Raw genomic sequence first — 51,461 nt, 5'->3', positions numbered from 1 at the left:
CATAGGTTGGATCTTAAGGAATAAAACTTGAAAACATGCTCTGAATTTGATCTGATAGTAATCGCCAAACCACTATCTATCCCAAAAGCAGAGCATGAATAAATATAATACTGAGTTAAACAAAATAACGAAAGTGCTTAACGATTTTAATATTAACGAAATAGGTAAAACAAGCCGTTTTTGTAGCCGTAAACGAATAATAAAACCTTTCGAATTAGTCATGTCGTTAATAACGGCTCTAGGCGATAAATCGGTAAACACCGTGACAGATTTACATCGTTATTTTGTGAAGTTGACGGAAACTGATGTTCAATATAAACCGTTTCACAATCAACTGAGTAAGCCTGAATTCAGCCAATTGATGAAATCACTGGTCGATGTGGCGTTAAATGAATGGCAGCAACAAATACTCGGCACAGAAGTCACACTGTCAGATTTCAAACGCATCATATTGCAAGACGGAAGTTCGTTCGCAGTGCACGATAGTTTAAAAGATACCTTTAAAGGTCGCTTTACTAAAATAAGTCCTGCGGCAATAGAGGTTCATGTGAGTTGGGATGTGCTTCAAGGTTATCCCGAAGAAATCTCAGTGAGTCCTGATAGCCAAGCTGAATATGATTTTTTACCTGATGCTAAATCGTTAGTCGACACCTTGTTTTTAGCGGATAGAGGTTATTTTAAGTTATCGTATCTTGAATCAATTGATACAGCAGGAGGCTTTTATGTTGTCAGGGCTAAAACCACGGTTAATCCAACCGTAGTAGCTGCTTTTAATCGTCACGGTAACGCGTTAAAACGGTTTTCACAGAAGAAGCAAAAGGACGTTAAAAAGCATATTCGTCGTAGTGTTATTGTCGATATGGATGTGGAAGGTAAAACTAATTATCGATTGATTGCGAGCTGGCCTAGAGGAAAAAGTGAGCCTACTTATTGGGCAACGAACTTAAATCGAGAAAAATTTAGCGCTGAAGCGGTAATAAAGCTCTACAGTCTCAGGTGGCAAATAGAGTTACTGTTTAAAGAATGGAAGTCTTATTGCAACCTGCAAAAATTTAACACCAGAAAAGCGAGCATGATGGAAGGCTTGGTGTGGGCAAGTTTATTGACGTTGTTAGTAAAGAGGCGAATAGGCATGAGTGTTCAACAACTTGCCGGTATTGAGCTATCAACATTTATGGTAGCAAAAAACACCCAAGGTTGGTTTTATCAATTAATGGAGTCGATAACACAAGGCGTGATATCGACACTGAATAAAGCATGGCAAAAAACTATCAGTTTTTTGTCAAAATATGCACGAAGAGCGAACCCAAAAAGAGATAAAGAAAAAGGACGATTAAAATGCGGCCTGAATCCAATTATCTCTTAATGTCTAACCTATGAGTAATAGCAAGCTTAATACTGCGATCAACTAAAGCGGCAAGTGCTTGTGTTGTCGCATAATCTAAACTAAAAATACTCAGGTTTTTAAATTCATACAGTTTAGGTTGATGCTTTTGCCACCAAATTGCCTGATTATTTTCACCGTACGTATAAAGCACCACTTTTTTAGACTTATTGCAGGCTTTTTTAAGGCGCTTCTCATCTGGTAAGCCAAGCTCAATCCACAGCTCTATCTCTTCACTATAGCTTACATGCCAAAGCTCAGGCTCATCATCAGCACTTAATCCTTTAGTAAACTCTAAACCATCGCAGCTATTTAATGCAAAAGCGAGTAAGCGAATCATTAACCGTTGATCGGTTTCTGAAGGGTGTTGAGCCAAGGTTAAATTAAAATCTTGATAAACGTGACGGTCCATATCACTAAGCGATAATTGGACTTTCATAATGGTGGATTTAAGAGCCATAACAACTAATCTGAAAAAATTTGCGTCAGTATAGCGCAATTAAGTGAATTGCCAGTTAAAATAGCAGTTAATTATACGTTAGGAGTTAAAAATGGCTATCCAGTGGTTCCCTGGGCACATGAATAAAGCCCGCAATGAAATTAAAGAAATAATGCCACAAATGGATGTGATCATTGAAGTGCTTGATGCGCGCATTCCTTATAGTAGCGAAAATCCGATGGTGGCAACCTTGCGTGAAGGTAAGCCGGTCATCAAAATTATGAACAAAGCTGATTTAGCTGATCCTAAAATGACTCAAATCTGGAAAGATTATTTTGAGCAAGAAAACGGTGTTAAAGCTATTTCTTTTGGACATGATAAAGCGGCTGAAGTACATCGCATTAACGAACTTTGTAAAAAACTGGTGCCGCATAAAGTGGGTGCCGATAAGCAAATTAAAGCCATGATAATGGGTATTCCTAACGTAGGTAAATCTACGTTAATTAATGTATTAGCTGGGCGTATAGTTGCAAAAACAGGTAATGAACCTGCAGTAACTAAAGCGCAGCAACGCATTAAGCTTGAGGATGGCATTATGCTTTACGATACGCCGGGTATGCTTTGGCCAAAAGTAGAGAACGAAAACTCAGGTTATCGTTTAGGTGCTACAGGTGCTATTCGTGATACAGCGCTTGAGTATGAAGAAGTAGCTAGCTATACCGCTGAATACTTATTGCGTGCGTACCCAGAGCTTTTAAAAGCACGTTATAAAATTGCCGAACTTCCTGAAAGTGATTGGGAGTTTGTTGAAATGGCGGGTAAAAAGCGTGGCTGTATTCGTGGTGGTAATCAAATCGACACGTACAAAATGTCTGAAATACTAATTAACGAATTACGTGATGGCATTATTGGTCGCATTACAATGGAAACTCCGCAAATGCGTGAGGAAGAAGAAGTAATGGTTGCTGGTTTACGTGCCGCTGCAGAAGCTAAAAAACAAGCTAAAGAAGAAGAGAAACTTCAACGCCGAGCACGAGCGCGTAAAAACCGTCGTTAATAATTAACCTGAACCTAGGGCGTGTTGACCTTTCGTGGTTGAATTTGCAGCAGTATATTTGGTATTTGGGCAAGGCAGAGCCTATGTAGTGTGGTTATTCTCCATAAATAGGCGATAACGCAGCATAAATGCCAAACATGCGCTGCCCTTTGGGTTCTTTCTAGGGACGATTGACTCTTTGTTGCCTACATGGATGTAGGTAAGGGGCGTGAGCAGGACGCGGAAGCTTTGCTCGGTATTTACTTAGCCCACTAGGTTACAAACCTCGCGCCGCGATTAAATCGCCCCTAGATTGAACAAATTTCAATCCACAAAGGTCAACACGCCCTAGAATAATAAATCTATCTCGAGCAGCTATTTTCAGCGCTAACTGCGTTGAATTTACTTGCAATAGACCAGCTATTGACGCGTAAATTCGCCTTGTTTTCACTGAAAATCTCTGGCTAGAGAAAATAAATTTAAATATCACCATGACTCAATACGTTAGTAAATCTCTTAACCAGAGTTCAGGTTATTTAGCGTTATAAGTAACTTAAATTTGTTAAATTGCAGACATAAAAAAAGCCCGTAAGGGCTTTTTTAGTTTCATATCTACCGTCACCGATATGAGCAATGTAGCAAGTAAAATAGGGCGGTTACTTATTATCAACATCAAGGGGCGTTGCGGTCCATAATAAGTAACCATAGCTGTTAACGTGCGCTACACGTTGTTTCAGGGTCAGAAACAATTAATCAATTCATTCCGTCACAAGCCAGTATGTCTTCCGTCTTGTTGATATTGATTATCAGTTAGATCTAACTATCTGTCAACACCTAAATGCAAATAATTCCTATTATCTCTTTGTTTGTTTTGTAAGCTATTGTTAAGTATAAAAAAGAATAATAATCTAAGCTGTTTGACTAACCAGTAGAGCTTTAATTCGATATATCTAATAGTGATTTTTATTTATTAGAGCTAATCGATTAATGCAGGAGAGAGGTTTTCGTTTATATTTTAAGCTTAGGGCCCTAGGGCTGTGTCTTTGGAAAAGTTTAGCGAGCTTTAATGTGAATGCTCTATAAGGTTTGGACATAAAAACCCCCCAGTAATTGGTATGTCCAACTATTGGGGTTACTTCATTTACTGCGCATTTTTAATTGGGATTATACTATTGGTTATTAGCGTAGTAGGCGTTTTCACCACTTACGTTTGTTTTTAACAAATCATTTTTTCTTTGTAACTCTCTAAGAATAACGATTCGCTTAGCTGGAATATTAAGATTGTTTAAGCGAGGAAAGCTATGCTGAGGGATCAGTAATGCTTTATCCCAATTACTAATAATAATATCGTAAGAGTCTCGGTGCTTAGGACCTGTTACATCAGTAATGTCATAATTATCGATGGTAAAAAGAGCTGTTTTTTTATTTTTTAACTTATTTAGTAAATCGTTATCTGCATACAAACTCAGGTGAGCAAGTAAATCATTATTAAAGTCATTAAAATATGCTTTTTTATCTTTATACATGGTCGATACATTAAGAAGGTTACTGCTGTAATTAGTGCCTCTATTTGAATTAATAAATTCTTGAGCGTTATCAATTAATGAAGGCATTAAGTTATTAGCGGTGTATGCCTGAGTTCTAATATTTGGTGAACCGATATAGCCTTTATATAAGCCATACATTACAAGAGGGTTATTTTTATTTAATGGCATTAATATTTTGTATTCAATGTCATCTAAACTAAGTTCTTGCCCGTTATATGTGAATAGCTTTTTGTAAAAGAAGCTGCTTTTATCAGCCACGTCATAAGATAAACTATTAGTGTCTTTTGGGTAGCGCTGAGCTAATTCATTTATTACTGCTACATTATGTAGATTCAGCCAAAATGCAGTTTGTTCTTCATTACTTAATTTACTAAGTTGGTTATTTGCTAAATAACTAAGAAGATTACTTTGTATAGCTGCAATTGATTTTGTTAATTCTGGATCATCAATAAATTGCTCATAATAAAAGCGGTTTGCTTCTGCATCAGTCGCTCGGTTACTTCCAAGGTTAGGACCTTGCTCATTTTCATCATAGGAAATGTACGATCTATCTGAACNGAGCCAATTCAAGAACAGAGGCTTCTAAAACAGTATTGTATTGAGAGTAGTCAACTGCAAAATTAGCAGTCACTTGATTCTTACTGTCTAAAGAATTTGTTGTATTGCTACTTTCAGCAAAGCACGGGGCTGACAGCAACGTACTCAGCATTACAGATTTAGCTATTAATTTGATCATATTATTTCCCTCGATGATTATATCCAATATCGCTCACGGTTGTTTGTTTTGTGAACAAAGTAATAATATGCATTAAATTAAGCTTAGTCAAATTATTGTAATTTATTGGCTGCTATACGTAAATTAATTTGCTTTACGAGTACTTTATCTTGTTTGTTAAAACGTCCTACAATAAGCAAAAAGTCACTACCGTCAGTTTTTATTACTTTAATACTTGTATTATCAAGTTTGGTTTTACCGTATGTGGTTTCTATTTTTTCTATGTCTTTAAAATGACTAAGATCTGATTCAAGTTCTCCTTGGTCATTTTTGTAATAGCTAAAAATATAGTTCTCGGTTATTCCGTTACCGTCTTCTCGGTAATCAAACATTGCATCGCTATAAAAGTAGAGTATTTCTTCGTTTTCAGGTGTTAGGCGATTACGTTTTAAAAAGTGTACTTGGTAAGACCATAAACTATCGCCTTTTATAATTGCGGCATTGGGTAAAATATTTACTTCTTGAAGTACGCCTAAAAATAATAGAGGTGCAAACACAAGCGAGATTAAATACTGTCTAATTCGCCAGTACGAGTTGTAATGTAGGGCTTCTTTACTTGTATCGGTTTGTTCAATGTAACTAACTAGAGGCAACCATAAAAATGGCATTATACAAATCACTATGGTTGCGTATTCGTCCATACGATAAGCAAAGGCGCTGGCGAGTACCATTAGCCAGAGTGTTAAGGCAGTCCAGTTAGGCATTACTCTATTTTTGTTTAACTGTTGTTGGCTGTGCTTTGCAAGTGCGAGATACAAAGGGTAATACCATAAAAACGCAAATATACCTCGAGCAATAGGCATAATACTTGAGTTATCGCGCTCTTTAATGGCTTTAAAGTTACGATAACTCCAGTAGTTAACAAATATGCCTAAACTTAAAATACTGTAAATAATAAACTTACTTATAGACACTGCATAAAATGGACTATCTTCAAATTTAACTTTTTTTGCTGACTCTAATCGCCAATCGGCGAAAAAGAATATGAGTACTAAAATATAGCCAGCCAACACATATTTAAGCCAGCTATAACCAAAGCTATCTAGCACATCAGCTGTTGTATGAGGTGTTTCGGTCGTTTCCGCGTATTTTAGAATAGGGTAATGGGTTGCTGATATTAACTTTTTACGCTGTGCTAAATAATCATCTATTTGAGCGGCTTTAATATGATCTTGTTTTGCGTAATAGTCATAACTCAGTGTTAAAACGTTATCATTAAATTCAGTAGTTGTTTTTAGATTGAAGTAGTTGTTATCAATTTCTTGTTGATCGCTATCAAATCCCCAACCTTTTTCTGCAAAATGTAGTTTTATTGTGGTGTTAATTATATTGGGGTAGCCAAAGTAGAGTGGGTCGGTGCGATTTACCTGCTTTGGTTCGTAAACGCTATTTTGTATTTCACTCGCATAAAAACTAGCTTCGTAGCCTTCGTCTGTTTTTTCCCAAAATTCACTAATTAAATACGATTCTTTGGTTATTAGTTTACCCGTTTGTTCTTGCTCACTAATTGCCATTGCTTCATTGATTGATAAGCCATTTAAAAAACTTTGGTAATACTCGAAGTAAGATTTAGCAACGCTATTTAGACCACTGCTGGCTATATTGCTTCTTCGGTTAATTGCTTCAAATTCAGCATAAGTGTACTGGGTTTCAAAACGTGATGGCTCAGATACTTTTTCAGCAATGGAAAAGTTATCCTCTACAGATACATTTGTATGTACAGGTTTTTGCGCCATTGAAGTTAAAGCGCTTTCACCTTTATCAATAATTAGGGCATAGCCATAATCAGGCTGTGCTAAATATTCGAGAGAGCCGCGTTGATAGTTAATCGTAGGATCGAGCCAGTAGCGTTTTCCGTTTTGTTTAAGCGTAACAATTACGTGATTAAATACACTTGCAGAAGGTGGAAGTTTTTTTAAACGTTTGGTTTCCTCTGTATCAACTAGCGCAGGAAAGGCTTCTATATCCATCGCTTTTAATAACGAAATAAGCAGTACTGTTTTATCTTTACAATCGCCATATCGTAGCGAAAGCGTTTCTGAAGCTGACGTTGGTTGATGCGAGTTAGTGCCCATTTCAAGCCCTAAATATCGAACTTCGTCTTGGCTAAAGCGCAGTGCTGCTGCAATCTTATCTGATGTTTTTGTGTGTTTTGCTTTTATTTTTTCAGCAACATCCAAAATGCTGTTTGGGGTTTCTATGGCTGATTGATAAAGTGGATATGCCCAGTTAACTACCTGACCCCAATCGTCAAACTCAGAAAAGTAAACTTGTGTATACGGGTCGTACCACGTTGGGGTTTGAGAATTTTGCTCCAGTAAAGGTTCTTCAAAAAGAGTTATAGAATAATCTTTGCCATATTTGTTAAGCGTTTCTTGAATATCTGCTGTGCCGTTTATTGTATTAATATGTAAAGGCGTTTGTTTACCCCAAAGTACACGCATATTTTGTTGCACTACGGGTACCGACCAGTTAAGCGTGCGCCTTGTACTAAATTTATTAGCATATATAGGGTTGCTACCTGTCACTGTGTAGCTGTAATCGAGTATGTCGCCACTGCGCATATCATCAATAATAATATTGAGTGATAAGCTACCATTATAAATACGATCAGCTAACTCAGATTCACCTTGTATAACCGTCATTCTCGCGCTACCAAGCTTATCAATACGCTCATTATTTCTAATAATTGTTAAGCTATTTAGTGTTAGCGACTCGTAACTTGGATCAAAATCAAGGTTAAGCTGGCTTATATAATCAACACCGCTTTGATTCAATGCCTGCATAACCAACCGTGTATAGCGTTGCTGTTTTTGTTTGCTCGGTATATAGGATTGGTTGTCTAGCAGTAAATACAAAGTGCCATCACGCACTTTTGTTTTATCTGTTTGTTCAGGCTGTTTTATTTTATGAGTATTAACCCAATCAGCGGGTGGATCTAATTCATATTGCTGAGCAACAGCACTACTGCATGAAATGAATAAGCAAAAGGTTAGTAGGTAAGAGACAAGTGGGGAGGAGTTCCATTTCATTTTAGGTTCTTATTGTTGTTGTTTTATGCATATATACTGAAAGTGAAATGTATCAAATTTCGGCATTTTCAACAATATAATGTTAATAGCATCTATACGCATATTTATACATGCAAGTACGGTAAAGCATAAGTTTCAACTCAAGTTAACCAGCCCTTTATATGCACGGGTTATAAATACAACAAAAGCATAAAGGTAATTAATTATCTCTAAAAATGACTTTTCAAAGATATTTTAACCACTGTTATATGTAATTTTTAGAAAACCAGCTTTGCTGTTTGTCTTTTTATTAGGCATGCATTTTACTTTGCAAAATACACTATGCTTTTATAAAGCACGTTACTACAGCATTTACTGCTCAGCAAATGGGCAATTTGATTGATGTTAGTCGCTCTACAGCACGCTGTTACTTGGAGTCTTTACTTGAGTAGATAAGTTAACAGCGGATCAAAGTTGCAACAGTATCGGTCGCCCTGAGCGTTGTTATAAAATAATGAAGTAACTTTGTGTACCTAATACTCAAACCTTAAATGCTATTTATTTCAATGCATTGCGTTTTTTTTGTCATGTTTGATATTTAATAGATGGTGACGATCAAAAAAATATGTTGAATTGATTGCATTTTAAGCGGCTTGTATGGTGATGTTCGCTTTAAGTGATGTTATACTCCTGCGGAATAATTTATCGACTTTATTAAGAGCAAAATTAATGGCAGATTTATCGAAGTACAGAAACATTGGTATTTTCGCGCACGTTGATGCGGGTAAGACCACGACTACTGAGCGTATCCTAAAGCTTACTGGTCAAATCCATAAAACTGGTGAGGTTCATGATGGTGAATCTACTACTGACTTCATGGAACAAGAAGCTGAGCGCGGTATTACTATTCAGTCTGCGGCTGTAAGCTGTTTCTGGAAAGATCACCGCTTTAACGTTATCGATACTCCTGGACACGTTGACTTCACAGTTGAAGTTTACCGTTCACTTAAAGTACTAGATGGCGGCATCGGTGTGTTCTGTGGTTCTGGTGGTGTTGAACCACAATCAGAAACTAACTGGCGTTATGCTAATGATTCAGAAGTTGCACGTATTATCTTCGTAAATAAATTAGACCGTATGGGTGCTGATTTTTACCGTGTAACTGAGCAAGTACGTAAAGTACTTGGCGCAACTCCACTAATCATGACTTTACCAATTGGTATTGAAGATGAGTTTGTTGGTGTTGTAGATGTTTTAACTAAAAAAGCATACGTTTGGGATGACACTGGTCTTCCTGAAAACTACGAAATCACAGACGTTCCTGCAGACATGGTAGATAAAACTGACGAGTATTATGAAATGCTTGTTGAAACTGCCCTTGAGCAAGACGATGCACTACTTGAAGCTTACATGGAAGGTGAAGCACCTTCTTTAGAAGACATCAAACGTTGTATCCGTAAAGGTACTCGTGACCTTGCTTTCTTCCCAACATACTGTGGTTCTGCGTTTAAGAACAAAGGTATGCAGCTTATTCTTGACGCTGTTGTTGATTACTTACCAGCTCCTACAGAAGTTGATCCTCAACCTCTTATGGATGAAGAAGGTAACGAAAATGGCGAGTTCGCAGTAGTATCTACTGACGAACCTTTCAAAGCGTTAGCATTCAAAATAATGGATGACCGTTTTGGTGCATTAACATTCGTACGTATTTACTCAGGTAAACTAAACAAGGGTGACACTATCCTTAACTCGTTTACTGGTAAAACTGAGCGTGTTGGCCGTATGGTTGAGATGCAAGCAGATGACCGTAACGAATTAACTAGCGCACAAGCTGGTGACATCATTGCTATCGTAGGCATGAAAAACGTGCAAACAGGTCACACTCTATGTGATCCTAAGCACCCAGTAACACTTGAGCCAATGGTATTCCCAACTCCAGTAATCTCGATTGCTGTACAGCCTAAAGATAAAGGCGGTAATGAGAAAATGGGTGTTGCTATCGGTAAAATGGTTGCAGAAGATCCATCTTTCCAAGTTGAGACTGATGAAGATTCAGGCGAGACTATCCTTAAAGGTATGGGTGAGCTTCACTTAGATATCAAAGTAGATATTCTTAAGCGTACTTACGGCGTAGACCTTATTGTTGGTCAACCACAAGTTGCTTACCGTGAAACTATCACTAAAGAAATTGAAGATAGCTACACGCATAAGAAACAATCTGGTGGTTCTGGTCAGTTCGGTAAAATCGACTACCGTATCAAGCCAGGCGAAGTTGCTTCAGGCTTCACGTTTAAATCATCAGTTGTTGGTGGTAACGTACCTAAAGAATTCTGGCCTGCAGTAGAAAAAGGCTTTAAATCAATGATGGGTACTGGTGTTCTAGCTGGTTTCCCTGTACTTGACGTTGAAGTTGAACTTTTCGACGGTGGTTTCCATGCCGTGGATTCATCTGCAATCGCGTTCGAAATCGCTGCTAAAGGCGCTTTCCGTCAATCGATCCCTAAAGCGGGTGCACAACTTCTTGAGCCAATCATGAATGTTGACGTGTTCACTCCAGAAGATCACGTTGGTGACGTAATCGGTGACCTTAACCGTCGTCGTGGTATGATGAAAGACCAAGAAGCTGGTTTAACAGGCAGCCGTATTAAAGCTGACGTACCGTTATCAGAAATGTTCGGTTACATCGGTACACTACGTACAATGACATCTGGTCGTGGTCAGTTCTCTATGGAGTTCTCACACTACGCTGCATGTCCGCAAAACGTTGCTGATACAGTAATCGCTGCAGAAAAAGAGAAGAAAGCTGCTAAGTAATTAGCTCTTTAACTCTTTAAGAAAACCCGCACATGTTGCGGGTTTTTTATTGCCTATAATTAACTAACCTGAACTTTTGATAATAAACCTGCCTCCATTTCAAGCAGCCACTTTTAATACTAATACTAAGTAACTTAGAGCTCTGGCTAGAGAAAAAATGTAAATATAATTACGGTTCAATATGTTAGTAAATCTCATAAGCAGGGTTTAGATTAACTAAAATAATCATGCTATTGCTACCACCAAGACTATTTAAGCCCGTTTAAAATCATGATTGTCTTTGAGGGTTTGGTGCTTTTTTAGGTAGCTATTTTTTATTATTAGTAGGTTAGATTTAGTATTAGTTAAGGAGTTCTAAAGTCGCTCATTATAATGCTTAAGTTCAACCTTGAGAAAAGATTGCTAGAAGATTATCAGAGTACTATTGTTAGCATTATAAATTTATTTAATGAAATACCTTATAAAATAAGCGCATGTAAAATAGCTTTAATTACACTAATTGTAATATGCCAATCTTATAGGGAATAGATTGTTCTGCCAGATTAGATGGCTGACGGCATCAAAACCACTCATATAGAGAAGCCATATATCGTAATTTTAACTTCATCATCGAGATATGCTTTCGTCGTAATAACAGCCATTAGTTTAATGCCATAAGTATCAAGCCGGTAATTAATAGCACTTGTAGTTAGTGGTGCTGAAATTTTTAAAGTGAGCAGTATTTAAATTTAATAGGGCTATTAAAAAGACAATAAAAAAGGAGCAATAAATAGCTCCTTTTTTATTTGAGAGTGTGGCGCTAGTTAAACTTTTTTATTGCCTTTGTTTTTAGCGCTTTCATCTTTGGTTTGCGTGGTGCCTTAAAGCTATGTATTGGCATAGTCACCAAGCGGTCTTCAGGCAGTGCAGGTATAGAAAATGGGTAAGAGCCTTCTGCTGGTACCGAAATCTCTTTAAGGTGAACTTTAAGCGCCTCTAGCGTTGAGTCATTATCAACTTCACTAGGGCAAATAAATATTCCCATTTTTCTAAGGTATACGCCTAATTTAATACTGCTTGAATAACGCACAATAGGTGCTGCTAATATTAAGCCTAATAAAATAGGTGATAACCACCAGAAAAATACTGGAGTGAAGTAATAAGCAGTACTACCCCATGCAATTGCAACAATGGTTGAAAATAACGTGTAACCAAATGCTTCTTTCCATGGAACCATACGACCTTCGCGTGGTTGTGCATCCCATTTAACTTTTTTACCTAAAAATACACAAATAACAAAGTAGGCATGAAATACCATCATAAGTGGTGCAACAATAATAGCAAACACAGTCTCAATCAATGAGCCTAATATTAGCCTGATAGAACCACCAAAACGTTTATTTCTGTGTACTAGGGTTACTATTACGCCCATTAATTTAGGTAGTAATAAAATAATAATAGTCAGATACAGTAATGAATCTATTAAATCTGTTTTAGCTATTTGCCATGTCGGAAATAATTGATATACCCGGTTAAAATACACATCACTATTTAAGGCACGTGTTACAGCATCAATAGTGCTTAGCGCTAGCATAGATAACCAGATTAGCGATGAAATGTAGGCAGTTGCACCAAGTAAAAAGTGAAACTTACTCATAAATTTTAATTTTGACGAAGATAATAAACCAAGGTGTTGGATATTACCTTGTACCCAGCGTCTATCGCGTACAGCATAATCTAAAATATTACTTGGTACTTCTTCGTAGCTACCTTCAATATCTGAAATTAGTAGCACGTCCCAGCCAGCGCTGTGTAATAAAGATGCTTCAACAAAGTCATGGCTTAAAATTTCACCGCCAAAAGGAGCTTTGCCTTCCAGTGTTGGTAAACCACAACAAGTGATAAATGCATCAACTCTGATAATTGCGTTGTGACCCCAGTAGTTTGCTTTATCGGTTTGCCAAAATGCAGAACCAGTTGCCAACATTGGGCTATAAAGTACAGAAGCGAACTGTAAAAAACGACCAAAAAAGGTATCTTGACGAACAGGGATTGGGATTGTTTGAATAAGCCCAGCTTGTGGATTGTTGAGCATACTTGTTGTTAGCTCTAACATACACTTACCAGTCATTACACTGTCTGCATCAAGAACAATCATATGATCGTAGTTGCTGCCCCAGCGCTCACAAAACTCAGTTAGATTACCTACTTTACGATTTTTATTATCTTCACGGCGACGATAAAAAACTTGTTTTGCAGTATCACCTAAACGTTCACACAACGCATGCCAAGCATTTAGTTCGTTTGTTGCTATTTCTGGGTCTTGTGTATCGCTTAATAGATAAAAGTCAAAGTTATCCAGTTCACCTGTTTCTTTTAACGATTGTAAACTTACTTCAAAACCAGCAATAACACGGTGAGTGTCTTCGTTGTAGATTGGCATTACAACAGCAGTTTTTTGCTGGGCAAGTGCCTCGCTATCAAAAGTAATTGGTTTAATACGCTTTAACGTTAGTGGGTCAATTCGTAGTAATTGCAGCACAAATCCAATTGTACCGCTACAAAACGCCGTTACGATCCACGCAAAGGTAATTGAAAACAATACGAGTAAAGCGTATTCAAGTAGGGTCATTCCGTTTGAGCTTAAAATCTCAAACATAATAGATATACCATAACCTGATATACCAATTGCTGCGATAGCAAACAACAATACGCGAATCGTTTTAAAGGGCATAGACGTTGGTGTCTTTTGCTTACTTGATGTCATTTGGATACCAGACATAACTCCATACCTCGCTAATTTCTTTGTCATGTAGTTTTAGCGATAAACGCATGTCTACAGGTTTACCATCTTGTGGTGCAATTTTAAAAGCTACACGCCATCCAAATGTTTCTGGAAGTTTTTGCACTGTTACATCAGTCACTTCACCGGTAGTTAACTGAATATCTGCTTTTAACTTTAGCGCTGCAGATAACTGGTTAAGCTCTGGACCTGAAAAATCAACTGTGAATTGGCGATGACTTTTAGGTGGTGGATTATCCTCACCTGGTAATGCAGCACTACCAATTCGAGTACGTTCTACTCGTGCTTTGTCATGTTGGTTTAAATGGGCATTAAAGGTCGTCATTTTATAGCTTAACTTTAGTGAGTCACCTGCTTTAAAAGGTTTTTCAGGTACCCAATAACTTACTATATTGTCGTTTGTTTCTGTGTCTGTTGGTATTTCTACTAATTCAACACGGCCATTACCCCATTCACCTTCTGGTTCAATCCAAAGGCTAGGACGGTCATGGTAATGTGCTTCAGTATCAAAATAGTTATTAAAGTCACGGTCACGTTGTGCTAAACCAAAACCTTTTGGGTTATCATAGGTAAAAGACGTAACGCTTAACTGAGCTGGGTTATTAAGTGGACGCCATACCCATTTGTTGTCTTGTGATCTTGTTAATAAACCATCAGAATCATGTACTTCAGGGCGGTAATCATCAAAGAATTTAGTGCTGTTTTCACCGTGATAAAACATACTCGTTAATGGTGCAACACCTAGTTTTTTAACATCTTTACGCGCAAATATTTGCATATCTACTTTTACAGCGGTGTTTGTTGTTGGGTCTACATTAAATCTGTACGCCCCTGCAACAGAAGGGCTATCAAGTAGTGCAAACATCACAATATTAGTTTGATCTGGTTTTGGCTTAACTAACCAAAACTCTTTAAACATTGGAAACTCTTCACCAGACGCTTCAGCAGTATCAATTGCTAAACCACGAGCTGACAGTCCGTAAACTTGGTTTGGTCCAACAACACGAAAGTAAGAAGCACCCTGAAATACCATAACTTCGTCTTTATATTCATTGGTATTTAATGGGTAATGTAATCTAAAACCAGCATGACCAAGCTGTGTGTTGGCAATGCTTTTAGTGATTTCGTCTTTTAAAGGAGCAGCTGTACCGTCATATTGATAAAAGTCAGTATTGAATGGGAGACGGCTACGTTTAGAATCGCTATCAACTGTATTTATAGTTACTGGTGTTTTATATAAAAAACCTGGGTGAAATAGCTGTAGTTCGTAAAGACCTTCGTCTTTCCATACTGACTTGTCTTTTCTAAAGCGAATAGAGCGGTAATCTTGATAATCAATATTATTAAGTGCATCAAGCTCGATGTTTTTAGGTGCAACATATTCTTCGGCGGCTAGCTTTTTTGCACGTGCGCTTATTACATCAAATAGACTGCTTTGTGGGATTGCCACATCGACAGTGGCAGCAAGTGCTTGATTGCTATTGCCCCAAGCAAAAAACATAATAAGTAGACCCAAAAGTGGCTTTGAGCTCTGTTGCCATGTTGGTATTAAATGGGTTAATTGTTTCATTTTCATTCCTTTATAAAAACACGACTTATTTTTATGGTTAGGGTTAATATTGATTCATCTATTTAATACTTGATTGGTTTACAGCAATATTCGAACCTAAATAAAAGCTTTTAAATATCAGCAGTTAACATGCTTTAATTTAAGTTGGTTACATTTTTTGTGTAAATTACACTCAGTTGCATGTAGTTATTTCTTGATTAAACAGATGGTTTTCAAATCATGTTAAAGATAATACGGGTTGTTTAATGAAGCTTGTCTGAATTACATTTGTATAAAAATAAAAAAAGCCGCAAAAGCGGCTTTAAAAATGAATTAAAATTAATTATTTCTTTTTAAATCTACGCATCACTGAAATAGGTGCTAAAAGCAGTGTTAACCAAAATAATGATCCAGAATCGTTATCATCATTATCGTCTATAACCACTTCGTTTACTTGAATTACAACCGTTGTCGTTTCAGATGTATTTCCAGCACTGTCTTTTGCTTGAACAGCCAGTGTGATAGTACTCTCAGAATCAAGATCACTAGCTATTATAAGCTGTCCTTGTCCATTAATAGAAACCTTTTCGCTACCAGAAACTATAAATTCAACCACTGGCGATATATCAGCATTTGGATCGCTAAATACGAGCTGACCTATTACAGTACCTACTGAGCTACCCTCATCAATTGAGAAGGTTTGATCTGCAGCAATAACCGGTGTTTGTTCCTCTGGAGTTAAAATAACTTCAGATTTAATATCAATGATTACAGGGTCATGATCTGATGCACGATATGCGCTTTCAGAGTATAAGCTAGACTGTTGAGCGTCGCTTTTAAACTCAGTATTGTAATCAAGTGATATTGGCTCATCAGCATTAATATGCCAATCTTGCGCTGAAACCACTTTGCTGAGCAGCGACTCTGTAGCTACAGCATGATCTAAGCTTCCTGCGCGACCAGAAAAGCTATAAGAGTAACCAAGTGTATTGCCATCAAGCTCTGCAACTACATTCTTATACCCTTTATCTGCAAATGCACGTATTGGGTCTTCCATTGCGTAAGCATTCATGTCGCCAACTAAAATAGTATCTTCGTCGTCAACACCTGTTGGTTTGCTATCAAGCCAATCTGCGTATGCGTTAGCACCTTGCGTACGTATTTCATTCCAACAAGCCTGACCATCGTTTTGATCTTCGTTAGCACCGCTTGCGCTACCACAACCACCTTTAGATTTTAAATGTGCTACGGCAACAGTAAAAATTTCATCGGTTGCTAAAGATTTAAAGCTTTGCGCAATTGGAGTACGGTTACTAAAATCAAATGGCGCTTCAGTTGTAATAGCTGCAGTACCTACTTCTTCTACTTTATTAGCACGGTAAATTAATGCTGTAGTGATTGCATCAGTACCTATTTGATCAAGATTGAAGTCAACAAATGCATATTGGTTGGCTGTATCAGCATCGTTTAATGCATTTACTAGGCTAGCAATGGCGCTAAACTCACCAAAACCATCATTTTCTATTTCCATTAAACCAACAACATCTGCTTGCATTGCGCTAATAGCACTAACAATTTTTGCTTCTTGGCGAATAAATTCAGCTTCGGTGTCTGCACCACGATCGGTAGGAAATCCTTCACCCTGACCATCACCATTAAAGTAATTAAGTACGTTAAAGCTAGCTACACGTAAGTCTGCATCAGCATTGAGTTCGGGAGCATCTTCGCGCGCATTTGTTGCAATAAACTGAGGTGCTACCGTTGGGTGAATACGGTAAAGGCTAAAGCTATAAGTAAGAACACCTGTAACAGTGTTTACTGTATCGCCAGTACGTAATGTGTTTTCTGCAGACAAGCCTGGAGTAGGGTATGCCGTTGGATCTAAGTTTTGTACTGTAGAGCCATCATCAAGTAAAATCTTTTTAAGTAGGTTTTCTGTTTCAACAGCATTGGCTGAATCACCAGGCAATGCTATTTGCGTGCCTTGATATAGTCGCTCTGTTGCTAATTCAACTTCGCCAAAACGACCAAGACCAAAGTTGTCGGTAACTACTAAAGGCTGCTCTAAAGTAACGAGCATACCCTCAAATGCTTCCAAGTCAGTTGCGTCTGCTAAAGGCAAAGTAATCTTTGTAGCTGCGACAGATAAACCAGTGTCACAAATAGCAACTTGGCTTACGCTACCAATTTGTGTTGCATCAAAAAACTCTTCAACAGTACCTTGTACTCGAACATGATCGCCAACACTTACATCGGTATCTGCAAAGAAAACAAAAACGCCTTCAGAGGTAAGTGGATTGCTATCAACATCATCAGAAAGAGAGCTTACAAAGAAACCATCAAGCTCTCCATCACCTTGAAAATCAGCAGTAACAATACCTTCTAACTCTACTTGAGTACCAACAAGAGGGCTTGTACTGCCATCGCCTTGAATAGCATTAATGAGTGTTTTATCTGCATTACATACTAATGGTTCAAGTGGTTCAGGCTCCGGTACTGGTTCAACACTGCTGCCGAAAACACCTAGTCCATCAAAATCATCTTGATCAAATTGCACCCATTCTTCACTTGGATCAAAAGCGGCATCAGGTGTTGTGCGACCTACTAGAATACTTTCTTTACGACGAAGGGTCTTATTTTGTGTTTGTACACCACCTTCAGACCAGAATGAACCAGGATCAACACCGCGTTGACCAAAGCTATCTATAACAGTAGTGCCTTGAGTTAGTACTAACGCATCATCACCATTAAAGTTAGCAACGCCACTTTCAATATCCGCTTTTGCTTTAAGTTCATCAACAGAGCTTGAGTTTACAATTACATATGTACTGTTAGCCGCAAGTGTACCCGTTAATTCAATTGAATTACCGACTGTTGTGCTGCCATTTGAGTATAAACCAAGTGTGTAGCCATCTAGCGAGATGTCGCTTGTTGATGTGTTATAAAGCTCTATTGCTTTATTATTACTACCACCTTCAACGTATTCAGATATGATTAAATTAGCGGAGGCTGGTGCACTTAGGCTTGCAATAACAAGCGCTAGTGGTGTTATTTTTGTTTTAAACATTTTTTTATTATTCCCGTGTATTTTAAAATCCCAAATGGGACACCAGTTTAGAGAATAAACATGACGAAAATAATACAAAAATGTAAATAGATGTAAATAAAAGGCGGTTTATCCGCCTTTTTGTAATTAATTTACTATTTAGCTAGGTAGCGAGCGGCTTGTTTAGCAAAGTAGGTTAATATGCCATCAGCCCCAGCACGCTTAAATGCAAGTAAAGACTCCATTATAGTCGCTTCCTCACTTAACCAACCGTTATCGATTGCAGCTTTGTGCATTGCATACTCACCACTTACTTGGTAAGCGAAAGTAGGTACACCAAATTCATCTTTTACGCGACGAACAATATCTAAGTAAGGCATGCCAGGCTTAACCATAACCATATCAGCACCTTCTTGTAAGTCTAATGCAACTTCGCGTATCGCTTCATCAGAATTTGCAGGATCCATTTGGTAGGTTTTTTTGTCAGCACCTTTTAAATTTCCGGCTGAACCAATCGCATCCCTAAATGGACCATAATAGCTAGATGCATACTTTGCTGAATAAGCCATTATGCGAGTGTGAACAAATCCATCTGCTTCAAGAGCTTCACGAATTGCAGCAATGCGACCATCCATCATGTCTGAAGGAGCGATTACATCAGCGCCTGCTTGCGCATGTGAGAGTGCTTGTTTAACTAAGATTTCAGTTGTTACATCGTTTATTACATAGCCCGCATCATCAATAATGCCGTCTTGTCCGTGGGTAGTAAATGGGTCAAGCGCACCATCTGTAATTACACCCAACTCAGGAAAAGCCTCTTTTAAAGCGCGAACGGTGCGTTGTACCAAGCCATCATCGTTATATGCTTCTTCTGCAAATAATGATTTTTTATCTGTAGGTGTTACCGGAAAAATAGCAACGGCAGGTATGCCAAGTTCAACGAGTTCTTTTGCTTCAACCAATAGTAAATCTATTGATAGGCGCTCAATACCTGGCATTGATTCAATTGCTTCACGGCGATTCTTACCTTCAAGTACAAAAACAGGATAAATAAGATCATTTACTGTTAGCTGGTTTTCAGCCATTAGACGACGTGAAAAACTATCACGGCGCATTCTGCGCATGCGGGTGTACGGAAAAAGGTCTAGTCCTGATTGGGCCATATTAATATGCTCCTACTGTGGGGTTGGAAAGGTAATTACTTGATTACGACCGTGCTGTTTAGCGTAATAAAGCGCTTTATCGGCGCATTCAGTAAAAATTTCGGGATTGTTAATATCGTTGGCAACGTCAGTATAAACGCCAGCACTTATTGTAAATTTAATGTCTGTTCCATCAACTACTACGCCACTTTGTGCAATCGTTTGGCGTATTTGTTCTGCAATATCGTACGCGCCTTTATTTTCTGTATTCGGTAATAGCACTACAAACTCTTCACCGCCATAGCGTACAACCTCGTCAAGAGGTCGCTTTAAGCGATTTTTTATAATGCTTGCAACTGCTTTAATAACTTGATCACCAGTTGGGTGTCCATATGTATCGTTAATGGCTTTAAAGCGGTCTATATCAAGCATTATTATACTCAATGGTGTTTGTTCTCTGCGAGAGCGTCGGGATTCCATTACTAATTTTTTATCAAAAAAGCGGCGGTTTTTTATGCCAGTTAAGGCATCCTCTGTATTGAGTTGTTCAAGTTCTTGGTTTTTTTCTTCAAGTTCTCGCAAGGTTACTTGTAGTTCAAAAGTACGTTCATTTACTTGTGTTTCTAGTTCTTGGCTTGTTTTTTCTTGTAGTGCAAAGCGCTCTTTTAATAATGTATCTTGGGCTGCATTTTTAGCAATTAAGGTTTGTTGTGTAATTACTTGCTCATCACGCTCTAAAATAAATAGTTTCATTACGCAGTAGCACAGGCAAAAGGTGCAGCTAAAAAAGCATATAAATACAAAAGCGAGAGTACCTCTATTAAATGCATATAACCCCATAACAGCAGCGATAAGGTAAAGCATAACCACCAAGAAAAAAACAAGCGAAAGAGCCAGTGCTTTGTTCGGTTTTGAGGCGTTTTTACGAATACATGAAAATGTAGTTACAGTGTAAAAACTTAAAATAATAGGGGTGGTTATTAGGCAAAACAAAGTGATAGTTGAGCTTGGCAGCATCCAAATAAACAATATCGAAATCGCAAATAAGTTAGTTATTATTCTCTGTACATTAAACAGCTTAGAATTTGTAGGTTGGCAAATTTGTCGCTGCAAAGGGAGGAATAATAAAGTAACCAGCATTAGTAATATGGGAATCATAATCTGCTGAATCCCCGGTATATTTGGATGTAAATACCGAATACCAAACCCACAAAGATATAAAAGTAAAAAACCTAATGTTAGTGTTATAACACCGGCATATGCAAAGTAACGCTTATGTGAGAACCCATATAAAACAAGGCAGCTTACTGCTAACGAAAATACAAAACCGATGAATAAGCCGTATACCAAGTTAACATTACCTTTATGGGCTAAATAAGCATCTTGCTGCCATATNNNGTAAACCAGCGCTATTGGTTACTTTTAGAATGACGGTAGTTGTGCTGTCAGCAGGTATCGTTAATTTAACTAATAACGACTCACTCTTTATTGAGCGCTGAGATAGTAAAAATGCATCGCCTATTAGAGTTTCAAAGAGCAATGTCGAATTATGTAAGTGAAACACCTGAACTTCATTTAACAATGGGTTATCGAGTGAAAGTAGCGGAGTAACATCATTTTTTAGAGTGTTTTTTATTGAGAACATTAACCATACAGGTCGCTCTTCTAACCCAAGGTTTAGAGGTTTATTTTTTATTGTATGCCATTTATTAAAATCACTTTGTGTTGCACTTAGTAATGAGGTTGGTTCAAAAGAATAACGCACAGTGTTAATGCTTTCATGTTTAAAGTGGTCATTTATTACAGGATCAGCAAAAGTGAAAAATGCGCAAAGTAGCATTAATAAACTAAATAATGCTTTTACGTACGACATTAACGCGCCTCTAAGCCAAAAATATCATAAAAGTTTTTTGTAGTTTGTTTTGCTACCAGCTCTTCATCTATTTGATAAAGCTGAGCAATTGTCTGGCAGATATAAGGCAGCAATGAAGGTTCATTTTTACGCGACTTTGGCTTTGGCTTGACTGTGCGAGGTATTAAAAAAGGCGCATCTGTTTCAATTAATAAACGCTCAATAGGAATGCTAGGTATTAGCTGCTGCAAGTCTTTACCACGTCGTTCATCGCACACCCAACCGGTAATGCCGATATAAAGCCCTAAATCTAAATAGTTTTTTAGCGCATCAGCATCGCCCGTAAAGCAGTGTAATACACCTTTTACATTAAACTCTTTGAGTATAATGAGCATATCACTACTTGCATCTCGCTCATGTAAGTAAACCGGTAGGTTTAGCTTTTCAGCTAAAGCAAGTTGACGCCTTAATACACTTTTTTGTACGTCTCGAGGTGAAAAGTCTCGATTATAATCAAGACCACATTCACCAATTGCTATAACGTGCTTATCTTTTGCAAGGAGAGTTAGTTGGTTTTCGAGCTCATCAGTGGCTGATTTAGCATCATGAGGATGTACGCCGGCTGTAGAAAATTGCTGATACTTTATGGCAAGCTCAAGCGACTGCTTACTACCAGCTATATCGCAGCCAATAATAAGCATACGGCTAACACCTGCGGTATTAGCACGAGTAATAACATCTTGATGCTGCTCATCAAACTGATGGTTAGTTAAGTTAACCCCAGCATCAATTAATGTGTATGACATTATTTAGTACGTTTAACGCGAATAGAGCTGTTTTTACCTTCTTTTTTCAATAAAAAAGAATTAAATGCGCCACGGCTAATTATAATAGTATCGTCTTCTTTTAAGCGCATACGATCTGAACCAACTTGACGCCATTGTTGATCGTTATCTAACGAAATAATTAATTCGCCGTAAGCCGCTTCTTCAACAGATGTAACCATCGCCTTAATTTCAGTTTCTTTTTCTACTTGTACTTCTTGTTTATGCTCTAAACCAAAACCGCCAGTTGTTACCTCTGCTTGCATTGGNGGCTGGTGGTGTTAGTGTTTTTGTTACCGACGGCTTTACAAGTGACTTGCCTGCAATTGTATTGTCGTAACAAAGCAAACGATTAAAATCGTTTTCAATAAAGCTACATGCTTGCATGTGCTTGTTCATTAATTGGTGTTTCTGCTTGAGCTGCAAAAATAGGTGCGCTTAGTAAAACGAGTAGTGATAATTGTTTTTTCATTTTATTCCTCAGATTTTTGTTGTTCTTTAGCGGTATAAAATTTTGCTAAAATTAGACCTAATTCAAACAAAAGCAGCATTGGAAACGCCAATAATGTTTGTGATAGTACATCAGGTGGTGTTAAAAACATTGCTACTACAAAAACGCCCACCACGATATAAGGACGCTTTTCTTTTAAGCTTTTTGTTGTTGTTGCACCACTCCAGCATAGCAGCATAATAGCCACTGGAATTTCAAATGCGACACCAAATGCAAAAAATAGTTTTAATACAAATCCTAAATAGCTGCTTATGTCGGGCGCAAGGGTCATCATTTCTGGACCCGTACTTGTAAAAAAGCCTAAAATAATTGGTAGCACCACAAAATAGCAAAATGCAATCCCACCATAAAATAATATGATACTTGAGGCGAGAATAGGCATAAGCATACGTTTTTCGTGCTGGTATAAACCTGGGGCTATAAACCCCCATATTTGATGCAATATCCACGGAATAGATGCAAATAAAGCGACAAACAAAGTAAGCTTAAATGGTGCAAAAAAGGGCGCAGTTACGTCAGTTGCAATCATGGTTGCAGTACTTGGCAAATGCGAGACTAACGGCTGTGCGACAAAGGCATAAATGTCATTCGCAAAATACACAATGGCAATAAAAATAACAAAAATGCTTAATAGTGCTTTTATTAGCCGATCCCGCAACTCAATTAAATGAGCTACAAACCCCGATTTTACTTCCTCAACCATTATTATTTATACCATTTAGTAAGTTGACCATTGAAAGAGAAATAAATTTCACTTTTTTTCATCAATATGTTGGTTATTTTCTGGATCTGATGGCTGTTTTTTATAACTGTGGGTAACCGATTGGGCTGCTTGTTGTAATTCACTCAATGAATTTTGCAGCTCAGGACTTAAGTCTTTTAAATTTTGTTGCTCTGCTTTTTTAAGGTTCTCGTGTAGTTCGTGTACACGCAGTTCTTCACTGACCTCTGCCTTTACTGAGTTAGCAAGTGACTTAGCAGTTTTTATCCAACGGCTTACAGTTCTTATAGCCACAGGCAAACGTTCAGGACCTAAAACGACTAAACCAACAATAAGAACAACAACGAGTTCCCACATTCCCATACAAATTAAGCCTTGTTGCTATCTTTGGTTTTTTCAGTATTAACTGGTTCGTTTGGAGCTGCGCTTTCTGATTTTTGAATTTGCTCAGTTGTCTCTTGCTCTGTTTTATCTGTACTTTTTTCATCAGACATCGCTTTTTTAAACCCCTTAACAGCACCGCCTAAATCACCGCCAATACCGCGTAATTTTTTAGTACCAAAAAGAAGAACGATGATTGCCAATACAATCAATAATTGCCAAATACTAATACCACCAAAACCCATGGTTTTCTCCCATTTATAAAATAATTAAATGTATATTTTAAATACTAATTATACGCCCAATAGCGTAAATAGCACTTAGTTTATTCGCTTTGCCACGCAGCTATAAACCCGACTACAGAGCATGTTATTGCAATACTTGCGGCAATAAAATCGTGCTGTAAATAACAAAGCGCTGCCATAATCATAGTTGCACTACCAAACAAGCTTAACACTAAAGGTTTATGAGATGCCTTTTGTACTTGTATTTGAGAGTGCGGCGTACGTTTTAAACTTTGATAAATTAAATCAGGTAATTCAGGCATTTTTTCTGCCCAAAATGGTAAGTTAGCATACATTTGTTTCAATACCGATAATGGACCAACTTGTTGTTTTACCCAATCTTCTAAAAATGGTTTAGCTGTTTGCCACAAATCTAATTGTGGATAAAGTTGTCTACCTAACCCTTCTACATATAATAGCGTTTTTTGTAGTAGCACTAATTGAGGTTGCACCTGCATATTAAACCTACGCGCAGTATTAAAAAGGTTAACAAGCACATGACCAAACGAAATTTCAGCTAAAGGCTTATTAAATATAGGCTCGCATACAGTGCGAATAGCAAATTCAAATTCTTCAATACTCGTATCGTACGGAACCCAACCAGAATCTACGTGTAGCTGTGCAACTTGGCGATAATCACGATTAAAAAAGGCAATAAAGTTTTCAGCTAAATAACGTTTATCTTCTTTGTTGAGTGTACCTACAATACCGCAATCTATACCAATATACTTAGGGTTTTCTGGGTGTTCGCGCGAAACAAAAATATTACCAGGGTGCATGTCAGCATGAAAAAAGCTGTCTCTAAATACTTGTGTAAAAAAGACTTCAACACCGCGTTCGGCGAGCAGTTTCATATTAGTGTTTTGTGCCAGTAATGCATCAGTATCAGATACGGGTATACCGTAAATCCGCTCCATTACTAATATATTATGGCGGCTGTAGTCACTATAAACAGCCGGAATATAAAGCGAGTCCGAATCTTCAAAGTTACGTTTAAGCTGAATGCCATTAGCGCCTTCACGCATTAGATCGAGCTCATCAAGCAGTGTTTTTTTATACTCTTTTACTACTTCAACAGGGCGCAGACGTTTTGATTCGTTATGTACTTTTGCAAGTACCTTAGCGAGCTTTTCCATTAACGCCAAATCGGCATTAATTTGTTCGTGAATGTTTGGACGAATAACTTTAATTACAACGTCTTGTTCAACATTTTGATCATCAATAAGTGTAGCAGTATGAACCTGCGCTATTGATGCTGAAGCCAGCGGTGTTTGCGAAAATTCACTAAACAACTCGCTAATGTCATTAATATCGAGCGCTTTTTCAATTATTTTTTGCGCAAGTTCACCTTCAAAAGGTTGTACTTGGTCTTGTAAAAAAGCGAGCTCTAAAGCTATATCGTGTGGTAATAAATCGCGACGTGTGGAAAGCATTTGCCCAAACTTAATCCACACTGGACCTAATTCTTGCAACGCTAAACGTAAGCGTAAACCCGCAGGCTTGTTTTTATGTTTATTACGTAGCCAAAATAAACTACCTCGAGCCGCTTTGGCAAACCAAGGGATTTTATGCTTGGGAATTAACTCATCCAACCCGTAGCTAAGTAATGTTTTAGTGATGTAATACAATCGTGCAGTCGACACAAAAAATCCTTAGCGGGTTACAGTGTTTAGTAGGGTATTTATACGTTGTTCAATGGCAGCAACTTGACCTTTGAGCTCTCTATTTTGTTGTTTAAATTGCTCAAGCTCTAGCGGATGAATTGTAATCGCAAGCTCGTCTTGGCATAAGCTTGTAAATATGGAACTAATTTGAGCTTTTGTTTTATTGCTCTGCTGTCCAAGTGCTTTTAAATATAGATACAGTTGTTGTGCAGGGGCATCGCCAATGTATTTAGATAGTTGTTCTGGCCAATCGATATCTAAACCCGAAAATGCATTACTGTAAGTTTGGGCAATATTTAAATCACCTTGTAAATCGAGTTTATCTTGGCGTATTAACTGCGTAAGCATTGCTGGGTTTTTTAGCGCGATGAGAGTGTCGATGTCTGCGCTTATCATACAGTCAGCGTTATCACTACTTTGTGCGGTATATAAATGTAATTTTTTATCGGCGAAAACGAGTTGAATGGTTTGCTGCCAATTCCTCACTTCAACTACTAAGCGCTGTTGTTCTACGGCGCTTAGTTTTTGCGATAGTTGTGGATCGAGTTTAAGTGCTTGATTAAGTATGCGCTCAATAAGCGACAGTACAAAATTAGGTAACATAAAAAAAGTTGATGTATTTAACGCACCATTATTTTTCTCAGTTGCTTGTTCAAGCGTCATTAATCTCTGCCTTAATATTTAAAACCGCGATGAAGTGCAACAATACCACCGGTAAGGTTTTGATACGTTGTTTGTTCAAAACCAGCATCATCCATCATTGCTTTTAAAGTATCTTGATCTGGATGCATACGAATTGATTCAGCTAGATATTTGTATGACTCACTGTCGTTAGCAACTAGTTTTCCCATTGTTGGTAACAAATTGAATGAGTAAAAATCGTAAGCTTTGCTAAGTACTTCATGCTCAGGTTTAGAAAACTCTAATACCAATAAACGACCACCTGGCTTTAAAATACGGTACATAGAGCGTAATGCTTTATCTTTGTCAGTTACATTACGTAAACCAAATGCAATAGTGATCACATCAAAGCTATTATCTGGAAATGGCAGCATTTCGGCGTTCATTTGTACGTAGTCAATATTGCCTACTAACCCAAGGTTATGTAGCTTTTCACGACCAACCTTAAGCATTGAAGAATTGATGTCGCCTAAAACAACCTGACCTGTTTCACCAACTAATTGGCTAAATTTAGCAGTTAAATCACCAGTACCGCCAGCTAAATCAAGTACATGATGACCTTTACGTACGCCAGAGCTTGCAATTGTTTGACGCTTCCATAAGCGATGCACACCAAAAGACATCAAATCATTCATTACATCGTATTTTGCCGCAACTGAGTGAAATACGTCTGCAACCATTGAGGCTTTATCGTCTTCGGCTACTGTTTTATAGCCAAAATGCGTGGTCTTTTCTGGTGTCTCGTTCATGATTAATCCTATCGTGGCAATAAACGCTAGTGTACTTTATTGTGCCGTGCTGGTGCAATTTGAATATGATTCATCAGGCGATTTAATGTCCAGCAGTAAAACAGCTTTGCCCGAGTGAGCGCGCTTTAAAAGCTGCTTGAGAGGCTTTTCTCGCTAGTTGATTGAAGTCATCTAACTGATCGTGTTGCGCAATACCTAACGATAAATTAATTGCAGGTAGCTTAGTACCCGTTTTTGAGCTAACAAAACGCAGCTTTTCAACACCATTACGTACTTTTTCGGCAATTACATTCGCTGTTTCAGGGTCTATGTCGGCTAATAATACGGTAAATTGATCTTTAGCTGTACGCCCTGGTAAACCACTTTGAAATACGTATTTTTGAACTTGTTTTGCCACTTTGTTTAAAATAACTTCCCCGATAATATCGCCGTAATTATCAGTAAAATGATCTAAATTATCGATTTGTATCGCAATAGCGCAAATAGATTTTTGCTGATTGGTCCACACTTGTGTTTGTTGTGTTAAATAATGGCGTTTATAAAGACCCGTTTGGCTATCAACAACATGTTGCTTACGTAATTGAGTAAGCTGTTTTTGTGTTTTGTCATGTAGTCGTTTAGCTTTACTGAGTTCTTGTTTAAATTGTTTGTGTTGCTTTAATAGTTCTGCGGTTTGATTATTCAATACTTCAAGCGCTTGGCGACTCTGTTCTATGTTGTTTTCATCTAGTGTATGTACACACTCGCTTACTTGACCAGCAAAGCGAATTATTTGTTTTTCAGTTGCTTGAGCATTGTGAGAAAGTGAATTTATAACACCATCAACATTTTGAATCATACTGACTTGAGTTGTATGACCCGTATTTAAAAATTCAGAATATAATTGTTCGATTAAAACGCTATCAATATTATCGTTAGTAGCAATAATGCGATCTAGAGCGTTATTTAGCTTTAAATTAGTTTGGCTTGTGTAAGTATAAACAACTTGATAATTCAAAGGAGTAGGTGCAAGCGCAAAGCGTTCTAAAAAAACACACACCTTAGTCATTTTTTCTTGTGCAATAGCCATGGAATCATGGAACATCATTTTAAATACCAACTAAGTACGCAGTAAGTGCAAATTCGAATATCTCATTCCATGAGGCGGTTATGCATCCCAGCTTTTTATTATTTTTATCTACAGTAATCTTTATAATCGCTATTTAAAAGGAAAAATGAGAGTTAGGGAACTTAAATTTTACTTTAGCGGCTCAATAGCTGTTTTTGTCATCAATTAAGCTTGTTTTTACTTCATTTAATGTATGTAACGTATTAATACACTTAGTATAAGTAGAGATTATTACTATGAGGTTGGTCTCATTTACTTGCTATTTATTTACCCTACGATAGCTTTATGAAATTAATTACATTACTAAGTCACATTATAATGAATCATTTTTTACTAAGACCATTACGCCAATCATTATTTGGTATTACGGTTTTGTGCTCATTAAGTGCATGCCAAATGACCATGCAAAATTCAGATCAACAATTTACTCAAGTAGCGCAAAGTATTGTTGATTATAGAGAAAGTATTAACCCTTACGATCGTGTAGGTGGTGTTGAAGGTTATTTATTACCAAATTTATCCCCTGAATTTTTAGCGCAAGAATATAAAAATAAAACGCGATTACTTGCTGAATTAGACACTATTAATATTGAAAAGCTAAGTGATGAAAATCAAATTAACTTCAGCATTATTCGAGCTCAAGTACAAAACAGTGTCGATGAATATGTATTTAATGCGCACTATATGCCGCTTACCTCTGAATATGGGTTCCATTCTGGCTTGTCGTACATAATAAATAGCTCTCAATATAAAAACCCGGAAGATTACCAAGTTTATCTTGCACGATTGACGCAAATTCCACGCTTTTTTGAGCAAAACATGTATTGGATGAAAAAAGGGCTTGAGACAGGGCTTACTCAACCTAAAGCTGTGTTGGAAGGTTATGAAGATTCAATTAATGCCTACATTGTTGACGATGTAACTACGTCTGAATTTTATAAACCATTTTTAACTAACACAGCTGGTTTAAGCGAAAGTGAATTTAAAGCACTACAACAAAAAGCTAAAAATATTATAAAAGAAGAGGTTATAAAATCTTATAAAGATTACTTAGCGTTTTTTACGCAGCAATATCGACCTGGTGCACGTACAAGTATTGGTATATCAGATACACCTAATGGCGAAGCGTTTTATAAAAATAGAGCTAAGTACTACACCACCACCGATATGACACCTAAAGAGATTCACGAACTTGGCTTAAAAGAAGTTGCACGAATTCGTAGTGAAATGGAAAACGTAATAGCAGAAGTAGGTTTTAAAGGCACGTTTGCCGAATTTGTCCACTTTTTACGCACTGATCCACAATTTTACGCCACAACACCAGAGCAACTTTTAAAAGAAGCATCTTATATTGCTAAAAAAATGGATGCACAACTGCCGAAGTTATTTCATACCTTACCGCGCAAACCTTATGGTGTAGCACCCGTACCAGCCAGTATTGCTCCTAAATACACAACAGGTCGCTATTCTGGCTCTAATCGAGATGATGAAGCAGGGTATTATTGGGTAAATACTTACGCTTTAGATAAGCGCCCTTTGTATGTTTTAGAAGCATTAACGCTGCACGAAGCCGTGCCTGGCCATCATTTACAAATATCACTTAATGCAGAGCTAGAAAGCTTACCTAGTTATCGTCGTGATGCTTACCTTTCGGCATTTGGTGAAGGTTGGGGGCTTTACTCTGAGTATTTAGGGATTGAAGCTGGTTTTTATCAAAACCCATATAGCCGTTTTGGTCGTTTAACGTATGAAATGTGGCGAGCGGCACGTTTAGTTGTTGATACGGGTATGCATATGTATGGCTGGAGCAGAGAGCGTGCCATGAACTTTATGAGTGAAAATACAGCGCTTTCGTTGCATAACGTTAAAACAGAAACCGATCGTTATATAACATGGCCTGCACAGGCGCTTTCGTACAAAATAGGTGAGCTTACTATTAAGCGTTTACGCATTGAAGCAGAGCAAGCGCTAGGAAAAAGCTTTGATATTCGTGAATTTCATCATCAAATATTACGCCATGGTTCAGTGCCTTTATCGGTACTTGAAACACAAGTGCGTTTATATATAAAAGCAGAGTTAGCTAAACAACAGAATTAGATATTAAGGCAGTTAAAGCCTTGAACAAATAAAAGTGTTATGTCATTTTGGTGGTATAGCACTTTTTTATTTTAAAAACAGTCATCAAGGGGCCTTGGGTGAGTAATTTTATAATGTTTAGTATTGATGTATTTGCAAGTATGTTTATTGTTGTTTTAGGGTTGTTGGTTTTAATCGTTGTCGTTTTTTATATTCGAGATGTAACACAAACTAAGCATGCTATTAGACGTAATTACCCTGTTATTGGTCGCTTTCGATATTTTTTTGAACGCCAAGGTGAGTTTTTTAGACAGTACTTTTTTGCTCAAGATAGAGAAGAAATGCCATTTAACCGCGCTGAGCGTAGTTGGGTTTATCGTGCAGCAAAAGATGTTGACCGTACGGCTGCATTTGGCTCTACACAAAGCTTAGAAGTAACAGGTACGGTTATGTTTATGAACTGTGCGTTTCCTACTTTAGACGAAGAAGCGCTCGACCCGAGTAATGTTACTTTGGGTCCATACTGTAAAACACCTTACACAACCAACTCGTTATTCAATGTATCTGGTATGAGTTTTGGCGCGCTTTCAAAGCCAGCTGTACGGGCCTTATCAAAAGGGGCAAAACTAGCGGGTTGTTGGATGAACACCGGTGAAGGGGGATTAAGTCCTTATCATTTAGAAGGTGGTGCCGATTTAGTGTTTCAGATTGGTACAGCTAAATATGGTGCACGAGACGAGCATGGAAATTTAAGTACCGAAAAGCTAAAAGAAATAGCGGCTCACGAACAAGTAAAAATGTTTGAACTTAAAATGAGCCAAGGTGCAAAACCAGGTAAAGGCGGTATGTTACCAGGGCGCAAAGTTAACGCCGAAATAGCTAAAATTAGGGGTATTCCAGAAGGGCAAGACTCTATTAGTCCCAATGGTCATCCTGAAATTAAAAACCCAGCCGATATTCTCGATATGATTGCCACTGTACGTAACGCGACAGGTAAGCCTACAGGCTTTAAAGCGGTAATTGGTGCTTACGGATGGTTAGAAACGTTGTTCGCTGAAATAAATCACCGTGGTATAGAGTCTGCACCTGACTTTATTACTATAGATAGTGCTGATGGTGGTACGGGCGCTGCACCACAACCGCTTATGGATTCAGTGGGTTTACCACTTCGTGAAAGTTTACCGCTTGTAGTTAATATGCTTGAAAAACATGGGCTGCGAGATCGTATTAAAATAATCGCCTCTGGTAAATTAATTGTTCCTTCAAAGGTGGCTTGGGCGTTAGCGTTGGGTGCTGATTTTGTTGTATCGGCTCGAGGGCATATGTTTGCACTGGGCTGTATTCAGGCAATGCAATGTAATAAAGATACCTGTCCGACCGGGATCACTACGCATAACGAGCGTTTGCAACGCGGCTTAAATGTAGCTGATAAAGCGCAACGAGTAGCTAACTATAATAAATACATTCATTACGGAGCTGGGCTAATAGCCCATTCTTGTGGTGTGACTAGTGCACGCGAATTAAAACGTGAACATGTACGTATAGTGCAAGAAAGTGGTTTATCAGAACCGCTCGATAAAATTTACGAAAACTATAAGTAAGTTTTTAACTAACTAAAAAAGGCGCTAATAGCGCCTTTTTTAGTGTTTTTTAGTTTAATTGGCTTATTAATAAACTAAAAAATGCTTCTTTGTTGTTGCACGTTTGGGCATTTAAAATAAGTTGCTCGCCTAGTGCTAATGTTTGTTTTTGCACTATAAGACGCGCCTTATCATCACCAATACTATCTATATCGGTTACATGTGCGAGCCCTATGGTGCGCCTAATTAACTCAGCACCACAGTAACCAATGGCGTCTTGTAATACGCCTTTTATAAAGTATTCACCGTAGCCTGTAACCTTTAGCGCACCTTCAGTAGTGTGCTCATTTATAAGCGTAAGCCAATGTTGTTCAAATAAGGTATAGCATTCAACAAGGGTGCTTAATAAGTGGGTTTGATAATTACGACGAGCCACAAAATCTTCAATATGCCCGTATTGTGCGCAGTAATTTAAAAGTAAATTACCAATAAAAGAGCCAATATCGAACCCAGCAGGACCAAAAAAGCCAAATTCAGGGTCGATCATCTTCGTATTATTACAATCAACAAAAATACTGCCGCTATGCATATCACCATGAAGTAATGTTTGCGGGTTAGATAAAAAATTAGCTTTTAGTTTTGCTATTTCTAACTTTAATACGCTGTTTTTTTGTATTGCATCAACTTCGCTTTGTAGTTGCTCTGGGTAGTTATTGCGTTCGTGCTCAATGTACGGATCGCTAAAAAATAAGTCCTCAGTGATTTGGCAAAGTTCAGGATTAGTAAATTGACTAACAAGTGCTTTTTTAGTTTGTGCGGTTAAATAAAAATCTGAATTATAAAAACCAGTATGACTTAAGTAGGTAGCTACATGCTGCGCCAATTTAGGAAATTGCTCCGCATTATTTTGTGCAGTGCGCAGTATTTGTAAATTACCTAAATCTTCTAAAATAGTCAGTGCTTGCATTTCACTATAATGTAAAACCCTAGCAGTATAAGTTGGGCAAATAGCACCATGATTAAGCAAAACTTGTGCTTCTATACGAGCTCTATCAAGCGTTAATGGCCACGACTCACCCACGCAACGCGCGTAAGGCAGAGCTTGCTTTAAAATAACGCTATTATTTTGCTCATCAGTAACTCTAAATACTAAATTAAGATTGCCATCACCAAACTCATATGCCGATAAGGTTTGTCCTTGAGCAAAAAAATTACATTGTTTAGATTCAATTAATGTCGATACGTAATCGATAGCGCGCTGTGCGTTAAAAGCAACATAGTTAGTCATGGTTTAAATCTCAAAAATCAGCTTTTAAGCATTCTATACTTTTAAATGTTTAGATGTCTATAAGTCCAACTTGAGAGTTGTTCAAAGTGGTGTAAAATAACGTTACGCATTTTTAATACCTTAAGCATTATGCAAAATTTAATCGCAAGCAGTTTAAAATATGAAAACGGGTCGCTTAGTGTGCTTGACCAATATTTACTACCTCACCAGCAGGTATGGCATCAGTGCCATGATGTAGAAACCATGAAAGAGCTGATCATTAGTTTAAAAGTGCGTGGAGCTCCACTTATTGGTTTAAGCGCGAGCTTGCTAGTGGCGTATTTAGCTGAGCAAGGGGTAGTTAAAAGTGAGCTTGAAAAAGCAATCAACGAACTAGAAGCCACTCGTCCAACGGCGGNTGGCGGCATTGCGTAAAGCTTTAACGCAATGCGATTATGTTGCCGGTATTGTTACCACAGCCGAGCGGTTGTTTATAGAAGATATAGCGCTGTGTGAGCGAATGGCAAACCGTGGCGCCGAGCTTATAAATAGTGGCGACAACATATTAACCCATTGTAATACAGGGGCACTTGCAACCGCTGGTATTGGTACTGCACTAGGTGTTATTTACAAAGCGCAGCAAAAATATGGCAACGTACATGTGTGGGTTGATGAAACACGACCATTATTACAAGGCGGTCGCTTAACAGCCTTTGAGCTTGAGCGCTGGAAAATACCTTATACATTAATTTGCGATAATATGGCGGCAAGTTTAATGGCTGCAGGTAAGGTGGATAAAATAGTGGTAGGGGCTGATCGTATTGCTGCCAATGGTGATTTTGCTAATAAAGTGGGCACCTATAATTTAGCCGTACTTGCGTATTTCCATAACATTCCATTTTATGTAGTTGCGCCTATTACCACGCTTGATACCAATACCGTGTGTGGTGATGATATAGAAATAGAGCAACGTAATCCTCAAGAAGTGCGCGGAGTTAGCGGTAGCTTTGGCGAGGCTTTATGGGCGCCCACTAATGCTAATGTATATAACCCAGCATTTGATATAACGCCGGCAAAGCTGGTCACAGGGTGGGTGTTAGACACCGGTGTTTATAACCAAAGTCAGGTAGAAAATGGCGAACTTATAAAGCTTAAGTAATTTCGTAATATCCTTGGTTCACATTATGTTTATTAGTGTGGACCAAGGTTTTGAATGACTAACTTACGATAATAGCGGAAATTGCTCTGCAATAGACGAGTCAGTACTTTTTGCTACCCAGCCCTCTGTATTGTTAAATAAGCGAATGGCAGTAAACTCAGGGTCGCTTCCCATATCAAACCAATGCGGGGTAAGTTCAGGCACTGAAATTAAATCGCCTTGTTGGCAAAGTACCTGATAAACCTTATTGCCTAAATGCAGGCAAAATAGCCCTTGGCCTTTTACAAAAAAACGCACTTCGTCTTCACTATGAGTATGTTCAAATAAAAACTTTTTGCGCAGCTCTGATGCGGCAGGGTTGCCTTTAGCTAGAGATATAACGTCTACTGTTTGATAGCCATTTTCGATTTTTAATCGATCTATATCGTTTTTGTACGCACTAATAATTTGCTCATGGGTGGTGTGCTCATTAATATCTGCATTTGCTTGCCACTGTTCAAAGCGTACGTTTACTTTAGCTAGTTGCTTTGCAATATCATCTGCATTTGATGTGCTTACAAGTGCTTTGTTTGCATTGTTGTCGGCATACACCGTTAATTGGCTCATACTAATTGCTCCAATTTAAATTGGCTAAAGTCATTAATATAAGGGTGTGCTTTAGTGCTTGCTTGCCCATCACGAATTAAATGTAGTGTTTTTAAGCCCGCAGCCTGCGCGGCATCAAGCTCGCCGGCTACATCACTTAAAAAGAGTATTTCTGCTGCTTTAAACGGTAACAGATCAACAATAGTGTTATAGGCTGTTTGTTCTTGTTTTGCGCCAACTTTGGTGTCAAAAAAGTCAGTAAACAAGCTGCGAATGTCGCCATAATCACTGTATTTAAAAAGTAGCTGCTGCGCTTTTACCGACCCTGACGAGTACACATACAAAGTAATATCGTTGTTGTATTGAGCTTGTAAAAAATCAAATGCATCTGGGTATAAATGACCCTTAAAATCACCGTGTTCATACCCTGTTTGCCAAATTAAGCCTTGTAACTGCTTAAGTGGAGTGATTTTTTTATCTTCATCAATCCAGGTAAGTAAAGTGCTAATGACTTCTTCTATATCGGCGTTTGGCTTTTCGATAAGCGCTTTTACGGCACTAATTTGCTCGGCTACATCTGGCTTATTAGCATTGGCACGTACAAAGGTAGGTAACTGCTTTGCCGCGTAAGGAAACAACACCTCTTTAACAAACGAGATACGGGTTATTGTGCCTTCGATATCGGTTAAAATGGCTTTAATCATTTAGTTACTCCCGCTTGAATGCCTATTATTTTTAGGCGCTCTAATTCGCAGCTAAATAAAAACTCTAAGGCTTCTAGGTGGCGACGAACTTCATCAATATTGCGCCCTACAGCATATAAACCATGGCCACGTATCAGTACGCCATGCTCTATCGGCGTATGTAAATGATGGTCACTGACCAGCAGGCTTAATCGGTCAATATCTTGATCGTTATCGAAAATAGGAATGCTCAGCGTTTCTAAATGCGAAGTAAAGCCGCTCAGTGCTTTTTGCATTTCATAGCCTGTTAAATCAAGCTGATGCCTTTGGGTAATTTGCGACAGTACGGTGGCGGCTACAGAGTGAGTATGCAAAACACACTGCGCATCAGGTATAAGCTGATACAAACTTAGGTGTAATTGTGTTTCTGCCGATGGCTTTACAGCCCCAGCTAGGCGCTCGCCTTGGTGATCTAATTGCAAAAAATGCTCTTGCGTAAGTGAACCTTTATCGTGCCCACTTGCCGTAACAACAAAGCCAGTGCTAGTACGAGCTGAAAAATTTCCGCCTGTTGCGGGTACCCAGCCTTTTTGGCTAACCCATTTTCCGGCTTCAATAAGTTGTGAAATAGCGGTATTGTTTTGCATACATTCCTCACTAATGAGCGTAAAGTTAATTGTTTTTAGACGGCTATACTTCTGTTTTAAGCAATGATAGCATCGCTTTAAGCGCAAAACCATCATTAAGGGCATCACGTGTTTGAAAGTAAATTACCAAATTTAGGCGTTAGTATATTTAGCCAAATGAGCGGGTTGGCTAGTGAGTTTTCGGCAATTAATCTCTCTCAAGGCTTTCCTGAGTTTGATGCTCCTGATCTTTTAAAAACGCAGTTAAATTATTATGTGCAGCAGGGCGTTAATCAATATTCACCTTCAAGTGGTGTACCACGATTACAGCAACAAATTGCTGATTTAGCAAAGCGCAAATATGCAGCTGATATAAACGCAGCTGATCAAGTTACTGTTACCTCGGGTGCAACAGAGGCATTGTTTGTAGCCATTCAAACAATTGTGCGCCCCAGTGATGAAGTGATTGTATTTGACCCTGCATATGACTCTTACCAACCCGCAATTGAACTTGCTGGTGGAAAGTCGGTACACATTGCTTTAAGTGCGCCAAATTACACTATTGATTGGCAAGTAGTAAGCCAAGCAATTACTAAAAATACCCGTGCAATTATTATTAATACGCCTCATAACCCAAGCGGTAAAATATTACAGCCACAAGATATAAAAGAGCTTAAAGAGTTAGTTGGTACTCACAATTTGTATGTAATAAGCGATGAGGTATATGAGCACATTACGTTTGATCAGCAACCGCATTTAAGCGTATTACGCGATGATGAATTATTTGCCAAAAGCTTTGTTATATCGAGTTTTGGTAAAACGTTTCACAGCACGGGCTGGAAAATGGGTTACTGTATTGCACCTGCCGATTTAGCTGTCGAATTTAGAAAAATTCATCAGTACGTTACGTTTTCAAGTTTTACCCCTGCACAGCATGCGCTTGCCGATATGCTAGAGCAGCAAGGCGAGCATATAGATGAGCTAAGTGGGTTTTATCAGCAAAAACGCGACTTATTAGCGAGTCATTTAAGTAATAGTCGTTTTAAAATTTTACCTAGCCAGGGCACTTACTTTTTATTATTAGATTACAGCGATGTATCGGATTTAAACGATGTTGAATTTTGCCATTGGTTAGTTGAGCAAGCGGGTGTGGCGGCTATTCCGTTAAGTGTGTTTTATCAAAAGCCCCCAACCGATAAAGTCATTCGTTTATGCTTTGCTAAAAACGACAACACTCTCATAGAGGCTGCGCAAATATTATGTCAACTTTAACCATTACAGCATTGCAAAGCTCGCTTCATTGGCTTGATAAAGACGCTAATTTAGCCATGTTTAATAAGCAGCTTGAGGCAATTACGCATCAGCCCGATCTTATTTTATTGCCCGAAACATTCTCGACTGGCTTTGCTATTAATTTAGATTGTGCAGAGCCCGAAAACGGTAAAGTACTGACGTGGTTAAAGGCGCAGGCTCATAAACATAATGCGGTTATTGCGGGTTCGGTACTTGTTGCACAAGGTGATAAAAAAGCGAATCGGTTTTATTGGGTAAAGCCCGATGGTGAAGTGAGTTATTACGATAAACGCCATTTATTTCGCTTAGGCAGTGAAGGCGATTACGTTGTAGCAGGGCAAGCGCGCAAAGTTTTTGAAATCAACGGCTTTAAACTATTACCACAGGTATGTTACGACCTGCGCTTTCCGGTATTTCAACGTAATAATAACGACTACGATGTAATGATAAACGTAGCAAATTGGCCTGCTGTGCGCCGCCATATTTGGGATACGTTACTTATGGCGCGTGCAATGGAAAACCTATGTTACGTAGTAGGCGTTAATCGCGTGGGGGAAGACGGTAATGGTGCCTTGCACAATGGCGGTACAGCGGTATACGACTTTAAAGGCGATGCATTAACTAAAGCGCAAGATAACACCGAGCAGCTAGTTACAATAACACTTGAAAAAGCACCACTGGATGAGTTTAAAGCAGCGTTTCCTGCCTATTTAGATGCAGATCCTTTTACATTAATATAGATACGTTAATTTAGCGCAGAGCCAATAAAGTGTTAAAATAGCCGCTGATATTTTTGTTGGCGGCTAATATACATTATGAACACTTTAATCACTCCTGTAATTTTAGCTGGTGGCATAGGCTCTCGATTGTGGCCGCTTTCTCGCCAAGCAATGCCTAAACAATTTTTACCACTACTAAATGAAAACACGTCATTGCTGCAAAGTACATTGGCGCGTGTTTCTAATGAGTTGTTTGATAATGCTATTTTAGTGTGTAATGAGCAGCACCGATTTATTGCCGCCGAGCAAGCTGCCAGCTCAAATCCTAGTGCATTATTACTCGAACCCAAAGGTAAAAATACCGCCCCTGCCATCGCATTAGCCGCCCACTATGCACTGCAAAATGGAATTACCGGTCCGCTATTAGTGATGCCTGCCGATCATCATATTAAAAACTTTGATGTATTAACAGCTAAGCTCCCTGAAGCTGTAAAACTTGCTGAACAAGGAAAGCTAGTTACGTTTTCTATTACGCCTACAGAGCCGCATACTGGTTATGGTTATATAAAACAAGGCGCGGCTATTGCCGGAACGGGTTGTTACGATGTTGCTCAATTTAAAGAAAAGCCTGACTTAGATACAGCGAACCGTTATTTAGCTCAAGGTGGTTATAGCTGGAATAGCGGCATGTTTTTATTTACCCCCGCAGCCTATTTAAAAGAGCTCGAGCGGTTTGCGCCAAAAATAGCAACGAGTGTCGCTGCAGCGGCACAATTTACCAAAGATTTAGGGTTTACCCGCCCAAGCAATAGTGCGCTTGAGCACTGCCCAAGCGATTCAATTGATTACGCCATTTTAGATCGCAGTAATAACGTAGTTGTTATGCCTGTTGATTTAAAATGGAGTGATGTAGGTAGTTTTTCATCCCTTGATGCGCTTACAAAAAAAGATGAAAACGGTAATAGTTTAAATGCTAATTATATGGCTCAAAAAAGCACTAATAACTTAGTTATTAACGAGGCTGAACACACTATTGCCACGCTTGGAGTAAGCAATTTAGCAATTATTCATACTCATGATGCCACGTTAATTGCAAACCAAAATGAGCTAGATTCTCTGCCTTTGTTGCTTAAGCAAATTGCTACAACACAAGCCGATAAACTTAACCATCATCAAGTGGTTTTTCGCCCATGGGGAAATTACCGTACTTTGGTTGAAGGCACTGGCTTTAAAGTTAAAAAAATTACTGTTAACAGCGGTGCTAAGCTTTCGACGCAGCGCCATCAGTATCGCGCTGAACATTGGGTTGTGGTTTCGGGTATTGCAGATGTGTGTATTAATGAGCAAGCGTATACGCTAACGCATGACCAATCGTGTTATATCGCGGCTAAGCAAATTCATAGTTTGGCTAATAATCAAAAAGAGCCGTTAATTGTCATTGAAGTGCAAACCGGCACTGTACTTAATGAAAGCGATATAGAGCGATTTGATGATAAATATGGAAGGGGTTAAAAAATCAAAGCCATGCCAAAAAGGACGTTTCAACATCAATGAGTAAAGTAATTTATAAAATAACGCCGGATGTTAATCATTACAGAGTCATATTTCCTGATAGCGAAGCTTTATGTGAACCTGACCTATGGAAACCTGATACTTCTACAAAAGAGTCTACACTGATAAATTTTAGTGCCCATTATAATAATGAAAAAGAGACACCCCTAGGTGATTTCACTGCAATTAATTTACAAGGTCTTGCTATAAGGGGCCATGTAGCAAATGAATTGGCTGAACTTTTCGAAGATTCGGGAGAGTTACTTCCTTTCTATGTAGGTGATGATAATTGGTACTTTTATAATGTCACTCGAAAAATAGAGGGTATATTAAATGTTGAGATGAGTACTTTTATGCTGCCAAGTTTAAATATCGGATTACAAAAAGCGGTGTTCAAAAAAGAAAAACTACCAAAGCATAGCTGCATATTTAAAATGCCAGAAGACCGATTTGAAGGCACTTACGTTTTTGACTCTCGTGTAAATGATAGAGACGTTTCTTTAAACCTATTTTGTGCCTTGCAAGCACATGACTTTACTGGGCTTAGCTTCGAAGAAGTTGCGAGGTTTGAATAGTTAAAAGCAAAGCATTGAAAATATGTGATTTTTTAATGCTACCCTAACTGTCCGCGCACATACTTTAAATACTTCTCTAAGCTGCGTTGCCACAGATCTAAGGCTTCATCAAGCATATCGTTATGTGGCTTTTTATCAAGTAAACGGCGCTCTATTTTTTTAAGCTCAATACCATAGCGGTTAAAACCCAGTTGCAGAGCCGTACTTGCTTGGCGATGTAAAAGTTTAATGCATTGCTCTGGATGTTGATCTATTAATTTTTGACAGCGAATAAGTTTATTGCGCGCCGAAAGCACAAACTCATTATAAATTGACGACACTTCGTCTTCACTAAACGAGCTGGTGAGTGTTTCGGCTGCGGTTTTATCGTATAACGTATCTATTAGCTCAACAGCAATGCTAGCGGTTTGATTTGATTGAGAGTCGCTAAGTGCTTGGCGAAGCTTTTCATGCTTAATAGGCTTGCCTACAATATCTTTTATTCCTAATTCTAAATATTCTTTCACCTCGTCAGGGCTAAGGCTTGCAGTAAAAGCGAGTACAGGGGTGCGTTGGTTTTTATGATCAATGCGTTTTAAGCGCTTAAGTACTTCTTGCCCTGTTAAATCAGGTAGATTCATATCAAGCAAAACAACATCAAAGTGGTGGGCTTGCATGAGTTCTATGGCGCTTTTGCCATCTTTTGCGAGCTTAATTTTGTGTTCATCGTCTGCCATAAATTCAATAGCAATTTTTTGATTTAAATCTAAATCTTCAACCAACAATACATCAAGACCCGTTAAATAATCTTTAGTTTGATGACGCTGCTCTACAAGGCTCAATTCACCTAAAGTAAAAGTAATGGTAAAGCTAAATACACTGCCAATACTTAGCTGGCTTGCTATTTCGAGCCGGCTACTTAGTTTTTCGAGTAAACGACTGGTAATAGCTAAACCAAGACCTGTTCCGCCTTTTTCTTTACCTGCACTGCTTTGTACATAAGGTTCTGTTAAGTAGGCTATCTCGTCGTTTTCTATACCTGGACCTGAGTCTTTTACACTAATTTTTATGGTGTGCTCAAGTTGTTCTTCAGCCATTAAATCAACTTGAATTTTTACACTTCCGTGATCAGTAAACTTAATTGCATTACCGACTAAGTTAATAATAATTTGCCTAAGCTTTTGTTGGTCACAGTAATAACAGGCTTGGTCGGGAATATTACATACAAGTTCAAACTTGAGTTGTTTTTGCTCCGCTAGCGGGCTGAGTAACAGGCATAAATTGTTAAGCCATGTTTTAAACTCTATATCCTCTTCGTAGAGCGCTTCATCACTTTGATCTAGGCTTGCGTAATCAAGTACTTTATCTACTAGTAAATTGAGCGATTCGGCGGAGTTTATAATTGCTTCGCAATAAGCTTTATTACGCGTATCACTAGTTTGGTTCATAACAAGTTGGGCACTGCCTAAAATGCCGTTAAGTGGAGTGCGAATTTCGTGGCTTATAGTTGATAAAAATAACCCGCGTATTTCTAAATCTTTTTGTGCTTTGTCGGCTAATTTATTGAGGTGCTGCTCTCTTCGCTCATTACATAACAGCGCCATGCCCGCAGCATAAAACATAGGGGCAATTACACCATTTAAAAATAATAATGAGCTAAACCAGCCGTTTACTAAAAGGTTTTTTTGTTCAATATTATTCATAAATAACGAGCGACCAATAAAGCTAAAAGCAACAAGTGTTAAAATTGTTATGTATACAATACTGCCGTTAGGGTAGGGTTTTCGGGCATACTTAATGAATATAAACAGTAAAAAGCTAGCTTCTGCAATGTGTTGTATATCAGAGGCAATGACTCTTTCACGCAAAGAAGGGTCGAAAAACGTATAATAACCAAGCATTACAGCAGTAAATGCAGTAATTGAGCAAAGTAATTTAAAACCAATCCCGTGGTAGTTCAAAAACTGGCTCAGCGAAAGGCAATGCACAATTGATGCGGCAAACATCATGCAGCTGGCAATATTAATAATAACTAAATTGTGAGTATCACCAACGAGGGTAAAGCCAATAACAGAACCTAGCAGTAAAACAGGATAGAAAATATAAAGTAAGGTACCTGGAATCTGTTTGTTTGTGCGCCATGTTAAAAAGTTAAGTAAGGTCATTACAACCATGATGGCTATGCTGGCAAAATAAAGAGTGAAAGAGTCTAGCATGGGAATTCCAGCAAAGTAGCGTTTAAACTAAGGTTATCAAAAGTATACACTGATACCAATCCGCAATAATACTAATCAATTTAAGGGATTAAACCAGACGCTAATTACGTTAAAAATGTCTGACTGAGATCAACCAAATAACGAAATTTTTGCTTTGTTATCGACAAATTCCCTTGTTCTAAAATAGATCATTTAATTAAGTGAATTGGTATTAAATAAGCACATAACACATACAAAAACAGACACCTGAGTGTCTGTTTTAATGCTTAGCCGAAATTTATATTTAGCGAATTTCGTCTGGTATATTTTGCTGTGCCCAAGACAGTAACTCAATACGGTTACGGCATTTAGTTTTTCTAAATGCGCTGTATAAGTGTGTTTTTACAGTGTGCGGGCTAATGCTTAGCTCTTCAGCGATTTCTTTATTTTTAGAACCATTACTCATTAACGAGATAATTGCTTTTTCTCGTTTAGTTAATTTAACAGGTTCTATATCACCTTCGGTAAGCTTATGTAGCGCGTCTTTATTAAACTGCAACATGCGGTTTAATGCGTTACACATAATGTCGCGGCGATACCAAAGCTGATCTTCCATTAACAAGCGAATACCTTTCATTAATACATCCGCATTGTCGGTTGTATAAAATACGCCACGAATACCGCTTAATAGTGCGCGATTAGCTAGTTCTGGGTTTTCGTCTAAATTAAATAATATGATATCGCATTTTATACGTAGGTTTACTAATTGTTCTTTTAGTTTCCCCCATGCATCCTTGCTTGATGTTTCGATAAACAAAAGTCTAGTCCCTTCAGGTATATCTAAAATATTAGTACCTGTGGTTACGTTAAGACCTTGTGTTTTTAACAAAGGTTCTAAAACGTTAATGCCAATTGTGTTAATTGGCTCCTGATCTAATAGCAAAAAGGCAGAACTGCTCATGTTTTTTATACTCTTTTATAAAGCTGACTGATTAAGTTTATCACGACTTCCAGACCTTTTGTATTAGAAAGTCATGGATATACCTAAAAACAAGTACGATTTTACGATTATTTAAACACAAAATGTTGCAAATAAGTAATTGTTTCTTACTTTATGGTGATGAATTTTCTTAACATTTGTAATCTAATATGAGGTAAAAAGTGCTTCATCAAATAATTTTAAATAGTTTCTTTTTTAGTGTCTTGGTATGGAGGCCAGCCCATCTCTTTACCAGCAAGCATGTGTAAATGTATGTGATATACGGTTTGCCCACCGTGCTCATTACAGTTCATCACAACACGATAACCATCATCAGCGAAGTTATTTTGTTTGGCTATTTTTGCAGCAGCAACGTATAAATTACCAACTAAATGAGCGTTATCTTCATTTATATCATTTATAGTAGCAATTGCTTTTTTTGGGATAATTAACACGTGAAATGGAGCCTGAGGGTTTATATCTCTAAACGCAAGTGTGTCATCGTCTTCGTAAACAATACTTGCTGGAATTTCACGATTAATTATTTTTGTGAAAATAGTTTCTTGGCTCATAGTGTGTTCCTAATTAAGTGTTATGAATTTTAAGCTCACTAATGACAAACTTTCAAAGCGGTGTCAAACTGAAATCAAATAAAGGAGTCAATATGCGTAAATCAATGTTTTTAGGCAGTGCAGTTGCATTGTTGTTTAGTGTATCGAGTATGGCAGAGAATATTCACTTTCCTGAAGAGTTTGTGCCATTACAAGTGGGTGAGCGTATTATTGAAAGCTCATTATTTAGCCGTGTTGATGATGTAGAACTCGCACCAGGCACTTATCAGTTAAGATTAAAATATACCGATTTATATGAAGACGATTACGATACGCATGAAGTTGTTGAGTCTGAACCTTTTTGGGTAGAGGTAACAGTTGAAGCAGGAAAAGATTATGCGTTAGTGTTTAATCGTGCCAATAACGCAATTTCTGCTAAGGTCTTTGCAGAAGCACCTGAAGTAGGCTTAAAGGCAAAAAACAGCTCATTAGCTGTGCCATTGGATATTATTTCTAATAAAGAGCTGGCAAGAGAAATGCCGGTTAAGCAAATGGTAAACAAACCAGTAGTATCACAAAGAGTGGAGCAATCAGTTTCTACTGCGCCAAACAACGACAAAGGCATACCAAGTGCTGCCGGTATGCTTGATTTCTGGTGGCAACAAGCAACACCAGAACAACAAAAAGCATTTTTGAATAAAGTAAAAAAATAGTTTTTTTGCATTAAAAAAGGGTCGAATTATCGACCCTTTTTGCATTTAAAATATTAAATTATTTATCAAACAATGCATCTATAGTGCCTTGCGCTAGTGGGTGATACCCAGGACGCGCTTTTAAGTACACACTTTGTGCCCACTCTTTTTTACCGTTAGTGATAAGTGATTTATATAACGGAACAATCAATTTACGACGACCAATACCTGATAAATGTTTATCAAGCGCAGGGTAAATTGGTTGATAACCATTGCCTACTGCTAGCATAAACCAAGCAAATGCACGTTCTGCATTGGTTGACTGCGTTAAGTTAAACTCTGAGTCGAGTTCTACCATGTGCTCTTGGCTTAAATCGCGTGGTAAATTATTTAAAAAGTGTAACCACTCATGCACAGACCAATCGGTAGTAGGAAGTTGTGCTGCTGTTGTGTCGCCTTTTAACCATGCTGCAGTTTCAGTATCAACTTTATCAAATGCATCAGACGTTGGGTTTGGCGCATCACTCGGTAAGCCTGGCTCAAAAATCCACTCATTTATTTTATCCATGCTTACAACGCCAGGATACTTTTCAATTAAGTTAGCTTTTAGGTAAACAACAAACTCTGCTGTAGTAAGCGATTTAAACGAAAACTCTTTAAAGTACGCTTTTACAAATGGGTCAAATTTATCGCGACCGTATTTGTTTTCTAGGTAAATTAAAAATAACTGACCTTTAGTATAAGGCACTGAACTAAAAGCATCGTCTGGGTCGCGACCATTAAGTTTTAAGTTAAGGCGGGTATCTGGTGCATCGATTGTTTTAATTTGTGCACGTAAAGACGCTGAATCAAGTGCTTGTTCCATAACAGCACGATCTCGACCAAATACTTCTTCCATAATGCGGTTTTCAACGTATGAGGTAAAACCTTCGTTTAACCATAAATCTTCCCACGTTGCGTTAGTTACTAAGTTACCAGACCAAGAATGTGCAAGTTCATGGGCAATAAGGTTAACTAAGCTTTTATCGCCTGCAACAACGGTTGGGGTAATAAATGATAAGCGTGGATTTTCCATTCCGCCAAACGGAAAACTAGGTGGCAGCATAAGTAAATCATAACGCCCCCAAGCATATTCGCCGTACATAGCATTTGTTTTGTCGATCATGGCTTGTGTGTCGTCAAATTCAGCAACTGAAGCTTCTAAAATTGTAGGCTCAGCAAAAATACCTGTTTGATGAGACATCGCTTTAAATTCTAAGTTACCAGCGCCAATTGCAATTAGGTAAGGTGAAATAGCTTGTGGCATATCAAAGAGGTAGTCGCCATCTTTGTAAAGTGCGTCTTTATTGTCGGCGCTCATTACAGCACGCACGTCTTTTGGTGTATGTATACGTGCAGAGTAAGTTACACGCATTGCTGGTGTATCTTGCACTGGTATCCAACTACGAGCATGAATTGCTTGCGATTGGCTGTACATAAATGGGTGCGTTTTGCTTGCTGTTTGCTCAGGTGTTAACCACTGCAAACCAGATGCTTCTGGGCGGCTGTTATAGTAAATTCGGACTATTTTAGCTTGGCTTTTAAAAGTAATCGTTAGTTTAGAACCTTTAACATCGTCGCGGTCAGCTAAGCTAAATTTTGCTTTGTGCCAATCGCCACTTTGATCTTCATACATTACTTTATCAATGTCTAAATCGCGGGTATCAAGTACGAGAGTTCTGCTTTTGCTGTTGTTCCACTGAAGAGTGTGCTCAACAAAACCTTCTAACTGCTTGTCGGCAAAATCGACATCTAAATCAAGGTTTAAGTGAGTAGTAATAACATCATCAAGGTTAGCATACGAGTTTTGGTCAATAGCATTTGCCATTGCTTGCGAGCACATACCTGCCATAGCGAGGCTTAAAAAAAGAGGTTTGATTTTCATAATTACCCTGAACACAAATAAAAAGAACACGTTTTATATCACGATTGGTTGAGTGGGTTGAGTGATTTTTACAATCTGATGCGCAATTTGCGACGATGAGGTAAACTATTGCGATTAGTTACCGGTATATTTAGAGAGCTTTGTGGCGCACGCATTACAACCCTTACATACATTTGCATTGAATAACCAATGCCAAAATTTTGTTGAAATTACTCATCTAAAGCAACTTAAAACGCAAAGCTTTGAGTCTCCTTTTTGTTTGTTAGGAGAGGGAAGTAATACTATTTTTTTAAATAATTATGCTGGCACTGTTATTAAAATGGCGACCAAAGGCATTAAAGTCAATGAGCGCGAAAGCGATTACTTAATTGGCATTGCTGCAGGCGAAAACTGGCATCAACTAGTCAGTTATTTACTTGATGAAAATATTCCAGGGCTTGAAAACTTGGCACTTATCCCAGGTACAGTGGGCGCAGCACCAGTACAAAATATTGGTGCATATGGTGTAGAGCTTGCCAAATTTGTAGAGTCAATTGAGTATTTTGATATAGCAAGTAAAGCCATTGTGAGCCTTAATAATACACAGTGTGAATTTGCTTATCGCGACTCTATTTTTAAGCATGCTCTTAAAAACAAAGCCGTTATTACTCAGGTGCATTTAGCGTTACCTAAAAAATGGAAGCCAATTCTTAGTTATGGACCCCTACAACAAATTACAGCAATTACACCGCAGGCTGTATTTGAGCAAGTAATACATACGCGCAATAGTAAATTACCCAATCCTTATACATTACCCAATGCAGGCAGTTTTTTTAAAAATCCTATTATTACTAATGAACGCCTGAGTAAACTATTAAAAATTTTTCCGGAGCTACCGCATTACGAATACGGAAAAAATCATCACAAAGTAGCGGCGGGCTGGTTAATAGATAAGGCAGGTTTAAAGGGTTATAGAGTTGCTGGTATTGAAGTACATCAAGAACAAGCTTTAGTGCTCGTAAACCATGGTGAAAGTGAAGGTAATGATTTAATCGCTATGATCCAGCATATTCAGCAAACTGTATTTTCACGTTACAGCATTATGCTTGAGCATGAAGTACGTTTAATTGATCAAACCAGCGAATATCATATTAATACGGAGTCGGTACAGTGAAAGCACCTAATGGAAATAAGCTCGCCATTTTAAATGCCTTAAATGAAGGTGGCTTTGTATCTGGTCAAGCGCTAGGTGATGAGCTAGGGATTAGCCGTGCAGCAGTTAGTAAACATATTAAAACCTTGCAAGAGATGGGTTTAGATATTTTTAAAGTAACTGGTAAAGGTTACAGCTTAAATAATCATGTTGGTCTTTTAAACCAAGTGCAAATACAAAAAAACTATAAAGCGCTGGGTGCAAGCACTGCCAATGTAGAAGTTCATCCTATTATTGATTCGACCAATAGTGAACTAATGCGCCGCATACAAGCAAAAGAGGCGCTTGAGTCGGGCACGGTTATAGTTGCCGAAATGCAGCAAGCAGGGCGTGGACGTCGCGGGCGTGTTTGGCAATCTCCATTTGGTGCAAACCTTTATTACAGTTACTTTTGGCGTTTAGACGATGGTTTGCAAGCAGCAATGGGTGTATCTATTGCTGTTGGCTTAGCTGTGTATGACGCCATAAAAGTGCTTTATAACATTGATATAGAACTAAAGTGGCCAAACGATATTTACTTAAATAAACAAAAGCTAGCTGGAGTATTAGTTGAGCTTGATGGGCAGCCGCAAGGACCATGTCAGTTGGTGATTGGGATAGGTATAAACTTGCAAATGCCAGAGAGTTTTAGCCAGCATATAGATCAAGCATGGACCGACTTAAGCCAACATACTCAACAACTCGATAAAAATCAGCTGGTGGCTTCACTTACTGACTGTCTAGAGCAACGTTTAGTAGAGTATCGCCAAACGGGTTTGCAAACTATGTATGAACAATGGAATTCATTAAATGCATTTGCAGGTGAATGTGTTGAGTTAAATACAGGACACCGCAGCTGGCGTGGAATATGTGAAGGTATTGACTCACAAGGTGGCATTCGCATTCGACAAGATGGCGAAGTGAAAAGTTATTATGGCGGCGAAGTTTCTCTTAGAAAGGCACAAATATGAGATTGCTGATTGATGTAGGAAATACATCGTTAAAAGCGGTGCTTTGGCAAAATAAACAAGTTAAAGCCGCTGATATAAATAATTTACCTTGGTCGCAAATAAAAGAAGTTGTATTTGCCTGTGTAGGTCGCAGTGAATTACTAAGCGATATTCGAACGCAAGCTGCTATTAATAATATTAATTGCTTTGAAGCAAAAGTAACAAAAAAGCTTGGAGAATTGACCTGCGCTTACGAGCACGTTAATAATCTAGGAATCGATAGATGGCTTGCGCTTATTGCTGGCTTTACACTTTGCCCTAAAAAGGCATGTATTGTTGTTGATGCCGGAACAGCGACCACAATTGATGTTCTTAATAGCCAAGGGCAGCATTTAGGTGGTTGGATTTTACCTGGGCTTGATTTAATGACCTCATCACTCACACAAAATACTCAGCGTGTTTTTGACGATGGCAAAACATCGTTTGCTAATGAATTGGGTAAAAACACACCTAATGGTTTAAAAAATGGTGCCTTGGTTGCAACTGTTGGAGCCGTTGAACAAGCAAAACAACACTTAGGCGTGCAAAAAAACACTCAACAGGTGCAAATAATTTTTGCTGGTGGCTATGGCTCACTATTGCAACAGCAATTTGAAGGAAGTATTTTTGATTCATTGTTAGTAATGAAGGGCTTAAATTATTGGTACGAATTAACCGAAACAGTATAAAAAAGTGTAAAAAACATAAATTCGAGTAAATATTGAGCATTTAAACTAAAAATTTACACTTTTTTTAATTTTATTGTTGCATCCCAATAAGCCTTACTCTAATATCTCGCCCCGTACTAAAGCAGTGCCGACTTAGCTCAGCTGGTAGAGCAACTGACTTGTAATCAGTAGGTCAACCGTTCGACTCGGTTAGTCGGCACCACTTTCCTTTTACCGAAAGTGAATTAGTAGAGAATTATCGTGGAGGGGTTCCCGAGCGGCCAAAGGGATCAGACTGTAAATCTGACGGCTCAGCCTTCGCTGGTTCGAATCCAGCTCCCTCCACCACTTTATTCTTGACGGTTAGAGGTATTTTAAGAACAGATTCCTATGCGGGCATCGTATAATGGCTATTACCTCAGCCTTCCAAGCTGATGATGCGGGTTCGATTCCCGCTGCCCGCTCCAGTTCTTGTGTTGCTGATATAGCTCAGTTGGTAGAGCGCACCCTTGGTAAGGGTGAGGTCGGCAGTTCGACTCTGCCTATCAGCACCAGTCTTAAGAATCTCCTTGAACACTTCCTTTATCTGTCAGAAAAAAACTATTTGAAATTTGAAAAAATTAACTTAATCTACCTATGGTGGATTATTTTCATATGTAATCTAGATACACAAAACTGATAGGTTCCGTCATGGCAAAAGAAAAGTTTGAACGCGTAAAACCGCACGTAAACGTTGGCACAATCGGCCACGTTGACCACGGTAAAACTACACTAACTGCAGCAATCACTAACGTACTTGCAAAAGTATACGGCGGTGTTGCTAAAGATTTCGCATCAATTGATAACGCTCCTGAAGAGCGCGAACGTGGTATCACTATTTCAACGTCTCACGTTGAATACGATACTCCTTCACGTCACTACGCACACGTAGATTGTCCTGGTCACGCCGATTATGTTAAAAACATGATCACTGGTGCTGCTCAAATGGATGGCGCGATCTTAGTAGTTGCTGCGACAGATGGCCCTATGCCACAAACTCGTGAGCACATCCTTCTTTCTCGTCAAGTTGGCGTTCCTTACATCATCGTGTTCATGAACAAATGTGACATGGTTGATGACGAAGAGCTACTTGAACTAGTAGAAATGGAAGTTCGTGAACTTCTTTCAGAATACGATTTCCCAGGTGATGACTTACCTCTAATCGCTGGTTCTGCGCTTAAAGCGTTAGAAGGCGAGAAAGAGTGGGAAGATAAGATTGTTGAGCTTGCAAACGCACTTGATACTTACATCCCAGAGCCAGAGCGTGACATCGATAAGCCTTTCATCATGCCTATCGAAGACGTTTTCTCAATCCAGGGTCGTGGTACTGTTGTAACTGGTCGTGTTGAAGCTGGTATCATCCGCATCAATGACGAAGTAGAAATTGTTGGTATCAATGATACAACTCGTTCTACTTGTACTGGTGTTGAAATGTTCCGTAAGCTTCTAGACGAAGGTCGTGCTGGCGAAAACATCGGCGCACTTCTACGTGGTACTAAGCGTGAAGACGTTGAACGTGGTCAAGTACTAGCTAAGCCTGGTTCAATCAACCCACATACTACATTCACTTCAGAAGTATACGTACTTTCGAAAGATGAAGGTGGTCGTCATACTCCATTCTTCAAAGGTTACCGTCCACAGTTCTACTTCCGTACAACTGACGTAACTGGTGACGTACAGTTACCAGATGGCGTAGAAATGGTAATGCCTGGTGATAACATCAAGATGACAGTAACTCTAATCGCACCAATCGCGATGGATGAAGGTCTTCGTTTTGCTATCCGTGAAGGTGGTCGTACTGTAGGTGCTGGTGTTGTAGCAACTATCGTAGCGTAATTATTAGCCTAGCTAATTTTTACC

At 38.4% G+C, this 51,461-nt stretch carries 37 protein-coding genes, 4 tRNA genes and 3 pseudogenes; 19 read left to right on the top strand and 25 right to left on the bottom strand.

What is annotated here, in order from left to right:
• The first annotated feature begins 94 nt into the window (after positions 1–94).
• On the top strand, positions 95–1,366 hold the full coding sequence (locus L647_RS0108780; RefSeq protein WP_024610808.1) for an IS4 family transposase: 1,272 nt from the start codon (positions 95–97) through the stop codon (positions 1,364–1,366).
• Here L647_RS0108780 and L647_RS0108775 read toward each other — a convergent pair.
• Positions 1,356–1,844, bottom strand: coding sequence for a YaeQ family protein (locus L647_RS0108775; RefSeq protein WP_033024344.1), 489 nt, complete (start codon positions 1,842–1,844; stop codon positions 1,356–1,358). The genes L647_RS0108780 and L647_RS0108775 overlap by 11 nt on opposite strands.
• A 91-nt stretch (positions 1,845–1,935) precedes the next feature.
• Between L647_RS0108775 and ylqF the strand changes: the two genes are divergently transcribed.
• Positions 1,936–2,880, top strand: coding sequence for a ribosome biogenesis GTPase YlqF (ylqF, locus tag L647_RS0108770; protein ID WP_010554855.1), 945 nt, complete (start codon positions 1,936–1,938; stop codon positions 2,878–2,880).
• Between the two features lie 1,148 nt (positions 2,881–4,028).
• Here the strand turns inward: ylqF and L647_RS0108765 are convergent.
• Positions 4,029–4,976 (bottom strand): DUF547 domain-containing protein, encoded by a 948-nt coding sequence (locus tag L647_RS0108765; RefSeq protein WP_024610807.1) that lies wholly within the window; start codon positions 4,974–4,976, stop codon positions 4,029–4,031.
• 258 nt (positions 4,977–5,234) lie between these two features.
• Positions 5,235–8,213: a DUF3857 domain-containing transglutaminase family protein gene (locus L647_RS0108755; RefSeq protein ID WP_024610805.1), complete on the bottom strand. Its 2,979-nt coding sequence runs from the start codon at positions 8,211–8,213 to the stop codon at positions 5,235–5,237.
• Positions 8,214–8,921: 708 nt separating this feature from the next.
• On the opposite strand from L647_RS0108755, the gene fusA reads away from it, so the two are divergent.
• Positions 8,922–11,006, top strand: a complete 2,085-nt coding sequence (gene fusA / locus L647_RS0108750; RefSeq protein ID WP_024610804.1) for an elongation factor G — start codon at positions 8,922–8,924, stop codon at positions 11,004–11,006.
• Positions 11,007–11,805: 799 nt separating this feature from the next.
• Here fusA and mdoH read toward each other — a convergent pair.
• The 14 genes and pseudogenes from mdoH to L647_RS0108680 all read right to left on the bottom strand — a co-directional run bounded on the left by mdoH (position 11,806) and on the right by L647_RS0108680 (position 28,261).
• Positions 11,806–13,767 carry a glucans biosynthesis glucosyltransferase MdoH gene (gene mdoH / locus L647_RS0108745; RefSeq protein ID WP_024610803.1) on the bottom strand — a complete coding sequence of 654 codons (1,962 nt, stop codon included), beginning with the start codon at positions 13,765–13,767 and terminating at the stop codon, positions 11,806–11,808.
• Entirely contained in the window at positions 13,739–15,358 is a 1,620-nt protein-coding gene (locus L647_RS0108740; RefSeq protein WP_024610802.1) for a glucan biosynthesis protein G, read from the bottom strand. Before L647_RS0108740 ends, mdoH begins: the two co-directional genes overlap by 29 nt.
• A gap of 322 nt (positions 15,359–15,680) precedes the next feature.
• Positions 15,681–18,404, bottom strand: a complete 2,724-nt coding sequence (locus tag L647_RS0108735; RefSeq protein ID WP_024610801.1) for an ExeM/NucH family extracellular endonuclease — start codon at positions 18,402–18,404, stop codon at positions 15,681–15,683.
• Between the two features lie 134 nt (positions 18,405–18,538).
• The gene (gene hemB, locus L647_RS0108730) at positions 18,539–19,546 is read right to left on the bottom strand and encodes a porphobilinogen synthase (RefSeq protein ID WP_024610800.1); all 1,008 of its coding nucleotides are present in this window, start codon (positions 19,544–19,546) and stop codon (positions 18,539–18,541) included.
• Positions 19,547–19,558: 12 nt separating this feature from the next.
• Positions 19,559–21,398 (bottom strand): annotated as a pseudogene (locus L647_RS01000000123920) (diguanylate cyclase).
• Positions 21,398–22,183 carry a TatD family hydrolase gene (locus L647_RS0108720; RefSeq protein WP_024610799.1) on the bottom strand — a complete coding sequence of 262 codons (786 nt, stop codon included), beginning with the start codon at positions 22,181–22,183 and terminating at the stop codon, positions 21,398–21,400. The pseudogene L647_RS01000000123920 and the gene L647_RS0108720 overlap by 1 nt, the downstream one beginning before the upstream one ends.
• A pseudogene (locus tag L647_RS01000000123915) lies at positions 22,183–22,673 on the bottom strand (hypothetical protein). Before L647_RS01000000123915 ends, L647_RS0108720 begins: the two are co-directional and overlap by 1 nt.
• A 1-nt stretch (position 22,674) precedes the next feature.
• Positions 22,675–23,415, bottom strand: a complete 741-nt coding sequence (gene tatC / locus L647_RS0108710; RefSeq protein WP_024610798.1) for a twin-arginine translocase subunit TatC — start codon at positions 23,413–23,415, stop codon at positions 22,675–22,677.
• Positions 23,416–23,463: 48 nt separating this feature from the next.
• Entirely contained in the window at positions 23,464–23,796 is a 333-nt protein-coding gene (tatB, locus tag L647_RS0108705) for a Sec-independent protein translocase protein TatB (RefSeq protein WP_024610797.1), read from the bottom strand.
• A 5-nt stretch (positions 23,797–23,801) separates the two neighbouring features.
• Complete coding sequence (tatA, locus tag L647_RS0108700; RefSeq protein ID WP_024610796.1) at positions 23,802–24,059, bottom strand: Sec-independent protein translocase subunit TatA; 258 nt, start codon at positions 24,057–24,059, stop codon at positions 23,802–23,804.
• Positions 24,060–24,139: 80 nt separating this feature from the next.
• Positions 24,140–25,741: a ubiquinone biosynthesis regulatory protein kinase UbiB gene (gene ubiB, locus L647_RS0108695; protein WP_024610795.1), complete on the bottom strand. Its 1,602-nt coding sequence runs from the start codon at positions 25,739–25,741 to the stop codon at positions 24,140–24,142.
• Between the two features lie 9 nt (positions 25,742–25,750).
• On the bottom strand, positions 25,751–26,425 hold the full coding sequence (locus L647_RS0108690) for an SCP2 sterol-binding domain-containing protein (protein WP_024610794.1): 675 nt from the start codon (positions 26,423–26,425) through the stop codon (positions 25,751–25,753).
• A gap of 11 nt (positions 26,426–26,436) precedes the next feature.
• The gene (gene ubiE, locus L647_RS0108685) at positions 26,437–27,192 is read right to left on the bottom strand and encodes a bifunctional demethylmenaquinone methyltransferase/2-methoxy-6-polyprenyl-1,4-benzoquinol methylase UbiE (RefSeq protein ID WP_024610793.1); all 756 of its coding nucleotides are present in this window, start codon (positions 27,190–27,192) and stop codon (positions 26,437–26,439) included.
• A gap of 82 nt (positions 27,193–27,274) precedes the next feature.
• Positions 27,275–28,261 (bottom strand): GGDEF domain-containing protein, encoded by a 987-nt coding sequence (locus L647_RS0108680; protein ID WP_024610792.1) that lies wholly within the window; start codon positions 28,259–28,261, stop codon positions 27,275–27,277.
• A gap of 357 nt (positions 28,262–28,618) precedes the next feature.
• Between L647_RS0108680 and L647_RS0108675 the strand changes: the two genes are divergently transcribed.
• Both L647_RS0108675 and L647_RS0108670 read left to right on the top strand, forming a co-directional pair.
• Positions 28,619–30,397: a DUF885 domain-containing protein gene (locus tag L647_RS0108675; RefSeq protein WP_024610791.1), complete on the top strand. Its 1,779-nt coding sequence runs from the start codon at positions 28,619–28,621 to the stop codon at positions 30,395–30,397.
• A 113-nt stretch (positions 30,398–30,510) separates the two neighbouring features.
• Positions 30,511–31,977 carry an FMN-binding glutamate synthase family protein gene (locus L647_RS0108670; protein ID WP_007579865.1) on the top strand — a complete coding sequence of 489 codons (1,467 nt, stop codon included), beginning with the start codon at positions 30,511–30,513 and terminating at the stop codon, positions 31,975–31,977.
• 49 nt (positions 31,978–32,026) lie between these two features.
• Here the strand turns inward: L647_RS0108670 and mtnK are convergent, their stop codons facing one another.
• Positions 32,027–33,244 carry an S-methyl-5-thioribose kinase gene (gene mtnK / locus L647_RS0108665; RefSeq protein ID WP_024610790.1) on the bottom strand — a complete coding sequence of 406 codons (1,218 nt, stop codon included), beginning with the start codon at positions 33,242–33,244 and terminating at the stop codon, positions 32,027–32,029.
• Between the two features lie 129 nt (positions 33,245–33,373).
• On the opposite strand from mtnK, the pseudogene mtnA reads away from it, so the two are divergent.
• Positions 33,374–34,382, top strand: a pseudogene (gene mtnA, locus L647_RS01000000123910) (S-methyl-5-thioribose-1-phosphate isomerase).
• A gap of 63 nt (positions 34,383–34,445) precedes the next feature.
• Here the strand turns inward: mtnA and L647_RS0108655 are convergent.
• Genes L647_RS0108655 through L647_RS0108645 form a run of 3 tightly spaced genes read right to left on the bottom strand, consistent with a single transcriptional unit; the run spans position 34,446 to position 36,297 of the window.
• Positions 34,446–34,988, bottom strand: a complete 543-nt coding sequence (locus L647_RS0108655) for an acireductone dioxygenase (protein WP_024610789.1) — start codon at positions 34,986–34,988, stop codon at positions 34,446–34,448.
• Positions 34,985–35,671 carry an acireductone synthase gene (gene mtnC / locus L647_RS0108650; RefSeq protein WP_024610788.1) on the bottom strand — a complete coding sequence of 229 codons (687 nt, stop codon included), beginning with the start codon at positions 35,669–35,671 and terminating at the stop codon, positions 34,985–34,987. Before mtnC ends, L647_RS0108655 begins: the two co-directional genes overlap by 4 nt.
• A complete protein-coding gene (locus L647_RS0108645; protein WP_024589460.1) occupies positions 35,668–36,297 on the bottom strand; it encodes a methylthioribulose 1-phosphate dehydratase in 630 nt (209 codons plus the stop codon). The genes mtnC and L647_RS0108645 overlap by 4 nt, the downstream gene beginning before the upstream one ends.
• A 108-nt stretch (positions 36,298–36,405) precedes the next feature.
• Here L647_RS0108645 and L647_RS0108640 point away from each other — a divergent pair, with 108 nt between their 5' ends.
• The 4 genes from L647_RS0108640 (at position 36,406) to L647_RS0108625 (ending at position 40,414) form a co-directional block, all read left to right on the top strand.
• Positions 36,406–37,548 (top strand): methionine aminotransferase, encoded by a 1,143-nt coding sequence (locus L647_RS0108640; protein WP_024610787.1) that lies wholly within the window; start codon positions 36,406–36,408, stop codon positions 37,546–37,548.
• Positions 37,536–38,309 (top strand): amidohydrolase, encoded by a 774-nt coding sequence (locus L647_RS0108635; RefSeq protein WP_024610786.1) that lies wholly within the window; start codon positions 37,536–37,538, stop codon positions 38,307–38,309. The genes L647_RS0108640 and L647_RS0108635 overlap by 13 nt, the downstream gene beginning before the upstream one ends.
• 75 nt (positions 38,310–38,384) lie before the next feature.
• Complete coding sequence (locus tag L647_RS0108630; RefSeq protein WP_024610785.1) at positions 38,385–39,800, top strand: mannose-1-phosphate guanylyltransferase/mannose-6-phosphate isomerase; 1,416 nt, start codon at positions 38,385–38,387, stop codon at positions 39,798–39,800.
• Positions 39,801–39,838: 38 nt separating this feature from the next.
• Positions 39,839–40,414 (top strand): hypothetical protein, encoded by a 576-nt coding sequence (locus L647_RS0108625; protein WP_024610784.1) that lies wholly within the window; start codon positions 39,839–39,841, stop codon positions 40,412–40,414.
• Positions 40,415–40,452: 38 nt separating this feature from the next.
• Here L647_RS0108625 and L647_RS0108620 read toward each other — a convergent pair whose 3' ends face one another.
• The 3 genes from L647_RS0108620 to L647_RS0108610 form a co-directional block, all read right to left on the bottom strand.
• The gene (locus tag L647_RS0108620) at positions 40,453–42,609 is read right to left on the bottom strand and encodes a response regulator (protein ID WP_024610783.1); all 2,157 of its coding nucleotides are present in this window, start codon (positions 42,607–42,609) and stop codon (positions 40,453–40,455) included.
• A gap of 283 nt (positions 42,610–42,892) precedes the next feature.
• A complete protein-coding gene (locus L647_RS0108615) occupies positions 42,893–43,549 on the bottom strand; it encodes a response regulator transcription factor (RefSeq protein WP_024610782.1) in 657 nt (218 codons plus the stop codon).
• 218 nt (positions 43,550–43,767) lie between these two features.
• On the bottom strand, positions 43,768–44,139 hold the full coding sequence (locus tag L647_RS0108610) for a histidine triad nucleotide-binding protein (RefSeq protein ID WP_024610781.1): 372 nt from the start codon (positions 44,137–44,139) through the stop codon (positions 43,768–43,770).
• A 92-nt stretch (positions 44,140–44,231) separates the two neighbouring features.
• Between L647_RS0108610 and L647_RS0108605 the strand changes: the two genes are divergently transcribed.
• Entirely contained in the window at positions 44,232–44,831 is a 600-nt protein-coding gene (locus tag L647_RS0108605; protein ID WP_024610780.1) for a DUF2057 domain-containing protein, read from the top strand.
• Positions 44,832–44,889: 58 nt separating this feature from the next.
• On the opposite strand, the gene L647_RS0108600 is transcribed toward L647_RS0108605, so the two are convergent.
• Complete coding sequence (locus L647_RS0108600) at positions 44,890–46,734, bottom strand: M1 family metallopeptidase (RefSeq protein ID WP_024610779.1); 1,845 nt, start codon at positions 46,732–46,734, stop codon at positions 44,890–44,892.
• Positions 46,735–46,876: 142 nt separating this feature from the next.
• Here L647_RS0108600 and murB point away from each other — a divergent pair, with 142 nt between their 5' ends.
• The 8 genes from murB to tuf all read left to right on the top strand — a co-directional run bounded on the left by murB (position 46,877) and on the right by tuf (position 51,437).
• Positions 46,877–47,887, top strand: a complete 1,011-nt coding sequence (gene murB, locus L647_RS0108595) for a UDP-N-acetylmuramate dehydrogenase (RefSeq protein ID WP_024610778.1) — start codon at positions 46,877–46,879, stop codon at positions 47,885–47,887.
• Positions 47,884–48,876, top strand: a complete 993-nt coding sequence (gene birA / locus L647_RS0108590; RefSeq protein ID WP_024610777.1) for a bifunctional biotin--[acetyl-CoA-carboxylase] ligase/biotin operon repressor BirA — start codon at positions 47,884–47,886, stop codon at positions 48,874–48,876. The genes murB and birA overlap by 4 nt, the downstream gene beginning before the upstream one ends.
• Complete coding sequence (locus tag L647_RS0108585) at positions 48,873–49,583, top strand: type III pantothenate kinase (RefSeq protein WP_024610776.1); 711 nt, start codon at positions 48,873–48,875, stop codon at positions 49,581–49,583. Before birA ends, L647_RS0108585 begins: the two co-directional genes overlap by 4 nt.
• Positions 49,584–49,709: 126 nt before the next feature.
• Positions 49,710–49,785 (top strand) — tRNA-Thr (locus L647_RS0108580).
• A 40-nt stretch (positions 49,786–49,825) separates the two neighbouring features.
• Positions 49,826–49,910, top strand: a tRNA-Tyr gene (locus L647_RS0108575).
• A 44-nt stretch (positions 49,911–49,954) separates the two neighbouring features.
• Positions 49,955–50,029: transfer RNA gene (locus L647_RS0108570), tRNA-Gly, on the top strand.
• Between the two features lie 11 nt (positions 50,030–50,040).
• A tRNA-Thr gene (locus tag L647_RS0108565) sits at positions 50,041–50,116 on the top strand.
• 136 nt (positions 50,117–50,252) lie between these two features.
• A complete protein-coding gene (gene tuf, locus L647_RS0108560) occupies positions 50,253–51,437 on the top strand; it encodes an elongation factor Tu (protein ID WP_024589451.1) in 1,185 nt (394 codons plus the stop codon).
• Positions 51,438–51,461: the final 24 nt, after the last annotated feature.

The organism is Pseudoalteromonas sp. TB64, from assembly GCF_000498095.1.
Lineage (GTDB): Bacteria > Pseudomonadota > Gammaproteobacteria > Enterobacterales > Alteromonadaceae > Pseudoalteromonas.
The sequence above is the reverse complement of the archived record's forward strand: the minus strand, read 5'-3'. Positions and strand labels throughout refer to the sequence as shown.

What these genes read in the sequence shown, in the direction of transcription:
- L647_RS0108780 (WP_024610808.1), top strand. Translation starts at nt 95, where the DNA reads ATGAATAAATATAATACTGAGTTAAACAAAATAACGAAAGTGCTTAAC.
- L647_RS0108775 (WP_033024344.1), bottom strand. Translation starts at nt 1,844, where the DNA reads ATGGCTCTTAAATCCACCATTATGAAAGTCCAATTATCGCTTAGTGAT.
- ylqF (WP_010554855.1), top strand. Translation starts at nt 1,936, where the DNA reads ATGGCTATCCAGTGGTTCCCTGGGCACATGAATAAAGCCCGCAATGAA.
- L647_RS0108755 (WP_024610805.1), bottom strand. Translation starts at nt 8,213, where the DNA reads ATGAAATGGAACTCCTCCCCACTTGTCTCTTACCTACTAACCTTTTGC.
- fusA (WP_024610804.1), top strand. Translation starts at nt 8,922, where the DNA reads ATGGCAGATTTATCGAAGTACAGAAACATTGGTATTTTCGCGCACGTT.
- mdoH (WP_024610803.1), bottom strand. Translation starts at nt 13,767, where the DNA reads ATGTCTGGTATCCAAATGACATCAAGTAAGCAAAAGACACCAACGTCT.
- L647_RS0108740 (WP_024610802.1), bottom strand. Translation starts at nt 15,358, where the DNA reads ATGAAACAATTAACCCATTTAATACCAACATGGCAACAGAGCTCAAAG.
- L647_RS0108735 (WP_024610801.1), bottom strand. Translation starts at nt 18,404, where the DNA reads ATGTTTAAAACAAAAATAACACCACTAGCGCTTGTTATTGCAAGCCTA.
- hemB (WP_024610800.1), bottom strand. Translation starts at nt 19,546, where the DNA reads ATGGCCCAATCAGGACTAGACCTTTTTCCGTACACCCGCATGCGCAGA.
- L647_RS0108720 (WP_024610799.1), bottom strand. Translation starts at nt 22,183, where the DNA reads ATGTCATACACATTAATTGATGCTGGGGTTAACTTAACTAACCATCAG.
- tatC (WP_024610798.1), bottom strand. Translation starts at nt 23,415, where the DNA reads ATGGTTGAGGAAGTAAAATCGGGGTTTGTAGCTCATTTAATTGAGTTG.
- tatB (WP_024610797.1), bottom strand. Translation starts at nt 23,796, where the DNA reads ATGGGAATGTGGGAACTCGTTGTTGTTCTTATTGTTGGTTTAGTCGTT.
- tatA (WP_024610796.1), bottom strand. Translation starts at nt 24,059, where the DNA reads ATGGGTTTTGGTGGTATTAGTATTTGGCAATTATTGATTGTATTGGCA.
- L647_RS0108690 (WP_024610794.1), bottom strand. Translation starts at nt 26,425, where the DNA reads ATGACGCTTGAACAAGCAACTGAGAAAAATAATGGTGCGTTAAATACA.
- ubiE (WP_024610793.1), bottom strand. Translation starts at nt 27,192, where the DNA reads ATGAACGAGACACCAGAAAAGACCACGCATTTTGGCTATAAAACAGTA.
- L647_RS0108680 (WP_024610792.1), bottom strand. Translation starts at nt 28,261, where the DNA reads ATGGCTATTGCACAAGAAAAAATGACTAAGGTGTGTGTTTTTTTAGAA.
- L647_RS0108675 (WP_024610791.1), top strand. Translation starts at nt 28,619, where the DNA reads ATGAATCATTTTTTACTAAGACCATTACGCCAATCATTATTTGGTATT.
- L647_RS0108670 (WP_007579865.1), top strand. Translation starts at nt 30,511, where the DNA reads ATGTTTAGTATTGATGTATTTGCAAGTATGTTTATTGTTGTTTTAGGG.
- mtnK (WP_024610790.1), bottom strand. Translation starts at nt 33,244, where the DNA reads ATGACTAACTATGTTGCTTTTAACGCACAGCGCGCTATCGATTACGTA.
- L647_RS0108655 (WP_024610789.1), bottom strand. Translation starts at nt 34,988, where the DNA reads ATGAGCCAATTAACGGTGTATGCCGACAACAATGCAAACAAAGCACTT.
- mtnC (WP_024610788.1), bottom strand. Translation starts at nt 35,671, where the DNA reads ATGATTAAAGCCATTTTAACCGATATCGAAGGCACAATAACCCGTATC.
- L647_RS0108645 (WP_024589460.1), bottom strand. Translation starts at nt 36,297, where the DNA reads ATGCAAAACAATACCGCTATTTCACAACTTATTGAAGCCGGAAAATGG.
- L647_RS0108635 (WP_024610786.1), top strand. Translation starts at nt 37,536, where the DNA reads ATGTCAACTTTAACCATTACAGCATTGCAAAGCTCGCTTCATTGGCTT.
- L647_RS0108630 (WP_024610785.1), top strand. Translation starts at nt 38,385, where the DNA reads ATGAACACTTTAATCACTCCTGTAATTTTAGCTGGTGGCATAGGCTCT.
- L647_RS0108625 (WP_024610784.1), top strand. Translation starts at nt 39,839, where the DNA reads ATGAGTAAAGTAATTTATAAAATAACGCCGGATGTTAATCATTACAGA.
- L647_RS0108620 (WP_024610783.1), bottom strand. Translation starts at nt 42,609, where the DNA reads ATGCTAGACTCTTTCACTCTTTATTTTGCCAGCATAGCCATCATGGTT.
- L647_RS0108615 (WP_024610782.1), bottom strand. Translation starts at nt 43,549, where the DNA reads ATGAGCAGTTCTGCCTTTTTGCTATTAGATCAGGAGCCAATTAACACA.
- L647_RS0108610 (WP_024610781.1), bottom strand. Translation starts at nt 44,139, where the DNA reads ATGAGCCAAGAAACTATTTTCACAAAAATAATTAATCGTGAAATTCCA.
- L647_RS0108605 (WP_024610780.1), top strand. Translation starts at nt 44,232, where the DNA reads ATGCGTAAATCAATGTTTTTAGGCAGTGCAGTTGCATTGTTGTTTAGT.
- L647_RS0108600 (WP_024610779.1), bottom strand. Translation starts at nt 46,734, where the DNA reads ATGAAAATCAAACCTCTTTTTTTAAGCCTCGCTATGGCAGGTATGTGC.
- L647_RS0108585 (WP_024610776.1), top strand. Translation starts at nt 48,873, where the DNA reads ATGAGATTGCTGATTGATGTAGGAAATACATCGTTAAAAGCGGTGCTT.
- tuf (WP_024589451.1), top strand. Translation starts at nt 50,253, where the DNA reads ATGGCAAAAGAAAAGTTTGAACGCGTAAAACCGCACGTAAACGTTGGC.